Here is a 57,671-nt window from a genome sequence, read left to right on the forward strand (position 1 = left end):
CAGGTGGTCCCTTACCGTCTCCTTGCTCAACCCGAGCTGCTCCGCGATGTCGGAGGTTTCCCTGCCCCACTCCACGTGGTGCAGGACCTCCTTCTGCCTCGGCGTCAGGTGCGGCCCCGATGCCGACTGGCCCGGTCCCACGGCAGAAGCCGACCCAGCACCAGCACCGACAGTTGGCCCCCCGGAAGTCGCCGCACTGGCCACGTCCCGCACGGTACTGTCGGGCAGCAGTCCGCGCCGGCGAGCCTCGGCCACGGCCTCCCACCGAGTGCCTACGCCCAGCTCATGGTTTAGCCGGCGCCCCATTTTGCTTACCGCACGCCCGCTTCGGCCGCCCATCAGCTTCCCGATTTCGGCATAAGTCAGGCCCGTCGCCATGTGGTCCAGCACTCGGATCTCTTCCGGCGTCAGGATTACCGGCTTCGCCGACTGGTCCGGTCCCACGGCAGGAGCCCCAGCACCAGCACCGACAGCTGATCCCTCGGAAGCCGCCGCATGGCCCGGATCCGGCGCGTCGATCCCATCCATGCCCGTGGCGTCCGGCGAAGCATGCTGTGGACTGGAGTAGTCGGTCATCTCGATGTTCCGCGGAGACGGGGTATCCCACCCGTCCGACAACGCCGACCACGCCCGGCCATCCTCACCAGAAGCCCGGTAGCCCAGTAGAGGGAGGTCACCATCCCCGGAAGCCGCACTGGCCGCATCCGACGCGTCGATCCCACCCATGGTCATGACATCCGGCGAAGAGGGCTGTGGACTGGGGTTGTCGGTCATCTCGAAAGCAGCAGTGTGCTGCGACCGCCAGCCCTCGCCCATACCGCCGGTCGACTGTCCGGCCCCGGGCCCCTGACTCACACCCCCCACCACAGCCGCCCCGCTCGCGCTGGCATCCTGGCCGAAAGGCAACTGCGCCTGGCCCACGCCCGGCGCCCCGGACGCCTCGGGTAGCTGGCCAGAACGCGATTGTGACCCGCCCGCGTTCGCACTCAACACTAGGCGCACCCTCTTCTTGCTGATGAGGCCGCCGGACAGCGTGGCGATGTCGTTGTACAGCAGGTCCATCGAATAAATACCGGGGCGGCCGCTGGCGACGAGCTTGTCCTTCATCATTCGGGCCCACTCTTCCACCAAGTACCCCATCCGCCCGGTTAGTGCCCCATATCTCCTTTCCAGAGATATCCCCTCTGGAATCTCGATCGTCGCCAGGAACTCCTTCAGGTTGCTGGCGCCATTGTCACCGGGATTGAAGGCGACCATCTTCCGCAGCAGATCCTGCTCCGCAGTCAACTGGACAGGACCCGGCTGCGACCCGCCCAAGTCCACCTGCGGCATCTTCTGCCACAAATCCTGGACGGAAGATTGGGGGATGAGGCCACCGGACCAACGAGCCACCGAAGATGTGACGTATGGGTGGTGGCCGTCGGGGTCAAGCTGACCATTCAGTGACCTGGCCCAGTCGTTCACCCACTCCCTCAGCGTCCCCCCAGCCGTCTGCCCCTCGTCGGGCAGTTCAATCCCGTCTGGGAGTTGCCTGATCGCCAACATCTCACGGAGGTTGCGACCGCCCTCCACCGGCCGGAAGCCAACCACATCCTGCCGAATGATCGTGGCGGGAATGTAGTGGCCGGGATTGTCGGGGTCGTTCAGCAGGGTGACCCGCCGACCCTCCGACGGCCCATACGCCTCCACCAGGCGCGGCCCTTCCCCCGCAGACTCCAGGACAGTGATCCGAACACCGGCGGCGTGAGCCAACAACGGCAGCAAGAACCGCTCCCCCATCAAGAAACCACGGTCATGGGCGTTGAGGAAATCCAACCGCTCCTGCGGCACATCCGTCCACGGGGCCAGCATCAGCCCCAGCTCGGCACGCGCCGCGGTATACCGATTCTCGATCTCCACCGGATCCAGGAAACGCGCGTCAACGACCCGGTCACCGACACCCGCCTGCAACAACCGCAGCACCTGCGCGGGATCCTGCTCCTGAAGCTCCTGCGCCCGCTGCCCCAAATACGGCAGGAAAACCCGCTGCCGCAACACCTCCGCCGGCAACCCCGCCCTATTCTCGGCCAACCAGCGACCCACCCGGACCTGCAAGAACGTGCTCACCCGCGCCAGCCGCGCCCCGTCCGGCCCACCACCCCGCCCCAACTCCGCCCGCACCCCATCAGGAACCGACAAGAACTCCACCAGATCCGCGTCCAGAACCGAACCCAACAACTTCCCCACACCCGCCGGATCCTCAGCCACCAACGCCGACAACGCCGACCACGCCCGGCCATCCTCACCAGCAGCCCGATAGCCCAGGGGAGGAACGTCACCACCCCCGGAAGCCGCCACACCGGCCGGACCCGACGCGTCGATCCCACCCATGCCCGTGGCGTCCGGCGAAGAATGCTGTGGACTGGAGTAGCCGGTCATCTCGGCGTCCTGCGGAGACGGGGTGTCCCGCCCCTCCGACAATGCCGACAACACCCGGCCACCAGGGTCCACTTCTAGCCGACCACGATCGGCCCCACCCTCGCCAAAAGCCACGTAGTTCAGGGGAGGCGGACCGTCGTCCCCGAAAGCCATCGCACCAGCCCGGCCCGGCGCATCGACCTCCGCCGCGTCGACACGCTGCCCGCCAGGCAGCGGCTGCCACCGATCTGCATCAACCTCGATCGCCTCCACCGAAAACGGTGGAACCTGGTGCGACTGGTCCGGTCCCACGACAGAAACCAACCCAGCGCCACCACCGACAGCCGACCCCCCCGAAGCCGACACACCGGCCGGATCGAACGCATCGATCCCATCCCAGGCGGTAGCGCCAGGCGAGGGTTGCTGTGGACCGGGATAGTCGGTCATCTCGATGCCGTCGCGGGAGGTGCTCTGCTCCTGGATCAACTGGATCGGCGACCCACCCACGTCCGGCATCTTCTGCCACAAATTCCAGACCGAAGTTTGGGGGATGAGGCCACCGGACCAAAACTCCACTGAATCGGGGTCGTAGGGGCGATCGTCGGGGCCGGGCTGACCATTCAGCGATTTGGCCCAGTCGTTCACCCACTCCCTCAGCGTTTCCTCAGCCGTCTGCCCCTCGTCGGGCAGTTCAATCCCGTCTGGGAGTTGCCTGATCGCCAACATCTCACGGAGGTTGCGACCGCCCTCCACCGGCCGGAAGCCAACCACATCCTGCCGAATGATCGTGGCGGGAAGGTAGTGGCCGGGATTGTCGGGATCGTCCAGCAGGGTGACCCGCGGGCCCTCCTGTGGACTGGGGATGTCGGTCATCTCGATGTCGCCCGGGGCAAGGCCCTCCAACTCCTCCGACGCCGGCGACCACGCCCGACCGCCAAGGTCCCATTGCCCACCGAACGGACCCGGCGCATCGATCGCACCCGTTCCCGCAGCGCCAGGCAAGGGTTGCTGTGGACCGGGGACGCCGGTCATCTCGAGATCAGCAGTGTCCTGCGACTGCCCGCCCCCGCCCACACCCCCCACCACAGCCGCCCTGCCCGTTCTCCGCGCTTCGCGGATCGCGTTCTTGCTGATGAGGCCGGCAGCCAACGTCTTCATCGAAATGCGATCGCCGCCGGCGGTGGTGCGCCGCCTCTCCACCCTTCGGGCCCACTCTTGCATCAAGTACGCCGTCGTGTCGTTCAGTACGTTGTGTTTCCTTTTCAGAGATATCCCTTCTGGAAGCTTTGCCTTCGTCTCCAGGAACTCGAGGAGGTTGCGGGGGCCGCCGTGGCTGGGCTCGAAGGCGACCATCTCCTTCAGCAGCTTTTTCTGCTCCTTGGTCAGCCTGACCGGACCCGACTGCGACCCCGCGTCCTTCTTCCGCCACAACCTCGCGACCGCACTGTGGCTGATGAGGCCACCGGACCAAGAGACCACCGACCGCAAGCTGTAGAAAAAGCCGTCGGGGTCGGGCTGACCATTCAGCGATTTGGCCCAGTCGTCCACCCACTCCCTCAACGTCCCCTTAGCCCTCTGCCCCACGTCGGGCAGAAGCCTGGCTGGGAGCCTGTCCGCCAACCACGCACGGAGGTTCTCACCGTCCGCGCCGGGCCGGAAGCCAACCACGGCTTCTCGGGTGACGTACGCCTCCACCGGGAGCAGCCCTTGTGCCGTGGGCTCCTCCGCCGCGTGGGCCGGATCCGGCGCGTGGATTGCATCCGGGCCTGCGGCGTCGGGCGCGGGTTGCTGTGGACCCGGTTCCAGGTCCTTCGGCGGCATCTTGGGCGTCGAGAGATCCAGCTCGTCCCGCGGCACCGTCGATGGATCCCACCCACCGTCATCCCCCGACTCGTAACCGGGGAATCCTGGTGGCACGGCGTGACCGGCTTTCCAAACCTCTTGCGCGGAGGCTGGGCCCTGGGCCGCGCTGGCTGCGCCCTGCGGCCGTACCGCAGGTCCATTGCTGCCTACCACACCTGCGTAGTGGGGCTTGAGTACATTCACGATGTCCTGCAGGTCCTTCTCGGACAGACTGAGGACAGCGTCATGCTTATGCGGGCCCATCAGCGACGCGTCTTCCCTGTCGGGAACACCGGCGCCGTGCACCACCTCATGCACATACACCGCAGGCTTCGCACCGGCCGCCCAACGCCACTGATCCGTCTCGCTACCCGCGGCAACGACCGTGACCTCCTGATGGGCCAGGTCGGGATCGTCCACGAACCGCACTTCCCACCGCAGCGGCTTGTCGACCTCCGGCAACTTCAACTGGCTCTTGTTCAACTCGTCGACACCCGCCAGAGTGTCCCGCATCACCTGCTCAACCGCGTCCTTTGGACCCTTCACATACAACCGCCGCTGGATGAGCCACTCATCCCCATCAGCCAGCGCAAACCGCACCGCGACCAACTCACCAAACAGCCGCCCCGGCCCACCCTTGCCGCCCCGGACTCCCGAGCCGTCGAACGGGACATCCTCTAACGCGAACGGATTCACTCCAGGCTTCGGCCGCCACAGCTCCGCATCAATCTCAACTTCACGACCCGGATCGCTCACCCTGTACACCGCCGCCGCGGTACCGCGACTTTCCTGGACCAGATACAGCAGACCGCTGCCGAGCAATTTCTGGATGTGCCGACTTACCGTCGACTTCGATATGCCTCGCCCGACGAGGCCGCTGGCGATGATGATCCCGTTGTCGTCCATAACGTTGATCAGCTCGTTCCAGAACGCCCGCAGCGGCTTCGGCTGCCGCATTGTGGGGGCGACGTGCTGGTCGTACAGCGGCCGGGCCTCATTCCGGCCGTGCACCCGCCGGCGGCCCGCAGGAAGGGCCGGCAGCGGTGGCCGACCCGGAGTGGTCACCCGGTACCGCGCCGCCCTGCCACCCTGACCTTGCCGGTCCAGCTGCAGCAGACCCCTGTCGAGCAATACCCTGATCAGGTCATTTACCCTCTGCTGCTCTGTGGATGCCTTCTTGGCGAGGTCTGCCTCACTGGCGGTGATGATCCCGTCTTCCATGACAGCGATCAGGGCGTTCCACAACCTCTTCAGAGGTACCTGGCTTCCGGTGGCGATGTGGCCGGCGTGCTGGTCGAACAGCTCCCGGGCCTCGTCCTTGTCGCGCACCCACTGGCGGCCCTCAGGAAGGTTCGGCAACGATGGCTGATCCGGATCGCCCACCCGGTACCGCGCCACCCCGCCACTGTGACCTTCATCGGCCCGCTGCAGCAGACCACTGCCGAGCAATACCTTGATCCGGCTACTCACCGTCGGCTGCTTTGTGGATGTCTCCCTAGCGAGGGTTGACGACCCGACGGCAATATTCCCGTTTTCGTCCATATGGCCGATCAGGGCGTTCCACAACCCCCCCAGAGCTGCCTTCTGCCTTGCGGTGGCGATGTGCCGGTCGAACAGCTCCTGGGCCGCCGCCCGGGCGCGCGCCAACTGGCTACCCGCAGTGGGTTGGGGTTGGGGTTGGTCGGGGTGGAGTGTGGTGGGGGTGGTGGGTGGCTCGTGCGAGGCGCCGAGGTTTTCGCCGACCTGATCGTCGATGCTCGACTGGCCGAAGTCGGTGGACATCGCCACCGGGGCCGTCGGGAACCGGCCGGTCATCTCGATGTCGCGCAGGGCCACGGTCGCCAACTCGTCCGCCGTTGGCGACCACGCTCGACCGCCAAGGCTCCGCTCAGGCCCATCCAAAGCCGAATAGTCCTGAACAGGCAGGCCATCGCTTCCGAAAGCTGCCCCAAGGAACGGGTCTGGCTCATTGATCGCACCCGTTTCCGTAGCGCCAGGCAAGGCTTGCTGTGGACTGACGTCGGTCATCTCGACATCAGAAGTGTCCGGCGACTGCCCACCCCCGCCCTCACCGCCGGCCGACTGCCCGGCACCGTGCTCAAGAGCCGCCACACTGGCCGGATCCGGCGCGTCGACCCCACCCATGTCCGCCACCGGAGCCACCAGACGCCTTTCCGACATGGCGCCCGGCGAAGAATGTGGACTGAAGTTGCCGGTCATCTCGATGTCCTGCGAAGGCGGGGCCTCCTCCCCCTCCGACAACTCCGACCCCGCCCGGCCACCAGAGTCCACCTCTGGCCGACCAGGCATCGGCTGCCACCGATCTGCGACAGCCTCGATCGCTTCCCCCGAGAACGGTGAAGCCTGGTGCGACTGGTCCGGCCCCACGACAGAAACCAACCCAGTGCCGCCACCGACAGCCGCCCCTCCCGAAGCCGCCACACTGGCCGAGCCCTGCGCAGCATTGTCGGCAGGCAGCCATCCGAGCCGGCGGGCCTCGGCCACAGCACTCAGCCGCTTCTGCACAGCACCCAGCTGCTTCTCCACGCGCAGCTTACGGTTCACCTCGGCGACGCGCCACTTTACGCTTGCCAGGGTTAGCCCAAGCCGGGCCACTATTTCGGAATTCGTCTCTCCCAACGCCACGTAGGACAGCACTCTGATCTCTTCGTCGTTCAGCCGGCGATTCTCTTCGTCGTTCAGTTGGCGAGGACGCGGATGTGACCCGCTCGGCGCCCCGAACCCCTCGGGTAGCGGGCCAGAATACGGCTGTGACCCGCCCGCGTCCTCCTTCCACGCCCTGTAGACCCCCGCCTGGCTGATGAGGTCGCCGGACAGCGTGGCTACGTCGGCTTGGGTAAGGGCCTTCTTCGTTCGGGCCCAATCTCTCAGCAAGTGCCTCGTGTGCTCGTTTAGTAGTCGACCGCGTCTTTCTAGGCTTATCCACTCCGGACGCTCCTGCTGGCTTTCCAGGAACTCCTTCAGGTTGCTTGGGCCATTGTCGCCGGGCTGGAAGGCGACCATTCTCTCCAGCCACTGTTCCCGCTCCTCTAGCCACCGTTCCCGCGCCGTTGGGTCAGGACCCTGCTGTTCCCCGCCTCCGTCCACCTGCGGCTCGTCCACCCAAGAAAGCGTCACTGACCCTTCGCTGATGAGGCCACCGGACCAGAGGTCCACCAAAAGGGGGCTGTAGGGATGGCCGTGGGGGCCGCGCAAGACATTCAGCGATTTGACCCAGTCGTTCACCCAATCCCTCAACGGCCCCTCAGCCGGCCCCTCGCGGGGCAGTTTGATCACCTCAACCGTCCGCCCCTCGTCGAGCAGTTCAATCCCGGCTAGGAGTCTCCTGTCCGCCAGCCACGCACGGAGACTGGGACCACCCTTGACGGGCCGGAAGCCAACCACGTCTTCTCGAGTGACGACGCCGGCGGGGATGTAGTGGCCCGGGTTGTCGGGGTCGTCCAGCAGGGTGACCCGCCGACCCTCCGACGGCCCATACGCCTCCACCAGGCGCAGCCCTTCCCCCGTGGACTCCACCACACGAATCCGACTACGGGTGGCGTCAGCCAACGACGGCAGCAAGAACCGCCGCGCCGAAGCGGCCGACCCGCTGCCAACCCGCTGCCGCAACACCTCCGCCGGCAACCCCGCCCTACTCTCGACCAGCCAGTGACCAACCCGATCCTGCAAGAACGTGCTCACCCGCGCCAGCCGCGGCCCACCACCCCGCCCTAACTCCGCCCGCACCCCGTCAGGATCCGACAAGAACCCCGCCAGATCCGCGTCCAGATCCGGCCTCAAAAACTTCCCCACCCACAATGGATTTTCAGCCACAAACGCCGACAACAGCGAACGATCATCCGGCACCCCCACCGGCGCATCGATCCCACCCGTTCCCGCAGCATCAGGCATGGGTTGCTGTGGACTGGGGACGTCGGTCATCACGAGATCAGCAGGGTCCTGCGACTGCCCTGCCGGCACGACCCCGGCCGACCCAGCAGACTCGTCCGGTTCCAGCTTTGGCGACAGCCTGGGCGTCGAGAAATCCAGAGCCTCCGGCGGCACCGTCGAAAACCGATTGAAACCACCGGCGTCGTCCGACTCGTAACCGGGGAATCCTGGTGGCACGGCGTGACCGGCTTCCCAAACCTTTTGCGCGGAGGCCGGGCCCTGGGCTGCGCTGGCGGCGCCCTCCGGCCGTACCGCAGGTCCATCACTGCCCACCACACCCGCGTAGTGAGGCTTGAGAACATCCACGATGTCCTGCAGATCCTTCGCAGACAGACTCAGGACAGCGTCATGCTTATGCGGGCCCATCAGCGACGCGTCTTTCCTGTCCGGAACACCGGCCCCGTGCACCACCTCATGCACATACACCGCAGGCGTTTCACCGGCCGCCCAATGGCGCTGGTTCGTTTCGCTACCCGGAGCACCGACCGTGACCACCTGATGGGCCGAATCGCGATCGTCCACGAACCGCACTTCCCACCGCAGCTCCTTGCCGACCTCCGGCAACGTCGGCGGGTTTTCGTTCAATGCGTCGACACCCGCCTGAGTGGCCTCCTGCACCTGCTCGACCGCGTCCGGCTGGCCCTCGACATACAGCCGCCGGCGGATAGTCCACGAATCCGGAGCCGGAACCAATTCGTACCGCACCGCGATCAACTCACCGAACAGCCGCCCCGGCCCACCGCCATCGAGCGGGTCCACGCCAGGCTTCGGCCGCCACAGTTCCGCGTCGATCTCGATCGTGGGGCGGAGGTGGTTGGCGAGGGTGTGGAGGGCGGTTTGGTGGGCGGGGGTGGTGGTGTTGGTGGCGAGGGTGTTGAGGGTGTCTGCCCAGTGTTTGCGTTGGTCGGGGGTGAGGTTGTGGTGGGCGTCGGTGAGCGCGGCGAGGTCGATGTTGACAGGTTGGTCGTCGAGGATGCCGGCGGTGAGGTGGAGGATGTCGGCGTCGGCGTCGGCGCCGGGTGTGGGGTCGGGGTGGTGGTAGGCGAGGTCGGCGAGGGCTTTGACGGCGGTGGGGTCTGCGAGTTCGGGGCGGGTGAGCAGGCGGGTGAGGTGTTGTTGCCGGTTGGTGGGGGCGCTGGTAGCGGGGGTGTCGGCGTGGGGGGTGTCGGCGTGGAGGTATTGATAGGCGTCGTTGATGTGGCCGTATTGGGCGAGGGTGAGTAGGGCGTGGTGGGGTGCGCTGGGGGTTTCTCGGGTGTGGAGTCGCCGGTAGGTGTCGTCGGTGAGGAGGTCGTGTTGGTGGGTGTCGAGGTAGTGGTGGGATTCGGTCGGGTCGGTGATGGTCAGCCACTGGTCGAGGGTGTCGGGGGCGGGTGGTGTGGGGTGGTGGATGACGTGTGCGGGCGGGGGCGCGGGCGGGGGTGGGGTGGTTGTGGTGGTGACGGTGCCGGCCCAGGAGCCGGCGGGTTTGGGTAGTGCGGGGATGAGTCCGTCGGGGGTGGTGACGTTTTGCCAGGCGCGGGCGAGGTCGGCGGCGGAGTTGGCGGTGGAGGCGGTGATCGCGGTGTGGAGGTTTTCGGTTTGTTCGGCGGTGAGGTTGTCGAGCAGTTCGTTGACGTGGCGGCGGTCGGTGCGGGCGTTGATGTCGTCGGTGAGGGTGCTGATGTCGGCGGCTGTGGTGTCGGGTAGCCGGTTGGTGAGGGTGTGCAGGGTGGGCTGCCAGTTGTGGCGGTGGTCGGTGTGCCGGGTGGAGGCGATGGCCCGGTAGGTGTCCAGCATGGTGGTGGCGGGTCGAGGACGGCGGCCACGGCGCGTAGGACGGTGGAGTCGGTGGTGGTGTGCGGGTCCGCGTCTGGTGTGGGGTCCGGGTCGGCGGTGATGAGGTCGGCCAGTGCGCGTAGGCCGGCGGGGGTGGCCGGGTTGTCGGGGTTGACGGCGGCGACGGCTTGGGTGATCACGTGGTGGCGGGCTGCCGGGTCGGGGGATTGGAGGTATTGGTAGGCGGTGGTGTGTTGGCCGGTGCGGATGGTGTCGAGGAGGGCCCGGTGCAGCGGGGCCGTCGGGTCGGTGGAGCTGGTCCGGGTGGCGAGTTGTTCCGCGGTGGTGTCGGCCTGTAGGGCGGTGAGGTTGTCCTGGGTGAATTGTTGTGCGGCGGTCCAGTTGTCGTGGTGCAGGAGCCAGCTGGTGAGTACGTCGGGTTCGATCAGGGTGATGGCGTGGGCGTGGTCGAGGACGTCGTGGAACTGTGCGGGGGTGAGGGGGCGTTCGGTGGGGCCGGGGGTGAGTGGGTCCAGGAGCCGGTAGGTGCCGTCGGTGTCGATGCGTGCGGCGGCGGCGCCGAGGGGTCGGGCGATCCACAGTCGGGTGCCGGGTCGCAGGGTGGGTGGGCGTTGGGTCAGTGGTCCGGTGGTGGTCCATCCGGGGGGCAGGGTGGGGGCGAGGAGTCGCCGGGTGCGGCCGGCTCGTGTCTGTGGGGTGTCGGTGTCGTGGCGGGGAATCGTGGGGGCGGTGGGGCGGTGGTGGGTTCGCCGGGTAGGTGCTGGGTGATCCATTTCAGGGCGCGGTCGTCGGCGCGGTCGCGGACTTTGGGGGCGGGGTCGGTGAGTTCGCGGAGGAGGGTGGCGTGGTTGTCGGCGTCGGTGAGGACGGTTTCGGGGATGCCGAATTTCAGGGCGTTGTCTTTGGTGGTGGTGATTTCGGTCGCGCCGTACGCGGTGACGGTTACGGTTTTGTCGCCCTTGCGGACGGTGATGTCGTAGGTGACGGGGATGTAGATGAGGTAGACCTGGTTGTCTCCCCGGTTCCAGTTACGGACCTCGGTGGAGGCGGTGACGTCGGTGCGGGTGATCCCGACTTGCGCGTAGGCGCCGGTGGCGTCGATGTTGCCGCGGGTGGCACCGGAGGGGTCGGCGGGGATGCTCGCGCCGCCGGTGAGGGTGTGGGTTTTCCGTTGGATCGCCTGGTTCGCCTGCTGCATCAGGACGGTTTCGTGGTCGTATTTCTCCAGCTCGGCCTTCGAGACGGTGGAGACCTGCAGGCTCGGGTTGAGTTCCGCGCGGACGGTGATGTCGACGTTGTCGTAGGCGGCGTTTCCGGAGACCAGGGACGTGAACTGTTTCCCGTGCTCGGTCATCATCGGGCCGATGTTCTTGGCCAGTTTGTCGTTGGTGAGTTGGGTGGCGGACGGGTGGACGTGGTAGGCGTGCTGTTTGGTCAGCAGGCCGGTCGAGTCCACCGCGTCGAAGATCGCTTTGACGCCGTAGGCGCCGGCGACGCGGTCCCACATGTCCAGCGGGCGGGTGGTCAGCGGGATGTTGAGGCCGACGGGTGGCTGGTTACGCAGCCGTAGTGTTTCCAGCGGCACGGCCACCGCTTTGTTCTCCACGACCTCGCCGGAGACCGCCTCGACGCCGCGTAGCGCACCGAAGGTGCCGCCACGCTCGGACTTGATTTCCTCGATGATGTATTCGAAGACGACGTCCTGGTCGAACTGGGCGGTCTTGTTGAGTCGGGCTCCTTCCATCCGGAGGTCGTTGCCGCCCACGCCGTCGATGACGTCGTTGCGCTGGTATTTCCCGGAGGAGGCTCCCCCGCGCAGGACCACCGCGTCGGGTACGACGCCTTGACCGCCGGCGGCGACCGCGGCGGTGTAGCCGAACCCGTCTATCTCCCGGCGGGCCTTCAGGTTCGCCTCGTTGTCGCGTCGGTAGACCTTCAAACCGGTGGGGCCGTCCTGCGGGTTTTCCGCCTTCCCGATCGGCCGGGCCTCGATCAGCACGTAGAAGCGGCGGCCACCGCTTTCGATCAGCCAGCCCTTACCGCCGTCGCGCAGCTGCGCCACACTCGCTTCGGTCCAGGTGGGCAGCGATGCGACCTTGTTGGCCAGATCGTCACCGCCGAGCTGGGCCGCTTTCGCGGTCAGGTCGGCGATCAGCGGGCCGTGACCGGAGGCGCTGTCCGCGCTGGTGTGCTGCCCGATCCACATCGTGGAGAAACTGTGGTTGTCGGTCAGGCTGGCCGGAGGCAGCGGCGACATGCCCCACAACGGCGCCGACGAGTCGGCGGGCTCACCGGCGGGAACAAGACGGTACGGGTCGTCGAACTTCGCCCGGTGCCGCTGCACGTCGGTGACCCGCACGTTGACGAAAACCTCACCGGTGTGGACGACCGGGGGCCCACCCGGCACCGGGACCGTGAACTCCACCTCGGAGCGGACCCACACGAACTTGTTGTCCTGGTATCCGGCGCGATAGTTACCGAGCGTGTCCACCCGGGAGTGCTCCTGGCCGGAGCCGACGGTGAACCGGCCGGTGCCGGTGACGCCGACGGTCCACCCGTCACGGTCCGGAAGCCACCTGGCCGCCTCACTGTCGAGACCCAGCCCGCCCCTGACGATGACGTCGTTGTAGACCAGGGCCATCCTGCCCTGTTCCGCGCCGTCCTGGCCCTCCTGAACCTGCTGGTTGTACGGGAACCAGAACTTGTCGACCCGCGGCCTGCCCAGCAACCTCGTCTGCAACCCGATCGTCACCGGACCCACCGGCAACGTGCCCGCGCCGAACAACGACCGCAACACCAACGACGTGAACAACGACGGAGTGAACGCCTTCCACACATTGGCCGCCCCCACCCGGCCCGTCGCCACCAGACCAGCGGACAACTCCGCAAAACCGGTAGGGTCAGCGATCGCATAGATCTGAATACCCTCGGTGGCCAGCGCGGAAGGCGTCCGCGGCGACGGCGTGCCATCCTGCGGCGGACCGGCCACCAGCGCGGTCTCATCCGCCACCGACGGCGTGCCCTCGGGGAGGGAGACGGGCGCACCGAGCAGGGCGGTCTCGTCGGTCTCCGGCAGCGGTGGCAGCGGCGTGCCGTCGACCGGCGGCGGGTCGGCCAGGACGTCGGGTTGCAGCACGTCCGCCGAGCCCTTGACGCTGCCCCACTGCATGGGCTCGCCGTCGCCGATGAGCCCGAACAGGTGCAACCGCAGGTCAGCCCTGTACCGCGCCGCCGGCAGCTTCTGCCCGTCGGTGTCGGCGGTCAGGTAGCTGGACAGGTTCCGGCCCTGCTTCGCCGACGGGTACGTGGTCCTACGCGCCGTCGCGCCCGCAGGAACCGGATTCGGAGCCCCGGGATCCCGGCCGACGCCGTCGACGTTCGTCAGGCCACCGGTGACGTTACGCGCGTAGATGATGTCCATGTCGGTCACCGCGACCTGGATCTCGTACGGCGTCATCTCGACGAACCGGCTGCCGGTCACCTCGGCGGACAGACCGCCGAGCAGAGTCCGGCTGGGGTCTGTGGGCGCATCCGGATGCGGCAACTCGATCGTCACACCGGGCCGGCTCCCACCCGCGCCGAACAGGTCGACACGACGCGACAGCAAATTGTCGTCGGCCAACTCGTCGACCAACCGGACCCAGTTCCGGTGGGCCTGGTCCGGTTTGTTGATACCCGCGCCGGTAGGGCCCGCCACCTGCGCCAACGCCTGGAACGGGGTCTGCCCCTGCTCCCCCCGCGCGGCCGCCGGCAGGTAACCCAGATCCACCAGGCGCGGAACGACCCGGTTGTAGATCGCCCGGTTACCGTCGATCTTCTCGACGTGATCCATGCCCAGACCCGCGCCGGGACGCCACCACTGCTGGCGGCGGCGATCCTTCGCCGGTTCCACCACCCCGTCCGCGACGCGCGGCGCGGGCGCGCCCATCGCGTCCAGCAACGCGACCATCCGCTGGCTGAGGGTCCGCTTCTTCTCGCTACCCGCGTCAGGCTTCGCCACCTCGGCCTGCATACGCTCGACCAGTTTCGGGTTGGCAACGAACAACCGCTGCCCATCGGCGCGGCGCAGGTGGTACACGTCCACGGCGGCCAGCAACGCGTCGGCGGAACCGCCGTCCACCACCACGTTGTCGATCCTGGACGTCACCTCACCGTTGCTGGTCGCCTCCACGTTGAGCTTCGGGGCGAAATCGAAACCGACGGCCTGCAGCAGACCACCGAGCCGCTTCGACGACGTGATCAGAGCCCGGTGATTACGGCCCGCCTCCTGGCCCCGATGCCACCGATGACGTACCCCGAACCCGAAGCGAAGACCACGGGGAATCTTGATCTGGCCGAAGAACCCGCCACCGGCCCGCCGCCCCCGATCCGCGCCGGCCATACTCCGCGCGATGTTTCCCCGAATGTCGTCGAACCGCAGCTCGTTACTCATGTCGACCTCGCTGCGCTTGACCACCGAGGTGATCTGCGCATCAGTCAACGTGAGGTTCAGACTCCGGCCGCCACGCACCTCGTTGATGCGGAACATCCGCTGAATGTCGTCGCCCGAGTACCGCAGCTTGTCCAACTTGATCGCCAGATCAGTGTTGTTCAGCTTGCCCTCCACGACCGGCCCCCAGAAGGCGAAATCGTCCGGCGACAACTGCTGACGCAACACGGTCATCACCCGCGCGACCAGATCCAACCTGGTGACCGCGAAGTCAAGCTTCTCCAGCGGAAACTCGGAACGGTCGCTGATCTGTTTGGGCACCAGATAGTCCGGGTCCACCAGATGCGGATGCGCATCCGGACCGGTGGCCGCCGGGTCCGACGGGCCGCCATTGTTCCGCAGCGTCTCGTCATGCGGCAACAACGCCTGCGCCACCAGATACGGCACCGTGTCACGGCGGACATCCCCCCCGGCGGTGGTGAACGTGAAGTCCCGCCACCTGCCGGTCGCACGGTCCTGCACCCGGGCCACCCACGCCACATCCACCTCGACCCGGCCACCGTCCTCCTTCATCCGCAGGAACTGGTACCGCGCCGGATTGTTCGACACGAACGACCGGGAACCCCACTGACGCGAGTGCAACACCTGGCCGCCGACCTCGCCCTTCACCCCCACGCCAGCCTGATAACCCCCCAACACCTCACCAAGGAACAAACTCCCGTCAAACCGAGAGCCACCCGCCTCCCGGTAAGCGAACCACCGCAACTCCGCCTTACCCGCCGCAAGAGTGCTCCCGCCCTTACCCCGCTTCACCCAGTTCCCCGCACCGCTGACCGGCTTACCCACCGGCACCGGCCACAACCGGACACCAAACGAACCATCAGCCGTCTCCAGCGCGATCCCCTCATCGAACGCCTTCCCCAACGACGACTTCAGCTTCGCCTCCACCACCCCGCACTGAACGAACCCTTCGACGCCGGCGTGATCCGATTCAACCAACCCGCCACATCCGGCACGAACGACGAAATATCCAACACATTATGGAACGACGTGATCAACTGACTACGCTCGGCGATCTCCTGCGGCGTGTGACCCGGCAACGACGGCCGATACGACACCGCCCCCTGATGATCAGCCCGCGACTTCCAACCCGCCGTCGCCAACCCGATCAACGTGCGCTCGTAGTGCACCCTGTCCCGGGCCGCCTTGTAAGCGGCGACAGCCGCCCTGCCCCCGACCAACCGGGCCACCGAACCCGCCACACCACCGACCACCCGGACAGCCGAACCCGCCGCACCCCCGACACCCCGGGCGGCAGAACCCGCCGGGCCCCGACGGCCCGGGCGGCAGAACCCGCCGCGCCCCCGACCGCGTTGGCGACCGCACCCGCCGCAGCCTCCGCCGCCCGGAAACCCGCCTCCACCTCAGCCCTCACCCGAGCCCTGACCGACGCGTCAGCCTCCACAGCCGGCGCCTCAGACTCCCGCCCCCGCCCGTCCGGCGTCGCAGACTGGTACCCGTCCGACTCCGCCAACGACACCGGCCGCGAGCCCTCCACGACCACCGGCGCAGGCGCCGACTCGGTCTTGACCGGCGCAGGCGCCGACTCGGTCTTGACCGGCGCACCGACCCCCGCGCTCGATTCCCGCCACCACCTCCGGACGGTCACCGCATCGACCAGGCCCCCGACAACTGCGCCACCGTCACCGCGTCGTGCAGATAGCCGTCGAGGGCCACCTCATCCCGCAGCCCCTCCACCCAGGGCCGCACATATGTTTCCGCCTCCGGCCCCAGCCGCCCGTTTCCATCCCGGCGCAGAGACACCCACGACGGCAGCCGCTGACTGTTCAGGAAATCACGGAAACTGGTCGGCCCCCTACCATCGGCAGACGGCCGCCACCCCACCACCTCCGGCGACGGAGCCGCCAACATCGCCGCCAACCGCTCAATGTTCCGCGCATCCGTCCGGGTGTCATCCAGGAACTGCTGCGTCATCCACCGGTAATCAGCGAACCCGGAATCCTCCGTGAACCACCGGTTCCGATAATCCGCGAAATACTTACGGCGCACCCGCACCAATTTCTCGATCTGCCCGTCAGGAACCTTCCGACCAGAACCGGTGGTGTCCAACAACTCCCGGACCCGCGACTGCTCCCTCCGCCGTTCCGCCGGCGAATCCGCCATCCCCTCCCACTTCTCCGCCCTACGCTGGAACAGCGTCACCACCTGGCGATAACCACCATCCAACCAATGCCAACGCGCACCACCACCCGCGAACTCCGACCTACCGAACGAACGCTGAACCTGACGACGCGCCCACGCCTGGAACGCGTGCGACTGCTCCCACTTCCGCCGCGCCCCCGACTTGTCCGCCACCAACCGCAACACATCCATCGACAACGGCGCCGAATCACCAACCCCCAACTTCACCTCGACCACACGACGCAAAGCCGGCACACCCAACGGCCCCAACGGCCGCGCACCCCGGAAATCCTTCCGATACTGCCGGTGCGCCAACTGCACCACCGTGTCCAGAACCCGCGCATCATCCAAACCCGTAACCGTCAACCCCGCCTGCCGCGCCAGCCACCGCACCTCCAACACCCGCTCCGCCCACGGCACATACGACGACGGCGCCTCCCCCACCCCCACCGGACCCCGCAACCCCGACACATACTCGTCAACAAACTGGTCAGGAGTCTTCACCCCCGCCGCAGAACCCACCCCCGGACCGGCGTCCTCCCCCAACACCCTGCCAAGAGTGCGGAAACCCGCCGCCCACAACAACCCATCACGATCCACCGACCGCTTCGCCGCGTTCAACCGCCCCACATAACCGTCAAGCACCGCCACATGATCAGCGGTAACCGACTCGACCCCACCATCCACATACTCACGAACCAACGGCAAAAACGCGTCAAGACGATTCGACCCATCCCCCGACGCGACCCTGCCCACCCCCAGCTGAACCACCGTGGCCAGCCAAGAATCATCCAACAACCCAACCAGCGAACCGCCAACCCCCTCCGTCAACTCGCGGCGAAGCCCATCCACACTCGCCCGCACCGCCTCATCGAACCCACCCCCACGCCAGTGATGCACCCGCGGCGCCCACTCCGCATCAGCCAACAACAGACGCAGGTTTTCCTCATACGCTGCCCGCACCTCATCACGAGCAGCCTCAAGCCCCTCCGCCCCACGACTGAGCTGAAAATCAAGAGCCGCCAACTCCGACTTCAAATCAACAAGCTCAGAAAACACCACCTCCGGCGACCGAGGCGCAGACGGCGCAGGCAGCGTCACCGGCGCAGGCGAATACGGGACGGCCGGCTCATCCTGCGGCAGCGGCGTCCGCGACGCCTGGTCAAGAGCCTCCCGCGACGAGTCGGGCTCCGCCGTCCGCTGCGACCCAGACGGCGCGCCAGCCAGATCCTCGGCGTCGACCGGACTGCCGGGGTCAGCCGGAGGGGGCCATTCCTCCGGTACGGCATCCAGCGTGGGCGGTCGTGGGGTGCCCACGCCGTCGGTGGTCGCCACGAACCGCAACCGGCCGGGCTCGGCCGGCCCCCGGGCCAGTTCACCCCGCTGGCCGTCGAGGAACACGACCTTTTCGTCATAGGTGTGCATCACGTTGACGGCATGGGAAATCGTGTCGCCCTCACCGGTCGTCACCAGCACACCCCGGGCGCCGGGCTTCGCCGCGGCCATGACCTCCACCACCGCGCGGTAGTCGGCCACCTCCACCAACGGCCGACCCGCGTACTCCTGCAACCACGCCACCGGCAGCATCTCTTCGGGCGGCACCTGCGAACCCTCTCCGTCCGCCAACGACATGTCAGTACCGATCGCCGTCAGGATGCAGTTGGTCTCGTAACCGTCAACGTCAACGTCAACGTCAACCTCAACGTCACCAGGGCGCTGGTTCACATCGCCCAACCAGGGGAACCGGATCGGCACCTCAGCCGGCGGGATCTGACTCGGTAGCAGCACATCCCCGCGCCCCGACACACCAGCCACATCCGGTGGGGAGTCCGACCCGACCGATTCAGGGCCGTTTTCCGCGGCAACCGGCCCAGCCGGCACGTCGGACAACCCCGCCGGCCCGGCAGCACCATCGGACACGGACCACAACTGCACCGTCGAGTTCGCGTCGCCGCCGGCCATCCCCCACCGGCCCGGCCCCACCTGCCACGACGTCAGCGCCAGCAACCCGGCGGGGGCCACCACCGTCTCGATCAACTCGCCGCTGTCCGCGTTCCAGATCCGTACCGTCCCCTCCGCGCTGGCCGCGGCCACCAGCCGACCCGTCCCCGCCTGCCACGACGTCACCGTCGCCCACATCGTGCCGTCGGTGGTTCCCAAGGTCCGCAGCCACTCGCCGCTGTCCGCGTTCCAGATCTGCACCGTCCCGTCGCTACCGGCGGAGGCCACCAGCGGCCCCGACTCCGACGGCCACGACGTCAACGCGTACACCGAGCCCTCGTGGCCGGTGAACCTTGCGGTCTCCACACCATCGTTCGCGTCCCAGACCAGCACCAGCCCGCCGCCGTCGGCAGAGACCAGCAGCGGGCCCGACGCCAGCTGCAACGACGTCATTGCCAACACCGGGCCCTCGTGGCCGAGCAGCCTCCGCTCCACACCGCTGGCCACGTCCCAGATCCGCACCGACCCGTCCATACTGGCGAAGGCCACGAGGCGGTCCGGCCCCGCCTGCCACGACGCCACCGCCGACACCGAGCCGTCGTGGCCCTCCAACCTCTGCCGCTCCACACCGTCGGCCGCGTCCCAGATCCGCACCGTCCCGTCATTGCCGCCGGAGGCCACCAGCCGCTCCGCCCCCGCCTGCCACGACGTCACCGCCCCCACACCGCCCTCGTGGCCCACGAGCCTCACGGGCGGCTGACCGCTGGCCACGTCCCAGATCCGCACCGACCCGTCCTCGCTGGCGGAGGCCACCCGTGGGCCCGACTCCCCCTGCCACGACGTCACCGCCCACACCACGTCGTCGTGGCCGGTCAGCGGACCCCGCTCATCCGGCACAACGGACACCTGTGGTGTGCCAGCATCGGACACGGACCACAACTGCACCGTCGAGTTCACGTCGCCGCCGGCCATCCCCCACCGGCCCGGCCCCACCTGCCACGACGTCAGCGCCAGCAACCCGGCGGGGGCCACCACCGTCTCGATCAACTCGCCGCTGTCCGCGTTCCAGATCCGTACCGTCCCCTCCGCGCTGGCCGCGGCCACCAGCCGACCCGTCCCCGCCTGCCACGACGTCACCGTCGCCCACATCGTGCCGTCGGTGGTTCCCAAGGTCCGCAGCCACTCGCCGCTGTCCGCGTTCCAGATCTGCACCGTCCCGTCGCTACCGGCGGAGGCCACCAGCGGCCCCGACTCCGACGGCCACGACGTCAACGCGTACACCGAGCCCTCGTGGCCGGTGAACCTTGCGGTCTCCACACCATCGTTCGCGTCCCAGACCAGCACCAGCCCGCCGCCGTCGGCAGAGACCAGCAGCGGGCCCGACGCCAGCTGCAACGACGTCATTGCCAACACCGGGCCCTCGTGGCCGAGCAGCCTCCGCTCCACACCGCTGGCCACGTCCCAGATCCGCACCGGCCCCTCCATACTGGCGAAGGCCACGAGGCGGTCCGGCCCCGCCTGCCACGACGCCACCGCCGACACCGAGCCGTCGTGGCCCTCCAACCTCTGCCGCTCCACACCGTCGGCCGCGTCCCAGATCCGCACCGTCCCGTCATTGCCGCCGGAGGCCACCAGCCGCTCCGCCCCCGCCTGCCACGACGTCACCGCCCCCACACCGCCCTCGTGGCCCACGAGCCTCACGGGCGGCTGACCGCTGGCCACGTCCCAGATCCGCACCGACCCGTCCTCGCTGGCGGAGGCCACCCGTGGGCCCGACTCCCCCTGCCACGACGTCACCGCCCACACCACGTCGTCGTGGCCGGTCAGCGGACCCCGCTCATCCGGCACAACGGACGTGCCGGCAGCGGTTCGCGCCTGTTCGAGGTGCCGGTCCAGCTCCGCGGCCGCTGTCTCGACCTGGCCGAGCCGGTCCCTCAACCCCCCGAACTCGGTCGCGGGCAACGAATCGACGTAGGCGTCCACGGTGCGCGGCATCCGCGCACGGCTGAGATCCTGCATCGCCCCGAGGTACCGGTCGGACAGCCCCGTCAGCGAGCTGTCGTCCTGACGAAGTTCGCGCACCCGCTGCAACACTCGGTCAGCGGCGCCCATACGTATCGCGTGGCCGGCGGCGAGAGCCCCCCACCGGCGGATCAGATCCGCACGCGCAGCAGCGACCCCGACGTCGGAAACGGACACCGCCTGCTCACCCGACCCGACCGCCACCGCTTGGCCGCCGGGCTCGGTCGGCCTCCCGCCGAAGGTGGCGGCACCATCCCCGGCCCGCCCCGGCACCGCCGGCTCCACCGGCAACGACGAGATCTGCTCCTCCAACCACCGCCGCGCCAGGCCGAACGCGCTCACCGCGGAGAACAACTCCGCCCGCCACCGCTCGGGCACATCCGGCACCCGCCCCGCCAGGTCCACCCACCCACGCGTGTGCCCGACCAACCGCTCACCCAACGCCACCAACTCATCCACCCGCTCACCCACCCGGCGATGCTCCTCCACCCCCACCGCCGGATCAGCCACCGTCACATCGGGAAGCGCCGCCACCAACTCCTCACGCCGGGCCACCCAACTCCGGGCCGCCCCACCCGGCCCTTCCACCGCCTCCGCGATCCCCACCAACTCCGCCCGCACACGAGCCCACTCCTCGGCCTCGACCTGATCCCGCGGCTCCCGAAGGCCGCCAACCGCCGGCTCGCCGATGGCCAGCTCACCCATCCGCACCGGCCACAGGTCATCCTCAGCCACATGCGCCAACACCACCGTCGACGTCCACCCACCGAACCCGTGCACCACCACGTACACCGGCTCCCGCAACCCCGACGCCGCCGGTGGCAACGCACCATTCAGGAAGACGTCGGGGATCGACGACAGGACCGCCCCGGGATGCATCGGACGCGGGTCCGGCACACCCACCACCAACACCCGCGCACCATCCGGCACCCACCCCCGTCCCACATCCGGCGCCCCCGCCAGACTTCCCCCCGCACGCGCCGCCGCAGTCTCTCCGGCAAGCAACCCCGCCGGCCGCACCTGCGTCACCCGCAAACCACGCTCCGACGGCACAGTCGGAAGGAACACCCAATCCCGGAAGTACGAGAATGCCGGCTGCCCCAACCGCCCCCAATCCATATTCAGCGGCAGCAGGTACGGCCCATGCTCGGCGGGCAATTGAGCGTCCACTCGACGCCGCCGATACGCAAGATCAGCCCCCGGAAGGTTCGGATGCGCCTGGAACTCCCACCACAACGGCCCACCCGGGAACGTCTCCCGGCCCGAGAAATCGAAAGCTTTCAGACCCGGCGGAACAACCCCCGCCTCCGCCCCCGAATCCGCCACATACTGCCAACGGGCCGCCACCGCCCCCGACTGGCCCATCGCCGCCCGGAACTCCGCAATCGCGACCAACGTCCGTGACTCCACCGCCGTCCGTGACTCCACCGCGGGAGCAAACGGCAACGGGTCAGCCGGCAACGCACTGTACGGCGACAACTCGATCACCGCCGCCTCAGGCACATTCACGTCCGATCTGAGCTCACCAAGGAGCAACCGCCGCACGAGATCCAGCGCGTCCTCATGCCCACCGTCCTCGTACGCCAACACCACCCGCCAGACCGCATCACCCGCAGGCCGTTCCCGCCCCGTCCTCGCCGCCCACGCCTCGGCATCCGTCACCGCCTGCTCCCGCGCGAGACCCTCCACATCAACCCCAGCGCCCACACCATCGGGATGCAGCACCACCCACCCGTCACCCGACGCCACCGACCACTCCGCCGCCTCGGTAACGTCGTCAGACCCCCGAGACAGAATCCGCCCGAGCGCGGCCATCACGTCCGGAAGACCCAACGAGGACGCCGGCCTCGACGGAAACTCCTCCGAATCGACATCCGAAACCAAGGCAGGGGAATCAGGCCCCGTCCGGAACTCCTCCTCCGGCGCCGTGCCGTCCATCCCGGCCAGATCCTCATGCTCCGCAACGGTCACGGTCGCGGCGTCTGCCACCCTCGACGGCGGACGTGGGGTGCCCACGCCGTCGGTCGTCGCCACGAACCGCAACCGGCCGGGCTCGGCCGGCCCCCGGGCCAGCTCACCCCGCTGACCGTCGAGGAACACCACCTTCCCGTCATAGGTGCGCATCACGTTCACGGCATGGGAAACCGTGTCGCCCTCGCCGGTCGTCACCAGCACACCCCGGGCGCCGGGCTCCGCCGCCGCCATGACCTCCGCCACCGCGTCGTAGTCGGCCACCTCCACCAACGGCCGATCCGCGTACCGCTGCAACCACGCCACCGGCAGCATCTCTTCGGGCGGTACCTGCCAACCCACTCCGCCCGCCAACGACATGTCAGTACCGATCGCCGTCAGGATGCAGTTGGTCTCGTAACCGTCAACGTCAACGTCAACGTCAACGTCACCAGGGCGCTGGTTCACATCGCCCAACCAGGGGAACCAGATCGACACGTCAGCCGGCGACATCTGACTCGGTAGCAGCACATCCCCGCGCCCCGACACACCAGTCACATCCGGTGGGGTTGGTTGCCGGTGTCGGTTCAGGTCCTCAACCAGGGCGGCCACGGCCGTGGCGAAGTCGTGCCGCGACTCGATCTCCACCTCGTGCAGGATCTCCAGCCGGGCGTTCACGTCGGGCCGGTCCCGGTGCGGGGCCAGATCGTCCTGGACGCGCTGCGGCAGCCGCCGCACGGCGTCGTCGAGGGTCTCCGGCCGGCCGGTGGCGTCCAGCCGCACCACCTCACCGCGCGGGTAGGCGAGGTACGGCGGCTCGGCGGTGGTGCCGCCCCTGACCCGCAGTTCGACCGGGACCGCCAGACTCGCGGCGAGGTCCCGGGCGAGTTGCACCCGGTCCAGTTCGTGTACGGCGGTCTCGTCCGCCGGGGCGGTCGCGGCGTTGTCGGCCTGCCGGGTCGGGTCGGTGCCCAGCACCACGCGCGCCGGGACCGTGCCACCGTGCAGCTCGCGTACCAAGCGGTTCAGCTCCGGGACGACGGACCGGCCGTGGCCGGAGCGGGCGATCTCGGCCAGCGCCACGTCCACGTCCACGACCGGGCCGCGCGGGATCGGGGGGACCCGCAACGCCATCGCGTCCACCTGCTGTTGCGCCGCGTCCTGCTGTTGCGCCGCGTCCCGGGCGGCCTCACTGGCCGTCCTGGCCTCGTCGAGCACCCGTACGGCGTTGGTGTGCGCCTGCGCCGAGACGTCGCGGGCCTGGAACTCCTCGCTCGCGGTCTCTACCTGCCTACGCAGGTCCGGCAGCTCCGCGCGGACCCGGTCGAGGTGCTGTCCGGCGTCCCGGAGGTCGCTGGTGGCGTTCTCCAGCGCCGTCCGGGCCGCGTCCAGTTCCCGCTGCGCCTGGAGAAGCTCTGCCTGGGCGGCGGCCAGCCGTGACTCGTCCTGGCTGGTGGCAAGGTCGTCGACCGTCTGCCGGGCCGATGACTCCAACTCCTCTCGTCGCGTCACCTCCGCTTCGAGTCCCGGCATCGCACGGTTGAGGTCGTCGATCTTCTGCGCGAGCCGGGCACGTTCGCTCTCGGCCTCGGTGACGGCGTTCCTGGCGGCGTCGAGCGACGCCGCCGCGGCGCCCCGAGCGGCCTGCGCGATCTCTTCGTTCCGACGGGCCTGGCCGAGGTCGTCGACGGTGCGCTGGAGTTCCTGGGTGGCCTGCTGGAGGCGCTGGCGCGTCGCCTGCCGCACCCGGGCCACCTCGGCGTCCGAGGCGTCCGAGGCGTCCGAGGCCGGACCGGGATCCGCTGCCGTGGTGAACAGCCGGTCGGCGAGGTGACGCAGTGCCGGCCCGCGGGTGCCGGTGGCGTTGTCAGCGAGGTGGCGGATCGTCTCGGCCCACTGATGCCGCTGCGGCGCGGAGAGGTTCTGACGCGCGTCCTGCACCACCGTGGTGACGGCGGCATCGGGGACGTTCAGGCCGGCGAGCGCGTCGGCGGTCAGGTGCAGGATCGCCCCGTCCACGGCGTCGACCGGACCGTCGAGGGTGGCGGCCAGGTAGCCGAGGGCCGACACGGCGGCCGGGTCGGCCAGGTCCGGCCGGGCCAGCAGGTTGGTCAGCAGCTCCTGCCGCCCGGTCGGCGCTCCGGGCAGCGGGGTCGGGGTCCCGGCCGCCGCCGACGCCGGTGGGGTGGGGCCGAGCAGGTACCGGTATCCGTCGTCGAGGTGACCGTAGCGGGCCAGGGTGAGCAGCGCGTCGCGGGCGGCGAGGTCGACGTCGTGGTGGGGCAGCCCCGCCCGGCGGATCTGAAGCGCGCTGTGCGCCCGGTCGGAGAGCAGGTCCGCCGGGCGGCGGTCGAGGAAGGCGCGGGAGTCGTCCCAGTTGCCGATGGCGAGCCACCGGTCGAGGGCGGCGGTGACCGGGGGCATCGGATGATGCACGACGTGGGGCCGCTCCAGTGGGGTGTCCGCCGTCCCGGCCCGGGTGGCGGCTGGTGGGGGCAGCGCCGGGATCAGGTCGGCGGCGGTGGAGACGTCCCGCCACGCGTTGGCCAGGTCGGTCGCGGTCGTCCCGGACGCGGTCACCGCGGCGGCGACCGCACCGGCGTCGTCCGGGGTCAGGCCGGTGAGCAGCTTGGCGACGTCGTGCAACCGCTGCCGCTCGATGATGTCGAGCGCGCCGAGTAGCGTCGCCGAGTCGCGGCCGGCTGGGTTGGGCAGCCCGGTCAGGGTTCGCAGGGTGTCCGGCCAGTTCTGCGGGGAGTTGATGGTCCACGCGGCGGAGGCGATGGCCCGGAAGGTGTCCAGTGCGCCCACGGCCGGGTCGAGGATGTCGGCCACGGCCCGCAGGATGCCGGCGTCGGAGACGGCCTCCGGCCCCGGCCTGGGCTGGGTCACCCGGGGGTCGGCGTCGACGAGGGCCGCCAGGGCCCGCAGCCCGGCCGGCGCGGCCGGGTCGATCGAGCCGGTCGAATCGATCGGGGTCACCGCGGCCACCGCGTCGGCGAGCACGCGGTGCCGGGCCGCCGCGTCGGCGGCGTCGAGGTAGCCGTACGCGGCGCTCAGTTGTCCGGCCCGGATGGCGTCGAGCAGGGCACGGTGCCGGTCGAGGACCGGATCGCCGGCGGGTGCCGGGGTCGTCTCGGGCCGGGTCACGTCGGGCTGGGCCGGCGGAGTCGGGGGCGACGACGGCCGGGCCTGCTGCTGGTCCTGCGTCAGCCGCGCCGCGGTCGGGTCGGCGCGCAGCACCCCGAGGTTGGCTTCCGCGAACTGCCGGGACGCCGCCCAGTTGCCGTCCTGGAGCAGCCAGCTCGTCAGCACGTCGGGCTCCACGAGGGTGACGGGCTTCGGCGTGGCGAGTTCGCTGACCACCGGGAATACGGCGAGGGTCACCGCCTCCTGGAACTGCTCGGCGGTGAGGATCCGCTCGGCCGTCCCGATGACGAGCGGGTCGTAGAGGCGGTAGGTGCCGTCGGCGTCGACACGCGCCGCGAAGGCACCCTGGGGGCGGGTGATCCACAGTCGGGTGCCGGGGCGCAGCGTGGCGGGCACCCCGGGTAGTGGCCCGGTGGTGGTCCATCCCGGCGGCAGGACGGGGGCCAGCAGCCGCCGCGCCTGCCCGGCCCGCGTCTGCGGGCTGTCGGTGTCGTGCCGGGCGACGTGCGCCCCGAGCGGGTTCGCCGATCGGGTGGGCAGGCCCTCGGTGATCCACTCACGGGCCAGGTCGTCGGCGTCGTCGCGTACCTGCCGGATGTGCGTCTCCAGCTCCGGACCCAGCTCCGCGGCCGCGTCCATCTGCACCGGGGTACGTTCCAGCAGCCCGCGGTAGATCTCGCGTTGCTGCGACACGGGAATCGCGGCCCTGGCGGCCCGCAACTTCAGATCCCGGTCGAGCCCGTGGATCACCTCGACAGCCGTGACCGGGGCGAACGTGCCGTCCGGACCCTCCCGCAGTTCGACGATCCAGCCCTGCGGGTCGATCCGGTACCGGCTGGCCGTGCCCTGTTCGTCGGTGACGGTCAGGTCGAGGTGGGTCTTCAGCTCGAACGCCACCGCCCGGGCCACGGTGCGCGGGTCCTGGACGAGCAGCTCCACCTCCTCCGGTGGGGTGACCGGCGCGGAGCCGGGCGGCTGCACCGCCCGTACCCGGTCGACGATCTCAGGGATCCGCTCGGCGAACAGTCGCACGTCGGTGGCGGGCAGCGGGGCGCCGACCGCGAGTTTGCCGACCTGGTTCTTCCAGCCGGTCAGCTCGGCGAGGTCGGCGGCGGCCTGCTGCACGGGGTTGAGCCCCTGGAGGTGGCCCACCGCCCAGTCCAGCATGACCTCGTACCGGCGGCGGGCCTGCTCGGCGGCGCTGGCGGTGAGCCGGAGCGGGCTGACCGGGTCGTAGTGGTTGCCGAGCTGGTCACGGATCAGCAGGGCCACATGCTGGGGCGCCTGGGCGGGGTCGAAGGTGCCGGCGTCGATGACCCGGCCGGCCACCGGGGCGGCGGCCATGCCCGCCGGGGTCGCGCGTTGCAGCAGACCCTCCAGACCGATCGAGGGCGCGTCGGTCGCTGGTGCGGGCCAGCCGGCCGGGTTGTTCGCCTTCCAGTCGTACCGTTCGGAGAGCCCGCGCTGGAGCTCGTGTACCTCGTCGGCGTACATCTCGAAGTACGCGTCGCCGCTGATCCAGCCGGTGCTGCGGGCGTCGTCGGCCGCGAACCGCTCCGGCTCGGTCGGCGCCAGGCCGGCGTCGCGGAAGAACGCGCTGTGCTGGTGCGGGACCGCGACGATACGCACCTGGATACGCGCCCGGACCAAATTCGTCGGCCCCTGCATCTTGAGGTGGTTCTCGAGCCGCTTGGTGTCGTCGAAGGTGGCGCTGTGGCTGGCCGGCGCGTTCCGGTTCGCGCCGGTGGAGATCCCGCCGCCGGCCGTCGTGTCCGCCTGCGGGCCGATGTTCGTCTTCCCGATCGGCGCGCCGTAGGCCATCCCCACGTCGACGTTGGGCCGCCACCGGTTACGCGACTGGGTGGCCGAGGTGGTGAAACCGAACTTGGCGTACCGGCCGGTGCCGGTGGTGGCGAGCTCGCTGATGATCTCCAGCGAGTGCAGCTTGACGTACATCCGCATGGCGACCCGGTTGTTGGACGAGCCGGCGACGAACAGGTGCGAGCCGAGCAGGTATCCGCCGTCGCCCAGCCCTTCGGAGAGCTGGTTGTCGACGGTGAGCCGGGACAGCAGGCCGTCGAGCGCCACGCTGCCCCGGTACAGCGGGGCGTTGGCCTGCGGGCCGAGCACTTTGCCCATGAGGTGCCGGGCGGCCGGGTAGAGGTCGTCGACCAGGGCGCCGCTGACGTAGGCGTCGCCGGGCAGCGACGGCAGCGCGCGCAGGTCCAGCTGCGGCGACCGGGGGACGGGGGTGGCCTCGGCCAGCCCCCGGGGCACCTTGAAGTCGATCCGCCCCTCGTAGTGACGGGTCAGCACCGGCTCCACCGGCGCGAGGGAGATCCGGTCGGCGAAACCGGCGGGCGCGTGGTGCAACGCCCAGTCCGCCGCGTTGTTCAGACCCGTCAGCACGTGGTTCACCAGGTAGCTCGGCTGCCAGCCGTGCATCTGCACCCGGCTGAGCTCCATGGTCAGGCCGAGGTCGTCTTCGGCTTCGTAGTTCCCCGTCCAGTCGTAGACGGTGCGTTCCCGGACGACCTGCGCGGCACCCTTGACGCCGCGCCCTCCTCCCGGCGCGAACGACAGCGACCCGCCGGTGGACACCGGGACGCCGTCGACCGAGAAGCCGAACCGGGCCGGCGTCAGGTTCCAGCCCAGCGCCTGTCCGATGATGCGAGCGGTGGCGCCGTAGGCGTGTGGGTAGTTCTCGATGCCGTAGTCGGCCCGCCAGCCGGTGTACCGCGGTCGGCCGCCCAGGGTGCCCGAGATCTTCAGCTTGAACATCTGGACCGCCACCGGGTTGCGCTGGTCGACCAGGTAGAACGACACGCCGTTGTAGCGGTGCAGCATGTCGGCGAACACGATGTTCGCGCGCTGGCCGGCGAGCGTGGACTGGAGCGTTTCGAGGCCGCCGGGCAGCGCGCCGACCACCGACTCGTCGGGCGAGACCATCAGCACGCCCCAGCTGTTCCCCGCCCCCGGCCAGTTGTCGTGGCTGGCCCCGAGCAGCCCGGGCCGGCCGGCGTCCACCAGTTCCCGAACGGCGTCCAGCACGGTCGTGGTGGGGCGCGGCCCGCCGTCCGCCGGGGCCGGCCCGGTGAACAGCACCAGCTCGTCGACGCCCGCGTGGCCCAGCGTCCGGTCACCGGTCCGGGTCAGGTAGGGCGGCATGGTCAACGCGCTGAACGGGTTGACGTTCGGGTCCAGGGTGATGCCGAATTCGGTGGCGAACCGCTCGCGGCGGCGCGGGTCGAGCACCGCGCCGCGCTGGGCCAGGTCCACGTGCCGGTCGGCGAGCGTCAGCGCCCACGTCTGGACCCGGTGCTGGATCAGGTACGCGCCGAGGTCGGGCAGACCGCCGGCCACGCGGTCGGCCAGCTCGCCATGCCACCGGCTGAGCAACCCCGCCACGGTGTTGCCGCTGAGCACCAGCTCACCACGGGACCACCGGCCCATCGCGTCGACCAACTGCACATCGCTGACCGGCAGCTTCCCGGCCGCGTACTGCGCCAGGGCCTCCGCCTCCGGCAGGATGAACAGCATCGTGCGGCCCCGCAGGTCGGCTCCGGGTGGCACGCTGACCCGGCTGGCGACGAACCCGACCTGCGTATGGACGCCGGCGCGGACGTTGGCGTCGTATTCCGCCTCGAAGGCGTACCCCCGGCCGAAGGCCAGCTTGAGCATCTCCAGGCCGCCGACGCGCTTGGTCTCCGCCGACTCGCTCTCGCTGACCCGCACGCCCGCCGACGTGCCGAAGCCGACGCTGAGCGGGCCGAACTTGTGCTCGAGGCCGATGTTGGGCAGGTTGAACGCCTTCGCGAACGACCGGTTGGCGACGTTGACGGTCTCGGCCAGGTACAGCTCGATCAGACCGGTGACGTACTGGTCCGGGGTGGCGCCGACGAACCGCGCCCCCCGGATCCGGGGCACCTTGACCGAGAGCGCGGCGTTGGTGTTCGCCCAGAAGCCGGGCTCGACCAGGGTGGTCGCGCCGTACTGGCCGAGCATGGCCTCCTTGAACCGCGCCTGAAAGGTGACGTGGTTGGTCAGGCTGGCCACCGGCCCGGTCATCGGCCGGCCGGCCAGGGTCAGGTCCCGCGGCAACTGGTTCTGCGCCGCGGCGCGCAGGCCGTGCGCGTCGACGAAGTACACGATGCCCTGGTTGAGCGCCGACGGTGCGACGTCGCCGGGGGCCACCTCGCTGAAGGTGGCCGGGTCGGTGTTGAACTTCAGCAGCGCGGCGTGCACGTTGGCGCGGATCAGCTCCGGCGAGACGATCGGGGTGTCCCGGTCGCTGATCCGGACCACGTAGCCCAGGTCGTACGGCGCGTTGACGAACATCACCCGGCCGGCGTACTCCTTCAGCTCCGGCCGGTTGACCACCCGGGTCACCCGCTCGGCGGCGCCGACGTTGCGGCTCACCGATCCGCCGAGGAGTCCGACGGAGCGGACATCCTTGACGCTCGGCGGCAGCGCGGTGTCCACCCCGCCCGCCACCGACCAGCCCTGGTTGCCGCTCGCGCCCTGGCCGGCGATGCCGAGCGACATCCCGAGGGTGACCGTGCTCACCTCGTCGCTGAGCCGTTCGAAGTGCACCGAGTTGCCGTCCGCGTCCACGTCCGCGGAGATCCGGGGGATCGCGTAGACGATCACCTCGGCGGTACGCATCACCCCGTTGCGCCAACTGTGCATGGTGAGCGGCATTCCCGCCTCGGGGGCGGGCGCGTCCGGGTCGTCGACGAGCGCGGCGCCGTCCTGGGCGAGCGAGTCGAAGTGCGACTCCAGGCCGTCGCCGCTCACCATCTTGTTGAACAGGTCCAGGTTGTCGATCGTGGCGTCGGTGTCGCGGTGGACGACCTCGTCGTAGGCGTCCCGCGCCCCGTCGACCATCCGACCCAGCAGCGACCGTTCCGCGAGGGGCGTACCGGGATCCGGGGTCGCCGGCCGGCGCTGCTCCCCGTGCGCCCACGGCCGGTCCCCGTCCGCCGGAAGGAACCCCTCACCGGCCAGCACCTCCATCAGACCGGCCCGGAGCCGCCGCACCGCCGGCTTGTCGATCCTCGGCAGGGCCTGACCCAGCAGACCCCGCCCCTGGATGACGTGCCGGGGCAGCAGGTTGCCGCCGGTGTCCTCCGGGTGCACGCCGGTGTTGCGCAACCTCGGCCGCCACTGGTCGTGCGGCACCGACCGCGGTCGTCCGCCTGCGGGTACCACCGCCAGGTCACCGTCCGCCAGACCGGGGATGGGATCGGGGGCGAAGGCGTCCGCGTCGACGCTGAACCCGTAGTCGAAGGCGTCCGGCTCGGACATGGAGAGCACCGCCGACCCGTTCACCACCGGCGTCGGATGCGGCCACTCGCGCGGGCGGCGGGAGGTGGACACCTCGGCGTGCCACTCGAAGGGCACCTCGTGGCCGACCGTCTGACCGGTGTACCGGCCGACCACGACGTTCAGCGACGCCACCGTGACGCCACCACCGTCGTTGCTGGTCCAGCTCATCCCCGCCCGGGCGGAGAGACCGAGCTTGGTGTTCTCCTTGTACGCCTGTGGATCGTCGAGACGCCGGGCCAAGGGCAGGTCCACCGCGCCACCGAGGGACAGCCCGGCGGACTGCTGGAGGGTGAACTCGCCGCCCTGCCCCACGATGCCGGTACGCACCTGCTCGATGTGGGCCTTGTCGCTGCTGGCGCCCACCCGCGTGGAGCCGCCGCCGAGGCCCACCTGCACGGAGCCGCCGAGACGACGGCCGTACACCCGGATGCTGGCCGCCGCATGCCCGTCGTCGTGCAGCGTGAACGCGTAGCCCCGGGTCATCGCGCCGGCGTCGCCGTCCGTCTCCGGCGTACGCCGGTTGTTCGCCGCCTCGTCGAAGTGGGTTTCCAGGTTCCACAGCTTGCGCTGCAACTCGTTGCGCATCGGGCTTTCGATGGACATGTCGAAGCCGTCGGCGCGCAGCCGGTCGATGATGTGGTCGTACAGCTCGTTGAGACCGGTGATGTTGCTGGCGGAGAAGAGCTCCGGCACCCGCGTCAGGTTGTCCCGCAGGTGCTCGGGCAGGTCGGCGACCACCTGCTCGCCGGCGCTCTCCAGCAGGTGGTCGGGGATCGCCACCACCAGCCGGGCCGGTTCCTGCCCGTCCGCCGGCTCCGGCAGCTCCACCGCCTGCCACGGCTGCCCGTCGCCGCGTGCCTCGATCAACCACCCCGGCTCGTACGAGTAGAACGTCGAGTCCGCGCGGGTGTCGAGCACCCGGCCCTTCTCCGTGTCGATCAGGTAGGCGGACTTCTTGTCGACCTTGTTGAGGTCGGCCTTGAAGCGGGGCCCCCAGTGGGTCATCGGGCCGAGCGGCACGTCGACGTTGAAGTCACCCCGCAACCGCGTCGCCCGCGTGGTGGTGCCGTCGGACTGGCTGTGCGCACCGGTCTGGAAGACACCCTGGGTGAACTGGTTGGCGTGGAAACGGCCGTTCTCACTCGTCCGGCCCTCGGTGTCGTCCAGCGACGGACCGGGCGCCTCCGTGTCGAACGAGCCGGCCGGGTTCGCCACCAGCCGCGGGTCCTCCGGCCGCAGGCGGGCCCGCACCTCGATGCCGCCCAGCGTGAACAGGAGCCCGTCAGCGGAGACCAACTGCGGGTAGTTGTTGAGCAGCCGCTCACGCAACTGTTCCCACTCGTTGTCCCGCACGGTGACGCCCCGGCGGGCCACCTCGGCGCGCAGTCCCTGCTCGATGCGGTCGACGTCCGGCAGGTTGGCCTTGGGATCGCCGAGCGCCAGCGCCCGCCGGTCCGGGGTGGCCGGCCGCGCCGGAGCCGACGCGGACGCCCCGCCGGGATCGGGTGCGGCCGGGCCGGCGCTGGCCTCGTTACCGAAGACCCGGACGTCCCGGTCGGCCTCCGGGACACCGGACAGCAGCCGGGCGACCGTGTCGGCCACCTCGCGCGGGATGGGACCGCCCCGGGACTGGATCACCACCGCCACCCCGGTCGCGGGGGCCGCCAGGGCGTCGGGGGAGAGCGTGTTCGGGCTGGTGCCGTTCTGGGCGAACAGGACGACCCCGGTCTGTTCCCGGACCGTCCAGCCCCGGTACACCTCGTACCCGTCGGTGGCGGACGGGGTCAGGCCCAGCGGCCCCGGCTGCCGGGGCGGTGCCGGACGCAGCGGCACCCGCCAGGCATGCGCGGCGGCCGGGAAGGTCTCCTGCCCCCGGGCGTCGATCGGGATCAGCTCGTCGGCACCGGCGGGCCGCCGGCCCACCACGGAGACCGGCAGGACCAGCTCCAGCCGCCCGCCGAACCGCTCCCGCAACAGCTCCGCCACCTGCGCGGCGCCCACGGCACCGGGCGCCGTGCCCGGGGTGCCGGCGGCCGGGGGCGCCACGAACACCTGGAGCGAACCGGCGCCCGGGGGAAGTGCCTGGCTCACGGCCTCCACGACGGCGACCGGGTCGCTGACCAGCACGCCACCCAGACCGTCAGCACCGACCGACCCGTCCAACACCAGCCGGGGCCGGTCCGGGGTGGTCAGGTCCGACCAGTGCAGTGTCGTGGCGCCGGCCGGTGGCCGCGGACCGGTGTGGGCGAGCACCCCACCCGGGACGTGGCTCAACTGGACCCCGTCCGGCAGGCCGGGCACCTCGGACGGGACGAGAGTACGCCGGTCCAGCCCCATCCCGGAGGTGATCAGGTTCGTCGGCGCGGCAGCGGGCATGCCCCCGAAGATCCGACCGACCCGGTGACCCACCTCGACCGGCAGCGCAGTCGCTGCCCAGCCCAGGAAGACCACCGGCTCGGCCAGCCAGCCACCGGTGTCCGGCAGCAACCGCCGCGCCCCGTCCAGCTCGGTCGCCGGCCCGATCCACAGGTGGCTACCGCCGTCCCAGACCACCCAGCCGTCGCCGAGCCCGTACACGCCGGGCGACTGCTCGGGCAGGCCGTACGGGGCGGGCCGGCGCGGTGCGCCGCTGACCTCGGGCAGGAAGAGGTACCGCTCGGGCCGCCCGCTGAAGAAGGTCACCTCACCGTTGGCGTCCAGCGGGACGATCTGCGGGCTGGGCGTCGGCCGGTCCCGCAGCGCCGACCGGGGCACCGACAGCATCGCCAGGGACTGCGGTCCCAGTGCCTGCGCGGTGACCTCCAGCGCCCGGGCCACGCTGACCGGCTGGTCCTGCGGCCAGTGCAGGACGGCCATGGTGGCGTCCTGCGCCCGCAGCCCGGCCAGCGCGGCACCGAGGCTGCCCGGGTCGAGCACCGAGGAGTGCAGCAGGATGGCCGGGCCGGGGCCGGTCGGGGGCAACACCCGCGAGCTGATCGGACCGGGCGCGATGCCCCCGTCGTGCAGCAGGACGCCGCCCACCGCGCGCTGGAGCCGCAGGTTCTCCGGCAGCCCCTCGGCCATGACGACCAGCGGCGCGTCCGCGGACGGACCGGCCGGCCGGACGACCTGCTGCTGACGGTCGTCGGCGGGCGGTGTCGGCGGTTGCGGGGTCGGGGCGACCTGCTGCGGGAGTACGGCCGGCTGCTCGACCGCCGCAGGGGTTTCCGGCACGAGCGCGTCGAAGTGGACGCCCGGCTGCTCCGGGTCGCCGGCCACGCGGGCCAGATCGACCGGGGTGCCCCCGGTCGGGCCGTACGCGCCCACCGGCCGCACCCCGTCCGGGGCGACCTGGGAGACCTGCATCCGGGCATCGGCCGCGTGGGCCAGCAGCGGTGCCAGGAACCGGCCGGCCGGGCTGCTCGACAGGTTCGCCCAGTCCTGCACGGCCGCCTTCACCGCGGCCAGTTCCCCGGAGTCGAGCTGGCGATCGGGGTCGGTCAACACCTCGAGCAGGTGACGGCCGGCGTCCGCCGGATTCACCCGCATCTCGTAGAGACGTGCCCGCGCGGTGTCCGGGTCCAGGAGACCGGCGTCCACGAGTTCATCGACGCGCCGCAGCGCCTGGTCGGGGCTGAGCGCCGCCGCGTCCCGCTCGTGTTGCTGCCGGAAGGCGAGCCGCTGCGCGGTCACGTCCGCCGGCAACCGCCCCGCGTTCTCCGCCAGATAGTCCGACACGCGGTCCCGCAACAACTCGGTGACCCGGCCGAGCTCGGACTCCTGCGGCACTCCGGTACGAACCGACTCGGCGACAGCGGCCCGTACCCCGGCCGGATCGGAGAGGAACTCCCGCAGGTCCGCCGGCAGCCCCGCGTCCAGCGCGGTGCGGACCAGGGCCGGTTCGGAGGCGACGAACGCGGACAACAGGTCACGACCGTCGCGGGGCACACCGAGCGGGACCAGAGCCGGCCGGGGCTCGACCGTGGGAGCCACATACGACGCAGCCGTCTCCCGGATCTGCTCAAGCTCCCAGGCGGTGAACCCCGGCTCGTTCAGATGATCATCACCCACACGCCTGGAACCCCTGAGCAGATCACCCGGCGAAGCATGGTGCGGCACCCCAGCGAAATGCTTCAACTCATGCCCATACGCACGAGACGGAAGACCCGCAAGCCAATGCAACTGGGTGATCCGACCCTTAGTGCCATCCACACTCACATAGACGTTGTGGCTGTCCTTCAGGTCACTGCCATGCTGGCTGAGCCGAACCACCGTCTCCGCGGCCGGATCGAACACCACCGCCACCGCCTGCGACCCACCCTGCGACCCCAACCCCGCGTTGGTCTGCACCACCCACTGCTCAACCGCACCCAACGTGGCCCGAATGGCGTCCTTCACCACGTTCGCGTCCGGCACCAACCGAAGACGGAACACCACCGTCCCCGACTCACCATGCTGCACCCAATGATCGACGTGAACCCGAACCCCCGCCTGCTCCCCCGCCGTCACCACCCGGAACGGACCGTCGCCCCCCGGCGTCGGCACGAACTCCAGCGGCGCCGGACCCTGCCACGTGAACCGATCCGACTCCACCCGCGTCATCTCGCCCCACGGAGGTAAACCCTCCGCACTGCGATACGACACACGCCAACCACCGTCAACCCACTCCACCGACGGCTCGACACCAGCCGCCCACTCCGACGACGACCCAACCCCGCCATCGGCCGAAGCCGCACCATTCCACTCGTACGCCGCCGGCCCCCCAGGCAACGACGACCCCCCGGTAATGCGCCGACGCCTCGCGGTCCGCCCAGCAGCCTGTTCGTCTCGCTTTCTGCGCCTGTCGTGCTTGTCCTTCCGCGCCTGGAGCTGATCTTTGAAGGTTTTGAACTCGACTTCCGCCTTGCCCGTGTTGAGGAGCCGGTAGGCGTGCGTGGGTACGTCGACCCCCGGATTGGCGAGCCGGTAGGCATCCTTGGCTGCGTCGTCCAACGGCTTCAACGGCACCTTGACCACCATGAACATGCTGTTGACGAGATCCGGCCCGACCCGCCATCCTCCTACCCGCAGAGTGATCTCCGCACCCTCAGAAAGATCCACCTCCCACCCATCGATTGTTGTACCCGGACCGCTGAGCTGAAGATCGACAGGCGTGGGTATTCTGGCATGCTTGTTCAAGGTCTCATCGAGAGATATGCCCTCGGTAAGTTCCCACCGATCCCACAGCTCCCAGAAGGAGTTTCTGCGGTGCCACTCGATGTCGCGCACAGTGGGGACGGCGGCCAACTCCCAATATAGGGCCTGCCCCCCGTTCTTCTCGGCCGGGATTTCCACGACCGCGACTGGCCGACCATCGACGATGTCATAACCGACTTCGAGAACCACATTCGTCATGTCCTGGGGGACGACGAACGAACTCCCGTCGGCGACTTTGGCGGCCCCCCGTGGGATGACGAGGCTCTTGGTTGCCCTCGCGTCATCATCACCCGCGCGGAATTTTATGCCCAACCTCCCTGAGTCGCGGTACAATGCCGTCGACATCTGGAAGGAGTCACTGAACAACGGCTTGTGGAATTCCCACACTCGGGCGGATGCTCTTTCCCTCAGTTCGGCCAGCTCGCTGTCGGTGAACTCACGGTCGAGTTCCCGGTAGATGACGTCACCGCCGGCTGCGCTGTACGGGATTCTGGCAATACCGATGCCTTCCCCGTCGACCTTCCCGAAGTCGACAGCGACCACATCACCCGGGGCGACAATTTGGGTGGTATCCAGAACAGGACCACGTTTGCCGCCTAGCTGGAGGAACAGAGTTGTGCGGCTCCTGGGGCCGCCCCCGGCCTCGCTGGCGGTTAGGTGGAGGGTGAACGGGGATTCGAGTTGCGGGCGCTCGTCCCGCCAGCCGCTGTCTTCGTGGAGACTGTCGAGGTATTCGCGATGTTCTTTGAGTTCGCGGACCTGCCTGTCGAGGGAGACGGGGGCGCCTAGGCCGAGACCGGGCGGGTGCTCTGGCTGCCGACGGATGTACGCGAGATTACGGTGGAAGGTACGCTTCAGGAAATGTCCGTGCCTGCCGGCCAGATTGGCTTCCGCTGCGACGATCCTGTCTTTCAGCAGAGCGATCACATCGTTGAAGAGTGCATCCAGCTGCTCCTTTACGTTGGCGGGCACGGCTGTCTGCGGGAAGCCACTGCCGAGGCTGGGATCGGCTGGATCGCGGGGCCGGAGAAGGTGGTAGGCACCCTTCCAGAAAACGACCTGATGCCGGACGGCACCAGCATCGGGCGTCGGGCCGATGTCTTCTGGAGCATCGAACGGATGGTGGACCCGCATCGGCTTGCCCAACCCCCCGGCGAAGATATGGGGGATCACATACGCGAGTTCGTAATCTCCGGACAGGGCGTTTGAGAGCTTGTCGAGCCAGATCCGGTGCAGGGCTTGCCGTTGCTGCTCCGACACGCCCTCCGGATACGGAAGGATCTCCTTGAACGTCGACTGCTCACCCCGGGCGAGGTCCTCGGTGAGCTTTCGAGCCGCCCAGGCGCGCAGTCCAGCGACGTTGGTGATGCCCGGCATCGCCAACAACTCCGGAGTGTTCAACAACGAACGGTAGAAGGCGTCGGTTGCTTTCTCCCTCTCCGCGCGAGAAATGTCGAACACGCCGCGCACCCACTTGTCAAACTGGGCCTCGACATAGTACGCAGCTTGCGCCAACCGCGTGGTCGCCGCTACCACTTGCTTATCGAAGTCCTGCGGCGACCACTCCGAGCCATTCGCCGGAGTCGCCATGTCCATTCCTGCGAACGGGTCCGCTTGTCCGAACGGGCCCGCCGCCCACGCCAGGTCCGCGAACTCCAGGCCAAGACCATACGGGTCGTAGTATTCCGCTGAATCGGACGGCTGCCCGCCCGCGTCAGAGTCGGCCGGGGGATGCCATTCCATCGCCGCCGGCCGGCCCGGCAGCGAACCGGAAACCCGCTCCGACGACACCGAGCCCGACCCGGACGACCCAGCCGACCGAGGCGCGACCGTGGGAGCCACATACGACGCAGCCGTCTCCCGGATCTGCTCAAGCTCCCAGGCGGTGAACCCCGGCTCGTTCAGATGATCATCACCCACACGCCTGGAACCCCTGAGCAGATCACCCGGCGAAGCATGGTGCGGCACCCCAGCGAAATGCTTCAACTCATGCCCATACGCACGAGACGGAAGACCCGCAAGCCAATGCAACTGGGTGATCCGACCCTTAGTGCCATCCACACTCACATAGACGTTGTGGCTGTCCTTCAGGTCACTGCCATGCTGGCTGAGCCGAACCACCGTCTCCGCGGCCGGATCGAACACCACCGCCACCGCCTGCGACCCACCCTGCGACCCCAACCCCGCGTTGGTCTGCACCACCCACTGCTCAACCGCACCCAACGTGGCCCGAATGGCGTCCTTCACCACGTTCGCGTCCGGCACCAACCGAAGACGGAACACCACCGTCCCCGACTCACCATGCTGCACCCAATGATCGACGTGAACCCGAACCCCCGCCTGCTCCCCCGCCGTCACCACCTGGAACGGACGGTCGCCCTCCGGCGTCGGCACGAACTCCAGCGGCGCCCGCCCCTGCCACGTGAACCGATCCGACTCCACCCGCGTCATCTCGCCCCACGAAGGCAAACCCTCCGCACTGCGATACGACACACGCCAACCACCGTCAACCCACTCCACCGATGGCTCCACACCAGCCGCCCACCTCGACGACGACCCGGCCTCCACGCCCACACCAGCCGAGAACGAGCCCTCCCCAGGACCCCACCGCAACGCCGCCGGCCCCCCAGGCAACGACGGCCCACCTCCCGTACGCCGACGCTTCGCGGCTTGCCCAGCTGCGGCTCGCTCTTCGCGCTTGGCGGGCCTCTCCTTCCGCTTCTGGAGCTGCTCTTTCAGCGCATCGAACACGGCGCCCGACTTGCCCGTGTCGACAAGCCGGTAGGCGTGCGTGGGAGGGTCGACACCCATGTTGGCGTTCCGGTAGGCCTCTTTGGCTTCGTCGTCCAACGGCTTCAACGGCGCCTTGACCACGACGAAACCATTGTCGTCGACACCCGGTCCGACCCGCCGCTTTCCTACCCGCAGGGTGATCGCCGCCCCCGCAGACAGATCCACCTCCAGCCCATCGACTGTCTTACCCGCACCGACGACACGAATATTGATGGGTTTGGGTATCCTGGCACGGTTCGCCAATGTCGCGTCGAAAGAAATTTCATCGGCAAGCAACCATCGATCGTACGACTCCCAGAAGGAACTCGCTTTGCGCATCCGCTCGATGTCGCTCGCGGTGGGGGCGGGATCGGTCAACTGCAGGTACAGGACATCCCCCCCGGTCTGTTCGGCCGGGATTTCCGCAACCGCGAGGGGTCGATAATAGAGGTCATACCCAACCTCCAGAACAACCTTCGCCACGTCACGGGGGACGACAAACGGAGTTCCGTCGGCAAGTTTAGTCCGTGAGATAACGGCTTTCCTGACCTTGCCATCATCACCCTCACTGAACCGCACGCCCAAAGCGCCGTTTCCCTCCAGTGACGTCTCCATCCGGAAGGAGTCACTGAACGACGGCTTGTCGAATTCCAACACTCGGGCGGCGGATGCTCTATTCCTCAGAGAGGCCAGCTCGCTGTCAGTGAACCTACGGTCGAGTTCCCGGTAGATGAAACTCTCGGCGCCCTCGGCCGCGGTGTACCGGATTCTGACAATACCGACGCCCTGCCCGTCGACGACCTTCCCGAAGTCGATAGAGACCAAATCGCCGGGGGCGACAAGTCCGGCGGTATTCAGAACAGCAATAGCCTTGCCGCCCATCCAGAGGCTCACATCTGCGGCGCGCCTGTAATCGCCGGCGCTCCGGCGGAGTGTGAATGAGGCTTCGAGTTGCGGACTCTCGTCCTGCCAACCGCTGTCTTCGTCGAGTCTGTTGAGGTATCGACGATATTCCGAGAGTTCCCGGACCTGCCTGCTCAGGGAGACGGGCTGCTTACGGATGGCCGCGAGGTTACGGTCGAAGACGTGCCGCAGAAAATGTCCGTGCCTGCTGGTCGGATCCGCTTCCGCCTCGTCGATCTGGCGCTTCAGCTCGTCGAGAAGGGCATTCAGATTCTCCTTCTCGTTGGCGGACACGGCTGTCTGCTGGAAGCCAGTGTCGATGCGGGGATCGGCTGGATCCTTAGGCTGGAGCAGGTGGTAGGCACCCTTCCAGAAGACGACCTGCTGCCGGACGGCACCAGCAGTGGACGTCGTCGGGTCGATGTCCTTCGGAGCATCGAACGGATGATGGATCCGCATCGACATGGACAACGCCCCGGCCATGAGACGCGGAATCACATGCGTGAGTTCGTAATCTCCGGATTCGGCGTTCGAGAGCTTGTCGAGCCAGATCCGGTGCAGGGCTTTCCGTTGCTTCTCCGACATGCCCTTTGGATACGGAAGGAACTCTCTCAACGTCGACTGCTCGCCCCGCGCGAGGTCCTCGGCCAGCCACCGGGCCGCCCGCACGCGCAGTCCAGCCGCGTTGGTGATGCTCGGCATCGCCGACAACTGCGGGGTGTCCAACAATGAACGGTAGAAGGCGTTGGACGCTTTTCCGCCCGCCGCGCGAGAGGTGTCGAACACCTCGCCCACCCACTTGTCGAACTGCGCCACGACACGGGACGCAGAGAGCGTCGACCGCTGAATCTCCGCTAGCACTTCCTCATCGAAGCCCGGCGGGATCGACTTCGAGTTGGGCCCCGGAGTCGACATGTCCACTGCTTCGAACGTGTCGAACGGGTCCGTTTCCCACCCCAGGCCCTCGAGCTCCGGGCCAGGACCATCCGGGTCGCCGTCCACGGGACCCGACGACTGTCCGCCAGCGTCGGCATCGGCGTCGGCCGGGGGGTGCCACTCCATCGCCGCCGGTCGGCCCGGCAACGAATCAGAGACCGGGTCCGACGACCCCGAGCCCGACTCGGGCAACCGAGCCGGCCGGTCGGACGGCTGCCAGGGGGAGCCGGCCGGCTCGGGGGAGGTGGTGTCTGCCTGCATCGCCTGGGACGGGCCGCGGGGTGGGGTGGTGGAGGCGAGCAGGATGGCGTTGGGGTCGACGCTGGTCGTGGTGGTGGGCTGCGGGTGTGCGGTGGTGCGCTCGGGAAGGAGGGCGGCGATGGTGGTGGGTCGTCCGGTGCTGTCGAACGCGGCGAGTCGGGTGCTCGACGCGAACAGGTGCCGCAGCCACGGGTCGGTGGTCGGGTCGGGTGGTTCGGGTCGGTCCTCGGCGCCGGGCACCAGGCCGTCGCGCACCTTGATGGTCGGTGGTCCGGATGGTTGTGGTTGGCTGTGGAGGGCGAACACGTGTTGTGGTTCGTTGGGTGGTGCGACCCTGACCACGACCATCGAGCCCGGTGCCGCCCTGAGCGCGGCGAGTACGTCTTCCGGTGTGACTCCGTCGGGCCAGCCGTCGGGGTGGGCGACGCGTTCGGGTGTCGCGTCGAGGATGTCCAGGAGTTGCGGCCAGCTCGTGGTGGGGGCGAGTCGGCCGTCGGGTCCGAGGATCCGGTCGTCGGATACTGCCCGGTTGCCGGGCCGTCCGTAGGCGGTGGTGTAGGCGTCGAGGGTGGCCTGGACGCACCACCACCACGGGTCGCGGCTGTCGGGGTCCACCGGTGTCTGATCGATCCAGTCGGCGACCCGCCGCGCGGACTCGGCCGCCGCGACGGCCTGCCCGGTCGCCGCGACCGCCGGCTCCGGTGCCGCGCTGGCCGGCTCGCCGCGTCCGACCGGGTCACCACCGACCGAGTCGCCCGACGAGGACACGTCACTGAACGGATCCCTGTCCCCGCTGTCGGGCTTGGCCGGGTCGCGACTGATCGGCTCGTCCAGTGAGGAGAGGTCACTGACCGTGAAGGTGTCGTCGGACCTGCCATTGCGGCTGAACATGTCGTCACCGGAGACGGACAGGTCGCTGACCGTAAAGGTGTCGTCGGACCTGCCATCGCGGCTGAAAATGTCGCCATCGGAGACGGAAAGGTCACTGACCGTAAAGGTGTCGCTGGTGTGGTCGTGGTTCGGCGTGCCGTCGGTGCGGGGGGCAACACCACCCGGCACCGTAGTACGGGCACCGGCCGCATCCGGCGTGCCCGGCGTCCCAGCCGTGCCCGGAGCGCCCGGCGCACCCGGCGCGCTGGGTGTGGCCGGCACCACGGACGTGCCCGGCGCACCCGGCGCGCTGGGCGTGGCCGGCACCCCGGACGTGCCCGGCGTGCTGGGGGTGGCGGGCGTGGCGTTGCCGGTGGCCTGGGCGAGTACCTGGTGGTATCCGTCGACCCAGTCCCGTTGGAAGGATCCGGCGAGGGTGTCGTGGCTGGCCGGTTCGACGCCGTACTTGCGGGCCAGGGCGGTGAACTGGGTTTCTGCCTGGCTGGTCGCTGCTGCGGTGTGCTGCTCGGGAGTCACCGGCGCCGGCGGCGCGTCGGTAGGCCGGTGTGCCGGGGTGTCCGTGCCGGATGGGGTGGTGTGCGGTGCGGTGGTGTCGGGAATGGCCGCGGCCGTGACCCGGGCGGGCAGGTCGGTGACCGCCTGCCGGACCACGTCCGCCACGGCGTTGACCTGCGCGGCGTCGAGCCTGACCACCGCAGCCGACGGCACGGCGGGCGGCACGGCCAGTGGTGCGGCGGGTAGTGGGGTGGCGGGTAGTGGGGTGGCGGGTAGTGGGGTGGCGCCGAGGATCGCGTCGAGGCTCCGGTCCACGTGGGCCCGCACGTCCCGCTCGACCGCGGCGCGCACGACCTCCGACGGCGGCGGCGCCCCGGGACCCCCGGCACGCCAGCGCCCCCGGCGGGACGACGCCGCCGGGCGGGACGACGCCGCCTGGCAGGGGCGCGGTCGCCGGTGCGCCCGTGGTGAAGTACTGATTGAGGTGATGCCCGACGGCCAGGTGCGCGATCGAACGCAACGCCTGCCGGTCGAACTCCCCCGGCAGCGCGGCGACAACCTGCTCCGGACGTACCGCCGCCGGGATCTGCCCGCCCGCCGGAATCGACCCCGCGAGGGTTTCGGTGACCTGGGCGACCGCCCGGTCCCGGACACCGAACAGGAACTGATCGGTCAGGGCGGTGGCGGGCAGACCGACCTGAGACAGGAAAACGGGCACGGCCGGATCACCCTGCCGGGCGTCGGCCCACTCGGTGAACACCCGCTCGACCGGCACGGGCAGCCCGGCCAGGAACCGCCGCGCCTGCCCCGTCCCGGCCAACAACCCACCGTAGCGGTCCGCCAGATCCTGCTGGAACCCATGCCACTGCTCCACCACCGGCCCACCCGCTGCCGCGACCCACGCCGGCACCGGCGCAGCCGGCATCGACAGGTTCGACACCGACCACGACGGCACCGACAGATCCAGCTTCGGCGCGGGCAGGTCCAGCGCCGGCGCGGGCAGGTTCGAAGCCGGCAGCAGCGGCACGGGCGGGGGCGGCGGGGCCTGCGCGCCGGCACCCGCAGGCTTCGGATCGTCGACCCCAGCCTGGTACCCGGTGGACGTGTCCCCACCAACCGGTGTCGGCCCCACCGGCAGGACCGGCTTACCGTCCGGCGTGAACGCGAGGTGAGGCACCTGCACCCGGGGCTGCATCACGGCGCGACTCAAGACCAGCCCGAGCCCGCTCGCGGCCGCCCCGCCTGCCCCCGAAATCGCCCCGGACAGAAGATCCGCACCGAGATTACCGGGGTCCCAGTACCCATCGACCATCAAGCTGGCACCGATACCGAACAGCCCCTCCCCGAGGGTCTCCGTCACCGGCCGCGACAGCACATCGGTCAGCAGATGCTTGGTGGCATCCGACACGGCGAGCTTGCCGACCGCGCCCGCGACAACGCCAGCGACCCTGCCCAACGCCGGCCCGCCCACCGTGCCGAGGAACGCCACCGCCCCCGCGAACGCCGCCTGCTTACCGACCGTCGACCAGTTCACCCCCGGCTGCAGACCATCGGTCATCATCGACACCTCGGCCAGCAACGCAGAACCCGGCATGAACAACATCTGCATCGCCGTGCCACTCGCCGCCGACCGCACCAACGCCGAACGCAGAATCGCCTGAATGATCGTCCGCGTCTGGGCGATGTGCGCCGCCGCCCCCACCGGATTCCAGAACCACATCGCCGCGGCGACAGCGAACTCGGCAATCATGAAGTTGAACATGGCCAACGCCGTACGCTTGCCGACCTCCGTCTCCACGAAGAACTTCTTCTCCGCCTCGACCACGGCGAGCATCAGGTCGGCCGTCTCGGCCATCTTCCTCACAAACGGAGCGGTCTGCGCCACGAACCGGTCGAAGGCCTCACCCTCCCCCGCCTGCCGGACCGCCCTGATCGTCTGCTCCAGCAACGGACCCAGCACCGTACGCACCCGATGCTCCAGCGTTCCCAGCGTGCCGATGTCATCCCGCAACAACGGCAGCTTCGCCCGGGACACCCTCATCCCGGTGAACGCTTCCAAAGCCTGCAACCAGCTCTCGTTGAGCTCAAGGGTCGGACCGGCGGCGGCCATCGCGCACGCTCCCCTCCCTGCCCCGAATCAGGGGCACCGAGTGCGGATCAGTCAGCCGCGCTGACCGCCGCCCCAGCCTCCGACCACTTCGTTGCAGTGCGGATCAGCCGCGATGACCGCCGCTCATGTCCGGAACCATGTCATTACTGCCGTCCTCCGTGTAAACCCCGTTACGGTGATAGAGGCCCAGCTTCTCGCCCTGGAACCCGGACGCGTTAGCCAGCAGACCGAGGATCCCGAGCACCTGGTTCCCGAGGAGATTCATCACAATCGCGCGAACCGCCTGGCTCTGCTCGTCCTCCCCCGCCCACCGGCATTCGGCGACGCTCATCAGCGGGTCTATCGTCCCAATCAGCTCCTCCTTGAACTCCCCCAGCAACGGCACCCGCTGGGCCAGGGCATCCCCGTTGAAGCTGATCGCTTTTTCACTCATGACGCCGCCCGTCCCTTCTGCCGGTCAGCCTTGTTGGAAGCCAGGCCGGTTACACCCTCGAAAAGTTCCTCCATGCTCGTGGCCGACCGCGCGATGTCGCCGAGCCCGGCATGGTCAGCCAGCAACTCGGCGGTACCCGCCATCGTCTTCCGCTGGGCGCCCTCACGAGCGGTACGCGCCGTCGTCACGATCAGGTCGGCCAGCTCCGCCGGCGCGAGTTGCCGGTAGGCGTCCCCGTTGAAGGTGATCCGGGTCAGCTCGCCCTGCCCACCCACGGTCACCGACAGCAGCTTCTTCTTGTCCTCCACAGTGGTCTTCGACCGGGCCACACGCCGGCGTACCCGGTCCGCCGCGGCCTCGACCTCGTCCAGGGCCGCACGCATCTCGACCAACAGTTCCTCGTCGCCCAACATGCTCATCGCGTTACCTCCTCTACCAACTCACGGTTGGGCCGCAGCGGCGGGTTCACTTCGGCGAAACAATGTTAACGGCCCCGATACCGGCGGCGCTCATCCTGGACGCCGGGACGCTCGTCAGGCGTGTCGAACTCGTCGTCCTCGACCCGCGCACCACGACCGCGCCGGCCGATCACCGCGGGCGCACAGTCGGGGTCGGTACCCCAGACCTTCTCGTCCTCCTTCAACCAGGTGCTGCGCTGACGATCGCGGTCCTTCCCGGGCTGCCCCCCACCGGGCATGCCCGGCATCATAGGGGGCATGAACGGCATGCCGCCCGAGCCAGGCTGCGGGGCAGGTACGCCGGCACCCGCGCCCGTGGCCATGCCGGCACCCGGTGTCGGGCCCGGCCCCCCGAGAGGCACCCCCAACTTGTCGTGATTCAGCGCCCCGGGCGAGCCGGGTATGCCGGGCACCGACGACAGGCCCCCGGTACCGACCTGCACCCCGGGCATTTTCGGGAAGGCGGCCGAGCCGGGTTTCGTGACGTCGCCGAGCGGCGGGGGGGTGAGGTTCCCGCTCATGCCCGGCTTGGGCGACACGTTCTTACCGTCGACCGTCGTCGGGAACTGATTCTTGTCCACCGGCGGCGTGGGCCCCGTGTCAGGCCACGGCAAGTTGCCCGGGTCCTTCAGGCCCGGTACGGACCCGACCCCGCCTCCGCCCCCGCCGGACTGCCTCGACGGCTCGGGCAGCCCCAGGTTCGACCGCTGGGCGTCGTTGATCGGGATCCGGTCCAGCAGCCCGCCCTTCTGCAACGCGCCAAGCTGATCCGGATTGAGCTGACCGAGCGTCTTCGCACCGTTCGGCGCCGCCAGACCGTGCTCCCGCAGGAAGGCGGCCTGCTCAGGAGTGAGCGGTACCTTGTTCAGTAGCCCGGCCGAATCCAGCTGCTTCAACTGCGCCGGCGTCAGATCACCCAACGAGTGCGGCTCGGGCAGCCCGAGGTGCGCCCGCTGGCCGTCGGTGATCGGGGTCCGGTCCAGCAGCCCGCCCTTTTGGAGCGCGTCAAGCTGATCCGGATTGAGCTGACCGAGCCTCGTCGCGCCGTTCGGCGCCGCCATGCCCTTCTTTTTCAGGAAGGCGGCCTGCTCAGGAGTGAGCGGCACGTTGTTCAGCAGCCCGGCCGAATCCAGCTGCTTCAACTGCGCCGGCGTCAGATCACCCAACGACTGCGGCCCGGGCAGCTTGTTGTTCGCCTGTGCACCGTTGGACGGGAAGAGGCTGCCCGGGCCGCCGGTGAACGGGTTGCTCGCACCGCCACCGCCACCGCCACCCGCACCGCCACCAAAGGAGGTGCCGAAGCCGTCGCCATTGACGAACGGATTACCCGCACCACCACCGCCGCCGCCACCGCCACCGCCACCGAGGCCAGCAAAGGAAGTGCCGAGGCCGTCGCCATTGACGAACGGATTACCCGCACCACCGCCACCGCCGCCACCGCCACCGCCACCAAAGGAGGTGCCGAAGCCGTCGCCATTGACGAACGGATTACCCGCGCCCCCGCCGGCATCCGGCTTGACCGACTTGGTTATCAGGCTTCTGGGATCGAGATTGACCCCGCCGCCGCCGCCAGACGGGTTGCCCAAGCCGTCATTGGCGAACGGGGCCTGCACCGTCATGCCGCTCTTCAGCTCATTGGGGAACGGATTGCCCGCGCCACCAGCGGCGAAGGAGCCCAACCCGCCGCTATTGGTGAACGGATTACCCGCGCCGCCGCCAACCGCAGCGCCAAACCCGCCGCCGTTGGGGAAGGGATTACCCATGCCGCCGACGTTGGCGAACGGGTTGCCCATGTTCGCGAACGGGTTACCCATGTTCGCGAACGGGTTACCCATGTTCGCGAAGGGGTTACCCATGTTGGCAAAGGGATCGCCCCAGTTGGCGAAGGGGTTGCCCATGTTCCCGAACGGATCGTTGGCGAATCCGCCATTGGGCATCCCCCCAACGTCGTTGGGCATCGGGAAAGGTGCCGGCGGCTTCGGGTCGGTGATGCTTATCGGATTGCGTGCATCGACGAACACCGACTTCAGCTTATCCGCCGCAACCAACGCCGGCTTGAAGGTCTCGATGGCGTTTTTGGCCCACATCTGGCGCAGATGCCGGTCCAGCCCGTTCCACTGCTCGACGCTGAAGGCATCGAACGGGTGATATTCCACCCACTCCGGCGGCGTCCACAGGACGGTCATGTCCTTTGGTTTTCCCATTTTTTGGGATTCTGCGGTCGTTCTCTCCTTGGTGTTGGCGTACTGCTGGCCCAGGTCCCAGGCGTTCGACTGGCCATCGTGCAGGTCGCCATACTGGAGAGTGCTCTCGTTGAACATCCTGGCGATGACCCGGTACGGATGCTGCCAGACACCGCCCGGGTGGATCTGGGTCCACCTGTCGAAGGTGTCCTCCACCGCTACGATGAAGTCCTTCATAGCCTGCTCGACCTGGGACAGCGCCGTGTCCCAGATTTTGAACTGGGGATTGACGTCGACGAGGTACTTGTTCGCGTTCTGCACCCGACGGATCCAGGCCATTTCGGCGGAGCCTTTGAAGTCGGGGTTCTTGACGTTCACCGACTTGATCTGGTCGGTCAGCGAACCCGAGATCCCCATCGCGTGGGTCGTCAGGTTGCCCAGGATCTCGCGAACCGACCCGATCGAGTTCGGGTCGAACGCCTTACCCGGTCCGGCCACCTTGGGCAGGTCGTAGGCCATGCGTTCCCACGCATTGCCGAGAGCGACGACCTGGTTGTCCCCGCCGTTGATCACCTTCGTCGGGTCGGTGGTGTTGCGCGTCTGGCCCTGAGCATTTTTGTTGTTGGTCACGCCCACCCACACCGTCAGCCGGGTGACGTGCTTTATCGCCCCGTCCTGTCTCCACCTGTAGAAGGTGACCGCGTCCTTGTCGTAATCGGGCATGTAACCGCCGAGTTCCTTGTGCGAGCTGATCTGGGTGATCAGCCAGTACCCGGGACCCTGGATGGTCTTCGGCCGGTAGTCATTGTTGATGGAACCCCCGTCCCCGTCGTCTCCGCCGCCGAGCACCAGCCCCAAAATGCTCGCCAGGGCATCCTCGAACGTCGCGGTGTTCGTCATCACTAACTCCCGGAAGTGGGCATGAAGTACTCGAACTGCTCGGCGCTCAACGTGCTCGCATCTTCGACGGCATCGGAGTCGGCCAGCAGGAACTTGATGCCGTGCTCCAGGATGTTGATTTCGCCCCGCGCGCCCTTGAAGCGCGCGGCGAGGCCCGCCCGAACGCCGTCGATCCTCTCCGTCAGGGCCTCCGCCTCGGTGAAGCCCTTCCCGCCGAGATGCAGCTTGAACGGCTTCGTGAAGTCGACCGTCGAATCCGGCAGGGAGCCGTACGGGTAGTCCTTGCCGTACATCAGGTCGATCTCATCGATCTGCTTGGTGTAGACGCCCTGCAACTTCCGCAGGTAGTTCTCGTTGATGACGATGTTCTTCATCGTGTTTCCCTCTCGACGGAGTCGGTGCAGCGGGGACTCGGCTGTGCCGACCTGGCGCATCCGAGGTCTGGACGAGTCCATGGACAGCGGTGGGTCAGATGCACTGGTCCACCCGGTGGTGCGGCGGACCAGTGCATCTGACCCAGAATCGGCTCGGCAGGATCGCCGTCCCGACCTCGTGTGGCGTCGGTTCGGCTGGGTCCTTGCATCAGGTAGGTGATCCGTCGCGTCAGTTGCGCTGGACAGGCATCAGATGCACTGGCTCAGGACACCGACGCCCAGCGGCCTCCTAACTGAAGATGGCCGCGCCCTTGTTGTCGCCCATAACGTAGTTCTGGACGATCTCCAGAAGGCGCGCCTGCCCCACCGTCAGGGCCTGCCGCATTTCCTGCTGGCCCTGGCTCCACAGCGCCTGAGCCTGCGCGTAGGTTTCCGGCGCCTGGCCGTTGTTGGCGGCGGTGAACCGGTTCACATGCTGCTGGAGATTTTCCAGCGACCGATCGAGGTCGCTGGTTTCCCTGCGCAGTTCCTCGGCGACGGTGTGTGCCCCGGCGGGATTGATGGCATAGTTGGCCATCCTTGGCCTCCTTGACGTTTGTCGGTCCGGGTTTTGTCGGCCCGGGTTTTACGGGTGGGACGTTCGGCGGTCAGGCTGAGGCCCAGCCGCCCGACCGCATGGCGTTGTCGTCTTCGGTCGTGGTGGTCAGTTGCGAGTACTGCTGCATGTTCTCGTTGAGCATGTTCAGGCCCTGCTGGACCTTCTGGAAGCCGGCCAGCCACTGGTTGACGGCCTCCTGGAACCGCACCGAGGCCGCGTCGCTCCGCCACTGGGAGGCGAGGTTGCTCTGTGCGGCCGTGACGTTGCGGTAGCTGTCATGGGCCTCGTTCTGTGCCTGGGCGAACGCGACGACCATGCCGCTGATGGTCGCCTGATCGGCGACAATTCCCATGTTGGTTGGCATGACTCTCCTTGTTTGTCATCCGGCGCGCGTCGCCGGAAGGCGTGTGATGTGGTTGCGCCTGCCGCGTCCGGCCGGTGAGCCGGGCCGCGGCGTGGATCGATCGGGTACTCGGCGGCCTCACCCCCCTTCCGGCCGGACCAGTGCCGGCCCGGCGGGCAGCATGGCGACCAGCGCGGTGGGCATGACCACCGCCTGGTTGAGGGAATAGCCCAGGGTGGCGACATCGCCGCCCATGATCGGGTAGGCGATCCCCCCGTCGTTGACGAGCAGGCCCTGCTGCCGCCACGGATCGGTGTCCGCGCTCGCCCGGGGCATCAGCAGCGCTCCCCCGCCCGGCGTCACCCGCACCGTCACGGCGGACTTTCCGCCGCTGCCGCCCGCCGGCATGCCGGTCGCGGTGGCCAGGACGACCGCGGGTTTCTCATCGGCCTGTCCCGCGAACTCCACACAGGCAACGGCACCCTCCGACAGGGATGGCGGTTTGGGCGGGCTGGCCGGCATCGTGGTCAGTGGGCGCACCGGGCTGCGCTGGCCGGCGGCGACCAGATCGGCCGCGGTGATGGCGGTCTCCGTCGCAGCGCCCGGCGTGGCCCGCCGCAACAGGTACTCGGTCTCGGTCAGCGGGGCCAGCCCGCCGGTGGTCATCAGGTAATGGCCGACCTTGCCGTTGCCCATGTCCACGGCGAACAGTTGACCGATCGACGTCGGCCGGCCGGCCACCCTCGGCCCGGCGCCGCCGGCCCCGGCCAACGTCGGCGGGCCGACCGTACCTCCCGACGGGATCAACTCCAGCCAGGTGGTCGCCACCGGCACCGGGACGAGCATCCCCAGACCCAGCACGTCGGCCATCCAGGGCTGGGGAAGGAGCAGCCGCCGCCCACCCCACAGCAGGTAGGTCTTCCCGCCCGCCGTGACCGGCAGCGCCTGCCCGTCGCCGAGCGGCTCGGGGGCCGCCGGCACGTCGACGTCCAGGACGACCCGGCCGGCACCCCGGCTGCAGGCACGCCACACGCCCCGGTTGACCCGGTTGGCGGCGGGTAGGACCTGCGGCCCGGCCGGGGTGCCCACCGCCGCGCCCCGCGGCAGCTTGGCGAGCTTGGACGAGGACACGGTGACCGGGGTGAGTCGACCGCCGGCCAGCAGCGTGGCCGTCGCCACGTCATTGACGGGGCGCAACTGGCCGTTGACCAGCACGTACCGCGCCCCGGTCGAGGAGTCCACCACCAGCATCCGCGGCTGCTGCCAACTGGTCGAGCCCGATCCCGGCATCAGCGCCCAGATCGCGACCCCGCCCAGCAGCAGGATCCCGAGCACGAGGCCCGCGAAGGTGCCGGTGCGGTCCCGGCGGGTCGGTGACTCGCTGGTCTCCGGCTCGGCCCGCACCAGCGCACCGGTCACCCGGGTCATCATGTACCGCTGGGCGTCCACCTGGTCACGACGCGACGACATGTCAACCCACCCGCGCCCGGATCACGTCGATCAGGCCGGTGATGACCACGACGGTCGGCGCCAGGGCGGCCACCGCCGCGGTATGCGCCAGGTCGCCCAGCCGGCCCCAGATCGGGTTGAACCGCCGGCCGACCGGGATCCGCGCGGCCAGCCCGCACGCCGCCACCATGATCAGGCAGCAGCCGATGGCCAGTTCGGCGGCGAGCTGACCCCGATCCGTGATCGCCGTCAGGCACCAGGTCGCCACGGCGGCCAGCGCCGGGCCGGCCAGCGCCAACCGGTGCCAGGTGCTCGTCATCGGACGGGTGACCAGGATCTGGGCGGCGGCGGCCAGCCAGGCGGCCAGCGGCGCGGCCCAGCCGGGCGCCGCCGCCAGCCACACCATCGCCGCCCCGGAGACCAGCCCGAGTGCCGCGTACAGGGCGGTCATGAACTGGTCCGCGGCGGCGGCCCGGGTGAGCACCTCGGCGGCCGGTTCCGGGTCGATGTTCTCCTGCAGGTCCGCTGGTTCGGCGGGCGTCTCCGGCAGGGCGAGCCCGGCGAGCTTGAAGGCGGCCGCCGGTACCGCCGGGCGCAGCGCCGTGGTGGCGACGAGCATGATCGCGGCGATCGTGGTCCAGTCCAACGTGGCCCTGGTGCGCAGCAGGAGCGCGGCGACGATCAGCAGCCACGCCGCCAGCAGGCCGACGGTGATCTGCCGCCAGCCGGTGCGCGGGAAGACGAACGCGGCCACCAGCAACGCGGCGACGGTGCCGGCGCTGGCACCCACGAAGATCAGCCGGGGTACGGAGGCATCGGCCAGTGGCGAGTGCGGCGCGACCGCGCCCAGCGCGGCGAGCACCGTCCCGGCCACGCAGGCGGCGCCCAGGATGCCGGCCGTCGCCCGGTCGGCCAGCTTGCGCACCACCGCGAAGCCCGCGACGAAGCACATCGCCGCCATCACCGCGAGCAGCACCGGGCCCCGGGGCGCGCCCGGCCACATCCGCGCGGCGGCCAGCCAGGCGGCCAGCCAGGCGGCGAACAGCAGCAGGGCGGTGACCCGCGTGGTCTGCGGGCGCCACAGCCCGGACCGCTTGCGGAGGCCGGCCGAGACGCCATCGACAAGGTCGTCGTAGGCCAGCGGCGGAATCTGGTCGGTACGCGGGCGTACGTGCACAACCTCGCCGTCGACCAGGTCGAGGTCACCGACGGTGCTCGACTCGTCGAGGGCCGGCCCGCCCAGCCGCTGGACGATCCAGCCGCTGTGCTCCAGCCCGCGATCGGCGAGGTCCGGTCCCAACGCGCTCAGCAGGGCCGGCATCATGTCGGCCAACGGGATGTGGGTGGGCAGGCTCACGTCGACCTGACTGGTCGGTCCGACGACCAGCAGCCGGCAGAGTTCTCCGCGCTCGGCGCTCATATCCCGAACACGCCTGCGCTATCACCGGGGTTCACGAGTTTTTGTTAATCGCCAGTCGGTGTTGCCGCGCGAGCGGTAGGCCGTGTCCGCCAAGATCCGATCGGGTCGGGGTGCGGGGTCGGTCGACGTCGGCGGCCCGGTGGCCTCCGGCACGGCACGGCGGGTCAGCCGTCGCGTAAGCGCCGAAGTTCCCGCGCCGCGCGCAAGCTCACGCGGCTGCAACAAGCCCTCTCTTCCCCTCCACGCGGATGTGCTCGCAGCGTGGCCGCATCAACGACAAGATGGCCCTGAACGTCCGAGCGTGGGACTGCCGGTGCGGCAGCACCCACGACCGGGACGTCGACGCCGCCATCAACATCCTGGCCGCCGGGCAGGCGGACAGGCCAAACGACCGTGGAGCGCAGGTAAGACCGGGACTTGTCCCGGCACCGCGCGGCGAAGCGGTAACCCACCCGGACGCCGCGTGTTCCACCCGCAGCGTGGAGGGAATCTCCGTCCTTCAGGGCGGAGATGATGTCAAGCGTCCCAGATCGGACCGTATGCCGGGATGCCGACCAGCTCCAGGCCGTGCACCACCTGCCAGGTGACCTTCTTGTTCGCGACGCAGACGACCGCTTCCGCGCCGAAGGTGTCGTACGCCCCGTACGCCAGCCGGAGCATGTCGGGTTTGCCGTACGCGTCGGTGTCCCAGATGATCGCGTCGGGTTGCGCCGCCAGCACCTCGTCGACCAGCGCGCCGTACGTCTTACGCGGATTGCGTGTCACCCAGACCAGATGGGACGACACCTCATTGGCCATGAGGTGGGCGAGCACGGGGCCGATTCCGCTGCCGGTGGCAACAAAGAGCACCTTCTGGAAGAGCCGCGCGACATTGGCCATGCCCGCGGTCGGCGTCCCCCGTACCCACAGATGCGTTGGCGGATTGTCGATGAATTCCGCGGTCCAGTCGCCGGCTCTGGAGACAACCATGCGGTGGCTGCCGGGAGCCTCTTCAGGCGCAGAGATATTTGCGAATGAATGCCATTCCAGCAGTGGTCGCCGACTGACCATCTGGGTCGATCCGATGAGCGGCTGGTTCGGGCCGTCGAGGTTGACCACCGCCACGTGGGCGGATGGATGCTCGGTATCGACGCGGACCTTGCGCAGTAGCAGCCAGGGCATCGCGACGGACACGGTGGCCACCGTGAGTAGCCATACGGCCGGTGTGGTCAGCAGTGCGAACGCGCCGCCGTGCCGGGTGGTGACGAACAGCACGGTGTTGATCCAGGCGAGCGCCAGCGCAGCCCAACCACAGAACCGGTGCGTTATCTCGAACGTGTCGTGCGCCCTGGCTCGCAATGGTGGCAGGGCCAGGATGCTCATGACCACGAAGAGCGTCACCAGCGCGCCGGAAACGACGAGATTGGGGACCGATACGTGCCCCCGATGGTGCAGGTGGTCGTACATCAGCGATACGACAAAGACCAGATACCACGTCGTTCCTGACGCGGCCAGGCCGACGTGCAGTCCGCCAAAGTGATAGATCTTTGCCAGCGCCCAGCGGACCGGCAACGGCCAGGTCGTGGGTGCGCGGGTGGCCAGCCAGAACAACGCATTGACGATCCACTGCTGGCGGACGACGACGGCCAGCGTCACGTTCACCAGAGCAACAATCTCCATCGATGTCAGGGCCGTGGCCTGACCGGCCCACCAGCTGCCCGATGCCACGGCGTGCCAGCCCACCGCCAGGTTGGCCACCACGACCAGCACGATCAGGCGGTGGTAGGGCATGACGCGGGGATCCTTGAGAATCCGTCGGATCGGCGGTACGGGCGGCGGTAGCTCCACCTCCAATAATCGGGTCAGCGAGCGGGGCGGCCCGGTTAGGGGCCGCCCAAAAATGGTGATGCGGCTGCTGACTTTGCGCATGGCTTCGACGACCCGGAAAATGACGGCCTCCTTGGGGTAGGCATTAGGCCAACCTGGGGATCTTGGAGGTTGGCCGGGCTAGATCAACTACAACTGAGCCGATCTCAGCTACGCGAATGGGTTGATTGGTGCGACACGGATGAAGGCACTCAGGCCGGACAGCGCTGGAAGTGGACGTGAGGCCCTCGGTAGTTAGTTCTCGCCACCGGATCACCACACGGTGAGGACCCACGTGATCGCATACCATGCCATGGTCGACGTCCCGAGGGAACTCCTGCGGTACCTCGGCCGGCTGTTTGGCGCGGACGTCGAGCCAAGGGGACACGGCGCGGCACCCGCGCGTTGACCTGCTTCTACCAGGCGCTGTCGGCGGCCTCGGTCTGGGCCTGGGTGAACGCCATGACCATGCCGGTGATGGTCACCTCATCGGCCGACAGGCCGAACTCGCCGGCCACGATCCCTCCGTTGGGGTGGCCATGATGACTCTCGTCAGCATCCGGCGGCTGTCGCCGGAAGGTCCGTGATGTGGTCGCGCCCGCCGCGTCCGTCGGGTGGGTCGGATCGCGGCGGCAGCAGCCGGGCCGGGACCGTGCGCTCGCCCAGGAACCAGTACTCCCGGCCGGCGGCCGGCTCTCCGGCTCCGTCAGCATCGCCGGAGTGGGCGCCGGAACCGAACCAGGTGGCCGGTGTCGCGGCACGGTCCAGCAGCGCCTCCGCCTCGGGCGGCAGTACCACCACGTCGAGGGTTTGGTCCTGGTTGCGTCGCCGATCGGTGACCGACGTGACCGGGCCGAGGTCGACGGACAGGTACCCGAAGGCGAGCAGCAGCGCGGTCCACGCGGTGTCCGGCTCGGGCAGACCGCGGACCAGCGGAGCGACCGCGGTGAGGCACAGGTCCCCGGAGCGCGACAGGTGCTGCCAGCGCAGCAGGTCCACGCAGGCGACCAGAGTCGGCAGCGGGTCCGGGTCGGGGCAGGCGACCGGCGGCTGGCCGTCGACCGGCGGCAGCCAGCTCAGCTCGCTGTGCCCGCGTACCGCCGGCGCCGGCTTGACCAGCTCGGCCGCGCCGATGCCCAACTGGGCCAGCAGCCAGTGGTGCACCCGCCCGGTACGCATCGCGGTGACCGCCCACGTCCAGGAGGCCGGCTCCCCCCGCCACCCCGCCGCCTCCTCGGCCTGCGGACCGGACCCGGCTTGCGAATCCGACGCGAGCGGCGAATCCGACGCGAGCGGCGGGTCCGACCCGGCCGGCTGGGGGGCGCCGGTGGCGTACAGGTCGCGCGGGTCGCGTAGGTAGTTGTACCGCGCGCCCTCCAGCCACAATGCCAGCGCGGGATGCCCCGCCGGGGCCAGGATCACGTCGTTGAGGACGATCTCGTCGGTGAGCGCGTGCAGCGTGAACCCGTACGTCGACGCGGCGACCCGGTCGAACAGTTCCGGCAACCGGGCCGGCCCGTCGGCCTCCGGCTGCCCGTGCCACCGGCCGCGGAACAGCCGGTACCCCCCGCCCGCCGGCCCCTCGGCACGCTGGTCCGCCCGGCCGGCGGCCCGCTCGTCCGGCGGAAGCACGGTGTCCGAAAGGAAGTGCAGGTCACCGTCGGCGTACAGGCCGCCTAACCGGTGCACCACCTCGACCCGCAGGTGGTCGCTGGCCGCGGCGAAACCCTGCGGCAGACCCCGGTTCAGCTCCAGGGCGTACGGGGTGTGCAGGGTCATCGGCGCGTTCGCGTGGAACAGTTCGGCCACGCTCACCAGGTGGATGCCGTGGGTGCCGGCCCAGGCCAGCAGGGCGCGTATCGGGGCCAGCGGATCGGGCCGGCCGGCCGGCGCGGGCGGGGTGGCGCGGGCCTCGTCGAAGCGGGCCCGCGGGATGTCCGTCCACAGCACGAAGTCGACCTGGCCGGCGTAGCTGTCGGCCGCCGCGCCGTAGTTGGCCCAGAAGCCGTTCGACTCGGGCAGCGGCCGGCCGAGCCAGATGCCGTGCACGATGTGCGGGATGGCGGTGGTGTCGGGCAGGGGCGGCGTGTGCTCCGGTTGGCCCCAGAGCCGGGCGGCGCCGTCGCGCCGGAACGTGCTGACCCGGCCCGCGTCGGCGGCCAGGGCCGCGGGTGTCAGGTCGGCGGCGCGGGGGGCCGGACCCGTCATACTCAGCCGCCGCAACAGCGGCGCGACCAGATGCGGGGCGAGACGGCGGACATCGGTGCCGGCGAGGAACTCCGGCGCCGGCGGCAGCCGACGGGAGCCGAAGATGTCGCCACCGATCCAGCGGCGCGCCAGGTTCTCCTCGACCGCCCACGTGTACAGGCCGGGATAGGTCATCCGGCGCAGCCAGTCCAGCAGTCCCACGTCGCACGGCCAGGCGGTCGGCGTTGCGGACGGCCCGGGCAGGCAGGCCGCGGCCCGCAGCCGCCGCGCCAGTTCCGCGGCGGCCGCCACCGCCGGCTCGGGCGCCACCGCCGGCTCGCGCGCCACCGCCGGCTCGGGCGCCGCGGCCGGCTCGGCGGCGCGGGCCCGTGGGGTGGGCGTACGACGGGGGCGGGTGGCGGTGCGGGTCATTGGCTGGCCTCGGTGGTTACCGCGGGGTCGGCTGCCAGAGCCGTCTGGATCAGCCGGCTGCCGCGCCGGGTGCACAGCAGCGCCCGGCCCGGGGGCAGCGTCCGCGGCCTGGTGTTACCCAGCAGCGGACCCTCCGTCGGCGGGCAGGACAGCGCCACGTCCGGAGTGTTCAGTTCCTGGATGCGCCGCAGCAGCGGGTCCATCGACAGCCGCATCGCCCCGGCCGCGGTCCGCGCGACGACCACGTGCAGGCCGATGTCGCCGCCCTGGGGCAGCAACGGGGTCAGGCCGGCCAGCGGATTGTCGGGCCCGGCGAGCAGCTCGTAGTCGTCGACCAGGACGTACAGCTCGGGGCCGGACCACCAGTCGCGGGCACGCAGTTGCTCCGGGGTGATGTCGGGGCCGGGTACCCGCGGCTTGACGCCGGCCACCGCCTCGGCCACCGTGTCCCGGGTGCTGTCCGGCGAGACCGAATAGCCCAGCCGGTAGGCGGCCGGTACGTCGTCGAAGAGCTG

The 57,671-nt window shown here is 69.4% G+C and carries 16 protein-coding genes and 1 pseudogene (2 of these 17 running past the window's edge); 1 reads left to right on the forward strand and 16 read right to left on the reverse strand.

Annotated elements, in window-relative coordinates; translation table 11 throughout:
- From JD77_RS27995 to eccD, 13 genes are all read right to left on the reverse strand, one after another.
- A protein-coding gene (locus JD77_RS27995; RefSeq protein WP_145776874.1) for a LuxR C-terminal-related transcriptional regulator crosses the window boundary here: on the reverse strand, window positions 1-9,969 show its 5' portion. 2,055 nt of this gene lie to the left of the window's left edge; the window shows 9,969 of its 12,024 coding nt (coding positions 1-9,969); it begins with the start codon at window positions 9,967-9,969; its stop codon lies beyond the left edge, outside the window.
- A 616-nt stretch (window positions 9,970-10,585) separates the two neighbouring features.
- A complete protein-coding gene (locus JD77_RS28000) occupies window positions 10,586-15,346 on the reverse strand; it encodes a hypothetical protein (RefSeq protein ID WP_145776875.1) in 4,761 nt (1,586 codons plus the stop codon).
- On the reverse strand, window positions 15,331-15,672 hold the full coding sequence (locus JD77_RS28005) for a hypothetical protein (protein ID WP_145776876.1): 342 nt from the start codon (window positions 15,670-15,672) through the stop codon (window positions 15,331-15,333). Before JD77_RS28005 ends, JD77_RS28000 begins: the two co-directional genes overlap by 16 nt.
- A 391-nt stretch (window positions 15,673-16,063) precedes the next feature.
- Entirely contained in the window at window positions 16,064-41,929 is a 25,866-nt protein-coding gene (locus JD77_RS28010) for a toxin glutamine deamidase domain-containing protein (RefSeq protein ID WP_342799697.1), read from the reverse strand.
- A gap of 91 nt (window positions 41,930-42,020) precedes the next feature.
- On the reverse strand, window positions 42,021-44,534 hold the full coding sequence (locus JD77_RS35260) for a hypothetical protein (protein ID WP_145776878.1): 2,514 nt from the start codon (window positions 44,532-44,534) through the stop codon (window positions 42,021-42,023).
- A 103-nt stretch (window positions 44,535-44,637) separates the two neighbouring features.
- Window positions 44,638-44,967 carry a hypothetical protein gene (locus tag JD77_RS28020; RefSeq protein WP_145776879.1) on the reverse strand — a complete coding sequence of 110 codons (330 nt, stop codon included), beginning with the start codon at window positions 44,965-44,967 and terminating at the stop codon, window positions 44,638-44,640.
- A complete protein-coding gene (locus JD77_RS28025; protein ID WP_145776880.1) occupies window positions 44,964-45,386 on the reverse strand; it encodes a YbaB/EbfC family nucleoid-associated protein in 423 nt (140 codons plus the stop codon). The genes JD77_RS28020 and JD77_RS28025 overlap by 4 nt, the downstream gene beginning before the upstream one ends.
- Window positions 45,387-45,451: 65 nt before the next feature.
- On the reverse strand, window positions 45,452-48,508 hold the full coding sequence (locus JD77_RS34875; protein WP_145776881.1) for a hypothetical protein: 3,057 nt from the start codon (window positions 48,506-48,508) through the stop codon (window positions 45,452-45,454).
- 2 nt (window positions 48,509-48,510) lie between these two features.
- Complete coding sequence (locus tag JD77_RS28035) at window positions 48,511-48,882, reverse strand: hypothetical protein (protein ID WP_145776882.1); 372 nt, start codon at window positions 48,880-48,882, stop codon at window positions 48,511-48,513.
- 289 nt (window positions 48,883-49,171) lie between these two features.
- Entirely contained in the window at window positions 49,172-49,459 is a 288-nt protein-coding gene (locus JD77_RS28040; protein WP_145776883.1) for a WXG100 family type VII secretion target, read from the reverse strand.
- 70 nt (window positions 49,460-49,529) lie between these two features.
- A complete protein-coding gene (locus tag JD77_RS28045) occupies window positions 49,530-49,844 on the reverse strand; it encodes a WXG100 family type VII secretion target (RefSeq protein WP_145776884.1) in 315 nt (104 codons plus the stop codon).
- Between the two features lie 117 nt (window positions 49,845-49,961).
- Window positions 49,962-51,293: a type VII secretion protein EccB gene (gene eccB / locus JD77_RS28050; protein ID WP_145776885.1), complete on the reverse strand. Its 1,332-nt coding sequence runs from the start codon at window positions 51,291-51,293 to the stop codon at window positions 49,962-49,964.
- A gap of 1 nt (window position 51,294) precedes the next feature.
- Complete coding sequence (eccD, locus tag JD77_RS28055; RefSeq protein ID WP_145776886.1) at window positions 51,295-52,692, reverse strand: type VII secretion integral membrane protein EccD; 1,398 nt, start codon at window positions 52,690-52,692, stop codon at window positions 51,295-51,297.
- 236 nt (window positions 52,693-52,928) lie between these two features.
- Between eccD and JD77_RS35735 the strand changes: the two are divergent.
- Window positions 52,929-53,279 (forward strand): annotated as a pseudogene (locus tag JD77_RS35735) (zinc ribbon domain-containing protein); the annotation flags it as partial.
- On the opposite strand, the gene JD77_RS28065 reads toward JD77_RS35735, so the two are convergent.
- The 3 genes from JD77_RS28065 to eccCa all read right to left on the reverse strand — a co-directional run.
- Complete coding sequence (locus JD77_RS28065; RefSeq protein WP_211372710.1) at window positions 53,209-54,600, reverse strand: ferredoxin reductase domain-containing protein; 1,392 nt, start codon at window positions 54,598-54,600, stop codon at window positions 53,209-53,211. The pseudogene JD77_RS35735 and the gene JD77_RS28065 sit on opposite strands and share 71 nt — an antisense overlap.
- Window positions 54,601-55,089: 489 nt before the next feature.
- The gene (locus tag JD77_RS28075) at window positions 55,090-57,156 is read right to left on the reverse strand and encodes a hypothetical protein (protein WP_145776888.1); all 2,067 of its coding nucleotides are present in this window, start codon (window positions 57,154-57,156) and stop codon (window positions 55,090-55,092) included.
- A protein-coding gene (gene eccCa / locus JD77_RS28080; RefSeq protein ID WP_145776889.1) for a type VII secretion protein EccCa crosses the window boundary here: on the reverse strand, window positions 57,153-57,671 show its end. 3,456 nt of this gene lie beyond the right edge of the window; the window shows 519 of its 3,975 coding nt (coding positions 3,457-3,975); the start codon falls outside the window, past its right edge; the stop codon is at window positions 57,153-57,155. The genes JD77_RS28075 and eccCa overlap by 4 nt, the downstream gene beginning before the upstream one ends.

Origin of the sequence: Micromonospora olivasterospora, assembly GCF_007830265.1 — a bacterium.
Classification (GTDB): Bacteria; Actinomycetota; Actinomycetes; order Mycobacteriales; family Micromonosporaceae; genus Micromonospora; species Micromonospora olivasterospora.

Excerpts from the sequence above, each read along its gene's own strand:
- JD77_RS28010 (WP_342799697.1), bottom strand. The coding sequence starts at position 41,929 with ATGTTCAGCCGCAATGGCAGGTCCGACGACACCTTCACGGTCAGTGAC.
- JD77_RS28025 (WP_145776880.1), bottom strand. The coding sequence starts at position 45,386 with ATGAGCATGTTGGGCGACGAGGAACTGTTGGTCGAGATGCGTGCGGCC.
- JD77_RS28035 (WP_145776882.1), bottom strand. The coding sequence starts at position 48,882 with ATGAAGAACATCGTCATCAACGAGAACTACCTGCGGAAGTTGCAGGGC.
- JD77_RS28065 (WP_211372710.1), bottom strand. The coding sequence starts at position 54,600 with ATGCGCAAAGTCAGCAGCCGCATCACCATTTTTGGGCGGCCCCTAACC.
- JD77_RS28075 (WP_145776888.1), bottom strand. The coding sequence starts at position 57,156 with ATGACCCGCACCGCCACCCGCCCCCGTCGTACGCCCACCCCACGGGCC.
- JD77_RS34875 (WP_145776881.1), bottom strand. The coding sequence starts at position 48,508 with ATGACGAACACCGCGACGTTCGAGGATGCCCTGGCGAGCATTTTGGGG.
- JD77_RS28045 (WP_145776884.1), bottom strand. The coding sequence starts at position 49,844 with ATGCCAACCAACATGGGAATTGTCGCCGATCAGGCGACCATCAGCGGC.
- eccB (WP_145776885.1), bottom strand. The coding sequence starts at position 51,293 with ATGTCGTCGCGTCGTGACCAGGTGGACGCCCAGCGGTACATGATGACC.
- JD77_RS28040 (WP_145776883.1), bottom strand. The coding sequence starts at position 49,459 with ATGGCCAACTATGCCATCAATCCCGCCGGGGCACACACCGTCGCCGAG.
- JD77_RS35260 (WP_145776878.1), bottom strand. The coding sequence starts at position 44,534 with ATGGCCGCCGCCGGTCCGACCCTTGAGCTCAACGAGAGCTGGTTGCAG.
- JD77_RS28020 (WP_145776879.1), bottom strand. The coding sequence starts at position 44,967 with ATGAGTGAAAAAGCGATCAGCTTCAACGGGGATGCCCTGGCCCAGCGG.
- eccD (WP_145776886.1), bottom strand. The coding sequence starts at position 52,692 with ATGAGCGCCGAGCGCGGAGAACTCTGCCGGCTGCTGGTCGTCGGACCG.